At 67.8% G+C, this 56,760-nt stretch carries 54 protein-coding genes (1 of these 54 only partly in view); 29 read left to right on the forward strand and 25 right to left on the reverse strand.

The window, feature by feature from the left end; all coding sequences use genetic code 11:
• The first annotated feature begins 133 nt into the window (after nt 1–133).
• The 4 genes from B4915_RS14520 (at nt 134) to B4915_RS10835 (ending at nt 4,738) form a co-directional block, all read left to right on the forward strand.
• Complete coding sequence (locus B4915_RS14520; RefSeq protein ID WP_146120082.1) at nt 134–1,549, forward strand: hypothetical protein; 1,416 nt, start codon at nt 134–136, stop codon at nt 1,547–1,549.
• A 77-nt stretch (nt 1,550–1,626) separates the two neighbouring features.
• A complete protein-coding gene (recR, locus tag B4915_RS10825) occupies nt 1,627–2,235 on the forward strand; it encodes a recombination mediator RecR (RefSeq protein ID WP_105805840.1) in 609 nt (202 codons plus the stop codon).
• A 146-nt stretch (nt 2,236–2,381) separates the two neighbouring features.
• Nucleotides 2,382–3,659, forward strand: coding sequence for an aspartate kinase (locus tag B4915_RS10830; RefSeq protein WP_105805841.1), 1,278 nt, complete (start codon nt 2,382–2,384; stop codon nt 3,657–3,659).
• Nucleotides 3,660–3,670: 11 nt separating this feature from the next.
• Nucleotides 3,671–4,738 (forward strand): aspartate-semialdehyde dehydrogenase, encoded by a 1,068-nt coding sequence (locus B4915_RS10835; protein WP_181158551.1) that lies wholly within the window; start codon nt 3,671–3,673, stop codon nt 4,736–4,738.
• Nucleotides 4,739–4,932: 194 nt separating this feature from the next.
• Here the strand turns inward: B4915_RS10835 and B4915_RS10840 are convergent, their stop codons facing one another.
• Nucleotides 4,933–5,817, reverse strand: a complete 885-nt coding sequence (locus B4915_RS10840) for a metallophosphoesterase (RefSeq protein WP_245907461.1) — start codon at nt 5,815–5,817, stop codon at nt 4,933–4,935.
• Nucleotides 5,818–5,873: 56 nt separating this feature from the next.
• Entirely contained in the window at nt 5,874–8,567 is a 2,694-nt protein-coding gene (locus B4915_RS10845; RefSeq protein WP_245907462.1) for a transglycosylase domain-containing protein, read from the reverse strand.
• Nucleotides 8,568–8,669: 102 nt separating this feature from the next.
• Between B4915_RS10845 and sp36 the strand changes: the two genes are divergently transcribed.
• On the forward strand, nt 8,670–8,837 hold the full coding sequence (gene sp36 / locus B4915_RS14525; protein ID WP_146120083.1) for a Sp36 family protein: 168 nt from the start codon (nt 8,670–8,672) through the stop codon (nt 8,835–8,837).
• Between the two features lies 1 nt (nt 8,838).
• Nucleotides 8,839–9,315, forward strand: a complete 477-nt coding sequence (locus B4915_RS10850) for a RidA family protein (RefSeq protein ID WP_105805844.1) — start codon at nt 8,839–8,841, stop codon at nt 9,313–9,315.
• 108 nt (nt 9,316–9,423) lie between these two features.
• Here the strand turns inward: B4915_RS10850 and acs are convergent, their stop codons facing one another.
• Nucleotides 9,424–11,412 carry an acetate--CoA ligase gene (gene acs / locus B4915_RS10855; protein ID WP_105805845.1) on the reverse strand — a complete coding sequence of 663 codons (1,989 nt, stop codon included), beginning with the start codon at nt 11,410–11,412 and terminating at the stop codon, nt 9,424–9,426.
• Between the two features lie 226 nt (nt 11,413–11,638).
• Between acs and B4915_RS10860 the strand changes: the two genes are divergently transcribed.
• The 5 genes from B4915_RS10860 to B4915_RS10875 all read left to right on the forward strand — a co-directional run bounded on the left by B4915_RS10860 (nt 11,639) and on the right by B4915_RS10875 (nt 19,195).
• The gene (locus tag B4915_RS10860) at nt 11,639–12,712 is read left to right on the forward strand and encodes a TadA family conjugal transfer-associated ATPase (protein WP_105805846.1); all 1,074 of its coding nucleotides are present in this window, start codon (nt 11,639–11,641) and stop codon (nt 12,710–12,712) included.
• 239 nt (nt 12,713–12,951) lie between these two features.
• Nucleotides 12,952–13,923: a type II secretion system F family protein gene (locus B4915_RS10865; protein WP_245907463.1), complete on the forward strand. Its 972-nt coding sequence runs from the start codon at nt 12,952–12,954 to the stop codon at nt 13,921–13,923.
• Nucleotides 13,924–14,253: 330 nt separating this feature from the next.
• Entirely contained in the window at nt 14,254–18,432 is a 4,179-nt protein-coding gene (locus tag B4915_RS10870; protein ID WP_105805847.1) for an SdrD B-like domain-containing protein, read from the forward strand.
• 60 nt (nt 18,433–18,492) lie between these two features.
• A complete protein-coding gene (locus B4915_RS14530) occupies nt 18,493–18,633 on the forward strand; it encodes an LPXTG cell wall anchor domain-containing protein (protein ID WP_146120084.1) in 141 nt (46 codons plus the stop codon).
• Nucleotides 18,634–18,853: 220 nt separating this feature from the next.
• Nucleotides 18,854–19,195, forward strand: a complete 342-nt coding sequence (locus B4915_RS10875) for a hypothetical protein (RefSeq protein WP_105805848.1) — start codon at nt 18,854–18,856, stop codon at nt 19,193–19,195.
• Between the two features lie 38 nt (nt 19,196–19,233).
• Here the strand turns inward: B4915_RS10875 and B4915_RS10880 are convergent, their stop codons facing one another.
• Nucleotides 19,234–21,081 carry a sigma-70 family RNA polymerase sigma factor gene (locus B4915_RS10880; RefSeq protein ID WP_181158552.1) on the reverse strand — a complete coding sequence of 616 codons (1,848 nt, stop codon included), beginning with the start codon at nt 21,079–21,081 and terminating at the stop codon, nt 19,234–19,236.
• A gap of 693 nt (nt 21,082–21,774) precedes the next feature.
• On the opposite strand from B4915_RS10880, the gene B4915_RS10885 reads away from it, so the two are divergent.
• Nucleotides 21,775–23,247, forward strand: a complete 1,473-nt coding sequence (locus B4915_RS10885; protein ID WP_181158553.1) for a recombinase family protein — start codon at nt 21,775–21,777, stop codon at nt 23,245–23,247.
• A 51-nt stretch (nt 23,248–23,298) separates the two neighbouring features.
• On the opposite strand, the gene B4915_RS10890 is transcribed toward B4915_RS10885, so the two are convergent.
• Entirely contained in the window at nt 23,299–24,615 is a 1,317-nt protein-coding gene (locus B4915_RS10890; protein ID WP_105805851.1) for a site-specific DNA-methyltransferase, read from the reverse strand.
• Nucleotides 24,616–24,721: 106 nt separating this feature from the next.
• Between B4915_RS10890 and B4915_RS10895 the strand changes: the two genes are divergently transcribed.
• From B4915_RS10895 to B4915_RS10905, 3 genes are all read left to right on the forward strand, one after another.
• Nucleotides 24,722–25,612 carry a DNA adenine methylase gene (locus tag B4915_RS10895; RefSeq protein ID WP_105805961.1) on the forward strand — a complete coding sequence of 297 codons (891 nt, stop codon included), beginning with the start codon at nt 24,722–24,724 and terminating at the stop codon, nt 25,610–25,612.
• A gap of 320 nt (nt 25,613–25,932) precedes the next feature.
• A complete protein-coding gene (locus B4915_RS10900) occupies nt 25,933–27,354 on the forward strand; it encodes an AAA family ATPase (RefSeq protein WP_181158554.1) in 1,422 nt (473 codons plus the stop codon).
• A 1-nt stretch (nt 27,355) separates the two neighbouring features.
• On the forward strand, nt 27,356–28,606 hold the full coding sequence (locus B4915_RS10905) for a 5-methylcytosine restriction system specificity protein McrC (RefSeq protein WP_181158555.1): 1,251 nt from the start codon (nt 27,356–27,358) through the stop codon (nt 28,604–28,606).
• An 8-nt stretch (nt 28,607–28,614) separates the two neighbouring features.
• On the opposite strand, the gene B4915_RS10910 is transcribed toward B4915_RS10905, so the two are convergent.
• Complete coding sequence (locus B4915_RS10910; protein ID WP_105805853.1) at nt 28,615–28,818, reverse strand: hypothetical protein; 204 nt, start codon at nt 28,816–28,818, stop codon at nt 28,615–28,617.
• A gap of 138 nt (nt 28,819–28,956) precedes the next feature.
• Between B4915_RS10910 and B4915_RS10915 the strand changes: the two genes are divergently transcribed.
• From B4915_RS10915 to B4915_RS10925, 3 genes are all read left to right on the forward strand, one after another.
• Entirely contained in the window at nt 28,957–29,157 is a 201-nt protein-coding gene (locus tag B4915_RS10915) for a hypothetical protein (RefSeq protein ID WP_105805854.1), read from the forward strand.
• Between the two features lie 151 nt (nt 29,158–29,308).
• Nucleotides 29,309–29,521 carry a hypothetical protein gene (locus B4915_RS10920; RefSeq protein WP_105805855.1) on the forward strand — a complete coding sequence of 71 codons (213 nt, stop codon included), beginning with the start codon at nt 29,309–29,311 and terminating at the stop codon, nt 29,519–29,521.
• A 33-nt stretch (nt 29,522–29,554) separates the two neighbouring features.
• Nucleotides 29,555–30,580, forward strand: a complete 1,026-nt coding sequence (locus tag B4915_RS10925) for a hypothetical protein (protein WP_105805856.1) — start codon at nt 29,555–29,557, stop codon at nt 30,578–30,580.
• 16 nt (nt 30,581–30,596) lie between these two features.
• Here B4915_RS10925 and B4915_RS10930 read toward each other — a convergent pair whose 3' ends face one another.
• The 3 genes from B4915_RS10930 to B4915_RS10940 all read right to left on the reverse strand — a co-directional run bounded on the left by B4915_RS10930 (nt 30,597) and on the right by B4915_RS10940 (nt 32,226).
• The gene (locus B4915_RS10930; RefSeq protein ID WP_105805857.1) at nt 30,597–31,163 is read right to left on the reverse strand and encodes a recombinase family protein; all 567 of its coding nucleotides are present in this window, start codon (nt 31,161–31,163) and stop codon (nt 30,597–30,599) included.
• 155 nt (nt 31,164–31,318) lie between these two features.
• Complete coding sequence (locus tag B4915_RS10935; protein ID WP_105805858.1) at nt 31,319–31,996, reverse strand: hypothetical protein; 678 nt, start codon at nt 31,994–31,996, stop codon at nt 31,319–31,321.
• The gene (locus tag B4915_RS10940; RefSeq protein ID WP_105805859.1) at nt 31,993–32,226 is read right to left on the reverse strand and encodes a helix-turn-helix domain-containing protein; all 234 of its coding nucleotides are present in this window, start codon (nt 32,224–32,226) and stop codon (nt 31,993–31,995) included. Before B4915_RS10940 ends, B4915_RS10935 begins: the two co-directional genes overlap by 4 nt.
• Nucleotides 32,227–32,309: 83 nt before the next feature.
• On the opposite strand from B4915_RS10940, the gene B4915_RS10945 reads away from it, so the two are divergent.
• Nucleotides 32,310–32,837, forward strand: a complete 528-nt coding sequence (locus B4915_RS10945) for a hypothetical protein (RefSeq protein WP_146120086.1) — start codon at nt 32,310–32,312, stop codon at nt 32,835–32,837.
• A gap of 69 nt (nt 32,838–32,906) precedes the next feature.
• Here B4915_RS10945 and B4915_RS10950 read toward each other — a convergent pair whose 3' ends face one another.
• From B4915_RS10950 to B4915_RS14715, 4 genes are read right to left on the reverse strand one after another with little or no spacing between them, the layout of a single operon-like run.
• Complete coding sequence (locus tag B4915_RS10950) at nt 32,907–33,542, reverse strand: hypothetical protein (RefSeq protein ID WP_146120087.1); 636 nt, start codon at nt 33,540–33,542, stop codon at nt 32,907–32,909.
• 2 nt (nt 33,543–33,544) lie between these two features.
• Nucleotides 33,545–34,105 carry a hypothetical protein gene (locus tag B4915_RS10955; protein ID WP_105805862.1) on the reverse strand — a complete coding sequence of 187 codons (561 nt, stop codon included), beginning with the start codon at nt 34,103–34,105 and terminating at the stop codon, nt 33,545–33,547.
• On the reverse strand, nt 34,102–34,932 hold the full coding sequence (locus tag B4915_RS10960) for a hypothetical protein (RefSeq protein WP_105805863.1): 831 nt from the start codon (nt 34,930–34,932) through the stop codon (nt 34,102–34,104). The genes B4915_RS10955 and B4915_RS10960 overlap by 4 nt, the downstream gene beginning before the upstream one ends.
• Nucleotides 34,925–35,074, reverse strand: coding sequence for a hypothetical protein (locus tag B4915_RS14715; RefSeq protein WP_181158556.1), 150 nt, complete (start codon nt 35,072–35,074; stop codon nt 34,925–34,927). Before B4915_RS14715 ends, B4915_RS10960 begins: the two co-directional genes overlap by 8 nt.
• A 162-nt stretch (nt 35,075–35,236) precedes the next feature.
• Here B4915_RS14715 and B4915_RS10965 point away from each other — a divergent pair, with 162 nt between their 5' ends.
• Nucleotides 35,237–35,497, forward strand: a complete 261-nt coding sequence (locus tag B4915_RS10965; RefSeq protein WP_105805864.1) for a hypothetical protein — start codon at nt 35,237–35,239, stop codon at nt 35,495–35,497.
• 11 nt (nt 35,498–35,508) lie between these two features.
• Entirely contained in the window at nt 35,509–36,924 is a 1,416-nt protein-coding gene (locus B4915_RS10970; protein WP_105805865.1) for a type IV secretory system conjugative DNA transfer family protein, read from the forward strand.
• Nucleotides 36,925–37,000: 76 nt separating this feature from the next.
• Here the strand turns inward: B4915_RS10970 and B4915_RS14720 are convergent, their stop codons facing one another.
• The 8 genes from B4915_RS14720 to B4915_RS11005 all read right to left on the reverse strand — a co-directional run bounded on the left by B4915_RS14720 (nt 37,001) and on the right by B4915_RS11005 (nt 44,539).
• Nucleotides 37,001–37,144 (reverse strand): hypothetical protein, encoded by a 144-nt coding sequence (locus tag B4915_RS14720; protein WP_181158557.1) that lies wholly within the window; start codon nt 37,142–37,144, stop codon nt 37,001–37,003.
• 2 nt (nt 37,145–37,146) lie between these two features.
• Entirely contained in the window at nt 37,147–37,527 is a 381-nt protein-coding gene (locus tag B4915_RS10975) for a hypothetical protein (RefSeq protein ID WP_105805866.1), read from the reverse strand.
• Nucleotides 37,528–37,549: 22 nt separating this feature from the next.
• Complete coding sequence (locus B4915_RS10980) at nt 37,550–40,009, reverse strand: relaxase/mobilization nuclease domain-containing protein (protein ID WP_181158558.1); 2,460 nt, start codon at nt 40,007–40,009, stop codon at nt 37,550–37,552.
• Nucleotides 40,009–40,470, reverse strand: coding sequence for a hypothetical protein (locus tag B4915_RS10985; protein WP_105805868.1), 462 nt, complete (start codon nt 40,468–40,470; stop codon nt 40,009–40,011). Before B4915_RS10985 ends, B4915_RS10980 begins: the two co-directional genes overlap by 1 nt.
• 429 nt (nt 40,471–40,899) lie before the next feature.
• On the reverse strand, nt 40,900–41,271 hold the full coding sequence (locus tag B4915_RS10990; protein ID WP_105805869.1) for a hypothetical protein: 372 nt from the start codon (nt 41,269–41,271) through the stop codon (nt 40,900–40,902).
• Nucleotides 41,272–41,409: 138 nt separating this feature from the next.
• A complete protein-coding gene (locus B4915_RS10995) occupies nt 41,410–42,300 on the reverse strand; it encodes a DUF2637 domain-containing protein (protein WP_105805870.1) in 891 nt (296 codons plus the stop codon).
• Complete coding sequence (locus B4915_RS11000; protein WP_219845114.1) at nt 42,297–44,030, reverse strand: DNA primase family protein; 1,734 nt, start codon at nt 44,028–44,030, stop codon at nt 42,297–42,299. The genes B4915_RS10995 and B4915_RS11000 overlap by 4 nt, the downstream gene beginning before the upstream one ends.
• 173 nt (nt 44,031–44,203) lie before the next feature.
• Nucleotides 44,204–44,539 (reverse strand): helix-turn-helix domain-containing protein, encoded by a 336-nt coding sequence (locus tag B4915_RS11005; protein ID WP_146120088.1) that lies wholly within the window; start codon nt 44,537–44,539, stop codon nt 44,204–44,206.
• A 251-nt stretch (nt 44,540–44,790) separates the two neighbouring features.
• Here B4915_RS11005 and B4915_RS11010 point away from each other — a divergent pair, with 251 nt between their 5' ends.
• From B4915_RS11010 to tmk, 8 genes are all read left to right on the forward strand, one after another.
• The gene (locus B4915_RS11010; RefSeq protein WP_181158559.1) at nt 44,791–45,192 is read left to right on the forward strand and encodes a helix-turn-helix domain-containing protein; all 402 of its coding nucleotides are present in this window, start codon (nt 44,791–44,793) and stop codon (nt 45,190–45,192) included.
• A 696-nt stretch (nt 45,193–45,888) separates the two neighbouring features.
• A complete protein-coding gene (locus B4915_RS11015) occupies nt 45,889–46,698 on the forward strand; it encodes a helix-turn-helix domain-containing protein (protein ID WP_105805874.1) in 810 nt (269 codons plus the stop codon).
• 33 nt (nt 46,699–46,731) lie between these two features.
• Nucleotides 46,732–47,022, forward strand: coding sequence for a hypothetical protein (locus B4915_RS11020; RefSeq protein ID WP_105805875.1), 291 nt, complete (start codon nt 46,732–46,734; stop codon nt 47,020–47,022).
• A gap of 60 nt (nt 47,023–47,082) precedes the next feature.
• A complete protein-coding gene (locus B4915_RS11025; protein WP_245907472.1) occupies nt 47,083–47,151 on the forward strand; it encodes a hypothetical protein in 69 nt (22 codons plus the stop codon).
• Complete coding sequence (locus B4915_RS14975) at nt 47,129–47,602, forward strand: TadE/TadG family type IV pilus assembly protein (RefSeq protein ID WP_245907473.1); 474 nt, start codon at nt 47,129–47,131, stop codon at nt 47,600–47,602. The genes B4915_RS11025 and B4915_RS14975 overlap by 23 nt, the downstream gene beginning before the upstream one ends.
• Nucleotides 47,599–48,399, forward strand: a complete 801-nt coding sequence (locus tag B4915_RS11035) for a M23 family metallopeptidase (RefSeq protein ID WP_105805876.1) — start codon at nt 47,599–47,601, stop codon at nt 48,397–48,399. The genes B4915_RS14975 and B4915_RS11035 overlap by 4 nt, the downstream gene beginning before the upstream one ends.
• Nucleotides 48,400–48,602: 203 nt before the next feature.
• Nucleotides 48,603–51,443 carry a type I DNA topoisomerase gene (topA, locus tag B4915_RS11040; protein ID WP_105805877.1) on the forward strand — a complete coding sequence of 947 codons (2,841 nt, stop codon included), beginning with the start codon at nt 48,603–48,605 and terminating at the stop codon, nt 51,441–51,443.
• The gene (gene tmk, locus B4915_RS11045; RefSeq protein ID WP_105805878.1) at nt 51,440–52,072 is read left to right on the forward strand and encodes a dTMP kinase; all 633 of its coding nucleotides are present in this window, start codon (nt 51,440–51,442) and stop codon (nt 52,070–52,072) included. Before topA ends, tmk begins: the two co-directional genes overlap by 4 nt.
• 100 nt (nt 52,073–52,172) lie before the next feature.
• Here tmk and mtnK read toward each other — a convergent pair whose 3' ends face one another.
• From mtnK to B4915_RS11065, 4 genes are all read right to left on the reverse strand, one after another.
• Nucleotides 52,173–53,396, reverse strand: a complete 1,224-nt coding sequence (gene mtnK / locus B4915_RS11050) for an S-methyl-5-thioribose kinase (RefSeq protein ID WP_105805879.1) — start codon at nt 53,394–53,396, stop codon at nt 52,173–52,175.
• A 111-nt stretch (nt 53,397–53,507) separates the two neighbouring features.
• Complete coding sequence (locus B4915_RS11055) at nt 53,508–54,551, reverse strand: ABC transporter permease (RefSeq protein WP_105805880.1); 1,044 nt, start codon at nt 54,549–54,551, stop codon at nt 53,508–53,510.
• A 1-nt stretch (nt 54,552) separates the two neighbouring features.
• The gene (locus B4915_RS11060; protein WP_105805881.1) at nt 54,553–56,079 is read right to left on the reverse strand and encodes a sugar ABC transporter ATP-binding protein; all 1,527 of its coding nucleotides are present in this window, start codon (nt 56,077–56,079) and stop codon (nt 54,553–54,555) included.
• Nucleotides 56,080–56,139: 60 nt separating this feature from the next.
• Nucleotides 56,140–56,760 carry the 3' portion of a substrate-binding domain-containing protein gene (locus tag B4915_RS11065; RefSeq protein ID WP_105805882.1) on the reverse strand. 480 nt of this gene lie beyond the right edge of the window, so only the last 621 of its 1,101 coding nucleotides appear in the window; its start codon lies beyond the right edge, outside the window; its stop codon occupies nt 56,140–56,142.

Genomic DNA, 56,760 nt, shown 5'->3' on the forward strand with positions numbered 1-56,760 from the left:
CGCCGGATCCTACCACACTGTCTTGTTTTTTTTATTAAGAGGCTCCCCCGCCCGCATATCACCACCCTGATTGCCGCCGGCAGCGCAAGATGTTTAAAAGGGCCGGGCGCAGCCCCCCGCTTCGGTGCCCTCCGTGGCGGACGGGCCTCCGGCACCGAATGCCGCCGAGACCGCCGCCTCGATCCGTGATTTCCTGCGCGAGGATCCCGCCGGGACCCCGCCGCAGGCAGCGTCGGCGGCGCCCTCGCAGGGCGGGGATCGCCACCCGAACGAGGGCGCCGCCGCCTTCGGCCGGCCCATCTCCGATGTGCTCAGCGCCGCAGACATCGCGAGCATCGGCCGTGAGGCTCCCGCCGCGCCGGCCCCCGCCGCGCCGCCTGCCGCCGAGACGCCCGCAGCCCCGGTGCCGTCATCCGCCCCCGCGGAGCCCCGCGCTCCCGGGGTCGAACCCGCGCGGTCGGAGGCTTCCGAGCCCGAGGCCGCCGACGCAGCGCCCGAAGCGGGGTCGGGCGGCCTCGACGACCTCCTCGAGCTCTGGCCGGAGCTGCTGGAGGAGATCCTGCAGCAGGACCGCGAAGCCTGGAACGCCGTGCGGGTCGTCACCCCCCTCGCCCTGGAGGGGGACGTGCTGACGGTGGGCCTCGCCTCGCAGTCGGACCTCGCGGCGTTCAAAGCGGCGGGAGCGGGCCCGCTGCGCGACACCATCCACGCCGCGACCGGGGTGCAGGTCAAGTACGTGCCCAAGCGCGTCGCCGCCCGGGCAGGCGGCGAATCCCGCGCCGTCGGCGGGCAGCAGCGCGAGCCGCGGTCCGACACTGAGGAGTCTGACACTGCGGGGCCTCACACTGCGCAGCACGACCGGGGCGGTGCCGCCACGCCCGCCGCAGCACCCGCGTCCGAGTCGGACGACCCGGTCGCCCGCGCCGCCGCACGCCTGAGCGCGCTCGGCCCGGCCCTCGCAGCGCCCGCGTGGGCGGGGCCCATGCCGGGCGAGCCGTCCTCCCCGGAGACGGCGGCCCCGGCGCCGCACGCCCCGTCGTCGCCAGGCATCTCCGAGACCGGGCCGCGAGCGCCGCTCACCGAAGCGACGGCCCCGGCTCCGGCCACGACCCCCGCTCCGGCGGCAGCTCCGGTTCCGGCGGCAGCTCCGGTTCCGGCGGCAGCTCCGGTTCCGGTCGCGCCGAGAGCAAGAGCGACGCCCGACGCCGGCGAAGCCGGTGTCGACCGCTACGCCGACGCCGACCCCTACGACGACCCCTACGAGGGAGGGGACCCCTACGCGGGAGCCGCGGGTCCCGCGCCCGTCGAACTCGGCACGCGGGCGGCCCCGGAAGCGCCCGCTCCCCGGCCCGCCGCACCTTCTGCGGTTCCGACGCCTCCGGCTGCCTCGGCGCAGGCGGCTGCGGCCCCGGAACCCCCGGCGTCCGTCGCTGAGGGCCGCTCCGCTCCGGCGTTCACCCGCTACGGCGAGGCGGTGGTGCGCGAGGTGCTCGGCGCCCGCTTCGTCGAGGAACGTCCGCTGCCGCAGCGCGCCCCGATGATCCCCTGAGCCGGCCCCCCGTCTCTTTTACACATCTGACGCCGCCGACGATATGCCGGGGGTGGGGGTCCCGCGAGGAGACCACCGTGTACGACGGCATCGTCCAAGACCTCATCGACGAGTTCGGCAGGCTTCCGGGCATCGGCCCCAAGTCGGCGCAGCGCATCGCGTTCCACATCCTGCAGACGCAGAACTTCGACGTCGCGCGGCTCGCGGAGCTGCTCGTCGAGGTCCGCGAGAAGGTGCGCTTCTGCGAGGTCTGCGGCAACATCACCGAGCAGGAGCGCTGCGCGATCTGCCGCGACCCACGCCGCGACCAGGGCGTCATCTGCGTCGTCGAAGAGCCCAAGGACGTGGTCGCCATCGAGCGCACCCGGCAGTTCCGCGGCGTCTACCACGTGCTCGGGGGAGCGATCAGCCCGATCGACGGGATCGGCCCCGACGATCTGAGCATTCCCGCGCTCATGCGCCGCCTCAGCGTGGGCAGTGGCGAGGAGCCGGTGCGGGAAGTGATCATCGCGACCGATCCGAACCTCGAAGGCGAGGCGACGGCCGCCTACCTGTCACGTCTGCTCACCAGCATCGAGATCCCGGTCTCGCGCCTCGCCTCGGGCCTCCCCGTCGGGGGCGACCTGGAGTTCGCCGACGAGGTGACCCTCGGCCGCGCGTTCGAGGGCCGCCGTCGCGTCGAGTAGGGCGATCCCGCGGCCGGGATCCGGCGATCCCGCGCGGAGCACCCCGGGTCGTGATGCGCGCCCGTCCGGCCATCATGCGCGAGGCCAAGCGGCATACGCCGTTCCGATAGACTGGCGTCTTGCAGCAGACTTGAGGAGGGGCCCGCGTGGCATTGATCGTGCAGAAGTTCGGGGGGTCATCCGTCGCCGACGCCGAGAGCATCAAGCGCGTCGCCAAGCGGATCGTCGAGGCCCGTCGCTCCGGCAATGAGGTCGTGGTGGCGGTGAGCGCGATGGGCGACACCACCGACGAACTGCTCGACCTGGCCGCCGAATGCACCCCGATTCCCGCGCCCCGCGAGCTCGACATGCTGCTCACGGCAGGCGAGCGCATCTCGATGGCGCTGCTCGCCATGACCATCAAGGGGATGGGCATCGAGGCGCTGTCCTTCACCGGCAGCCAGGCGGGGATGATCACGACCGCGGAGCACGGTTCCGCGAAGATCGTGGACGTCACCCCCGGCCGCGTGCGCGAGGCGCTCGACCAGGGCGCCGTTGCCATCGTCGCCGGCTTCCAGGGCTTCAGCCGCGACTCGCGCGACATCACCACCCTCGGCCGCGGCGGCTCGGACACCACCGCCGTCGCGCTCGCCGCGGCGCTCGGCGCCGACGTCTGCGAGATCTACACCGACGTCGACGGCGTCTTCACGACCGACCCCCGCATCGTCCCGCTCGCGCGCAAGATCGACGCGATCACGGCGGAGGAGATGCTGGAGCTGGCCGCGTCGGGTGCGAAGGTGCTGCACCTGCGCGCCGTCGAGTACGCCCGCAGGCACGGCGTCGTCCTGCACGTCCGCTCCTCGTTCTCCGACGAGCCGGGCACCATCGTCTACGACCCCGCCAAGGGGCATCCGAAGGGAGATCAGGTGGAAGAGCCGGTCATCACTGGTATCGCGGCCGAGAAGAGCGAGGCGAAGGTCACCATCGGCGGCGTGCCGGACGCTCCGGGCAAAGCCGCCAAGATCTTCGAGATCGTCGCGAAGACCCACGCGAACGTCGACATGATCGTGCAGAACGTGTCGGCCGCGCAGACCAACCGCACGGACATCTCCTTCACGATCCCGCTCGGCGATGGCCGCCGCGTGATCGACGCGCTGGAGGCCGAGCGCGAGACCCTCGGCTTCGAGAGCCTGCAGTACGACGATCAGATCGCGAAGGTCGCGGTCGTCGGGGCCGGCATGCGCACCAGCACCGGCGTCTCCGCTCAGCTCTTCCGGGCCCTCTACGAGGCCGACATCAACATCGAGATGATCTCCACCTCCGAGATCCGCATCTCGGTCGTCACGCGCGCCGACCTCATGGACAAGGCGGTGCGGGTGCTGCATACCGCCTTCGGTCTCGACGCCGACACCGAGGCCACCGTCTACGCCGGCACCGGACGCTGAGGAGCATCGACATGGCAGCAGAGCAGGGATTCAACGTCGCCGTCGTCGGCGCGACCGGACAGGTGGGCGCCGTCATGCGTCGCCTCCTCGCCGAACGGGAGTTCCCGATCGCGAGCATCCGCTTCCTCTCCAGCGCCCGCTCCGCGGGGACGCAGCTGGAGTTCCAGGGCGAGCAGATCACCGTCGAGGATGTCGACACCGCAGACAAGAGCGGCATCGACATCGCCCTCTTCTCCGCCGGCGGCGCCGCGTCGAAGCAGTACGCGCCGCAGTTCGCCGAGGCCGGTGCGATCGTCATCGACAATTCCAGCGCGTGGCGACTCGACCCGGCCGTTCCGCTCGTGGTGAGCGAGGTCAATCCGCACGCGATCGACGACATCGTCTCGGCGGGACGCGGGATCATCGCGAACCCGAACTGCACCACCATGGCCGCCATGCCGGTCATGAAGGCCCTCGACGCCGAGGCAGGTCTCGAGCGCCTGATCGTCACCACCTTCCAGGCCGTCTCGGGCTCGGGACTCGCCGGCGCCCGGGAGCTGGCGGGGCAGGTCACCGCGGCCGTCGAATCGGGCGGGATCGAGAAGCTCGTGCACGACGGCGCCGCAGTCGACTTCCCCGCCCCGGAGATCTACACGAAGACGATCGCCTTCGACGTGCTCCCGCTCGCCGGATCCCTCGTGGAGGACGGCCAGGGCGAGACCGACGAGGAGAAGAAGCTCCGCAACGAGAGCCGCAAGATCCTCGAGCTGCCCGAGCTGCGCGTCGCTGGCACCTGCGTGCGCGTGCCCGTCTTCACCGGTCACTCGCTGTCGATCAACGCCGAGTTCACGCGCCCCATCAGCGCCGACCGCGCCCGCGAGGTGCTGGCCGGCGCCCCGGGCGTCGAACTGAGCGATGTCCCGACGCCGTTGGAGGCCGCGGGGCAGGATCCCTCGTACGTCGGCCGCATCCGGGAGGACCAGTCGGCACCGGAGGGGCGCGGGCTCGTGCTCTTCATCTCGAACGACAATCTGCGCAAGGGCGCGGCGCTCAACGCGGTCCAGATCGCGGAGCTCGTCGCGGCGAAACTCGCTGCGTAGCGTCGCGCGTCACACCGCACGGGGGGCGGATCCGGTCGGATCTCGCCCCCCGGTGCGCATTCGCAGCAGGGCAGCAGGCCCGCACCTCGGTGCTGAGTCCGTGCCTGTGAGCCCGTCCCTTCCCGCGCGGCCGGGGCATGAGCACCCAGCGGCTCAGTGCGGACGCGCCGGGCTCCGGCCTCGCCGTCCCCGGCTCAGCGCGGGGCTTCGAGGGTCAGCAGCGAGGCCTCGGGGCGGCAGGCGAAGCGCACGGGTGCGTAGATCGAGTTGCCGAGGCCTGCGCTCACGTTGAGGAACGCCGCGCGGTGCGCGTCGTACCACACGCTGAGCCCGCGAGCCTGCGCCGTGGGCAGGTCGCAGTTCGCGGTGAGCGCGCCGACGCCCGGCACGCGCACCTGGCCGCCGTGGGTGTGGCCGGCGAGGATCAGCTGGGCGCCGTCGTCGAGCAGCTCGCCGAGGGCCGCCTGGTACGGCGCGTGCACGACCCCCACCCGCAGGGACTCCGGCTCCGGGCCGTCGACGCCGTCCTCGGCGTAGATCGTGGCGAGTGCGTCGCGCATGGCCGAGGCGTCGTCGTAGCGGATGTGGGGGTCGTTCAGCCCGAGCAGCTCCAAGCGGGTGCCGCGCAGCACGAGCCGGGCCGCCGAGTTGTTGAGGTCGATGGCGCCCAGATTCGTGAACTCCGCCGCGAGCCCGGCCGCGTCGAGATCGGGGGTGCGGGTGCTCTTCCGGCTCGGCTCGGCGAGGTACTTGAGCGGGTTCTTGACGATCGGCCCGTAGTAGTCGTTCGAGCCGTGCACGAAGACCGTGGGCGTCGACTCGATCAGGGGGGCCAGCGCGCGCACCAGCCCCGCCTTCGCGTCGCGGTGCCCCATGAGATCCCCGGTGAGCACGAGCAGATCGGGGTTCAACGCCGTCAGTGCGCGGACCCACCGGATCTTGCGCGACTGCCACGGCGCGAGATGCAGATCCGAGAGCTGCAGCACCCGGAGCGGCGGAGCCCCCTCGGCAAGGAGGGGGAGCGCGTGCCGCCGCACGGTGAAGAGCTGCCGCTCGACGAGGGTCGACCAGGCGAGCACTCCCGCCGCGGTCAGCCCGAGGGCCGCCGCGGCGGGGCGCCGGAGCCGCCCGGCGATCAGTCGTCGTCCTTGTTGCCGCAGGCCAGCGTCAGGGTGACTCCGGCGTCGGGCCGTGCCTCCGAACCGCTCTCCGGGCTCACGGAGACGACGCGGTGCTTCTTGGGATCGGGCTTGCCCGATCCCTCGCAGGTGAAGCTCACCTGCGAGAATCCCGCGCCCTTCAGCGTGGCCTCGGCGTCGCGTCCCAGGGCGCCGACGAGGCCGTCGGGCACCTTGTCCGCTTCGCCGTTGCTGCGGTAGATCGTGACGAGCGTGCCGAGCCCGGCGGAGGAGCCGCCCTCGGGGTCGCTGCGCGCAATCTGCCCGCGCGCCACCGAGGAGTCGACCTCGCCGCCGTCCGCCACGTCGAAGCCGAGCTGCGTGAGCATGGAACTCGCCTCGTCGAAGGACTTGCCCTTGACATCCGGCACGGTCACCATCGTCTGCTGGACCGAGGCCGCGGACGGCTCGGGGAACGCGGTGCCGCCGTACTTCTGATCCGCCACGTTCATCATGGCCGGCCAGATCGTCTGGTCGGCATACATGAGCCCGCCGAACGGCTGCGTCGAGACCCGGCCCCAGCTCCCGTCCCAGAGCTGCGTGGGGCCCGCGTTACCGACCCAGGTGGCGGTCGCGACCGTGCTGCTGGCGCCCGCGGTCCAGTTGTCGACCACGTCGTCGGTGGTGCCCGTCTTGGCGAGGTGCGGGATGCCGAACGGAGAGTTCGCGTGCCGCGCCAGGCCGTTCGTCACGGTGTACTGCAGGGCGTATGCCACGCCGGCCGCAACCTCGGGCGCGATGCCCTCGGTGCACTTGCTCTTCGTGAACGGGACCTGCTCGTCGTCGGGGCCCACGATCTTCTCGATGGGCACGGGCGTGCAGACTGTGCCGTTGCCGGCGAATGCGGCGTAGGCGCTGGCGACCGTGATCGGCGCGATCTCGTCGACGCCGCCGTAGACGTTCGAGGGCACCATGGTCAGGTCGTAGGGGTCACCGTGGAGGGTGGGGTTCTTGTTGGTGCCCACGAGCTCCTGCGCGACCGCACCGGCGTCGGCTTCCTCCTGCGTCCACACCGGCTGCGGCGAGGCTCGGTGCAGCCCCAGCTTCTGGGCGGTGGAGAAGGTGTCGCACAGGTCCATCTTCTGCTGCATCGACACGAGACCGCCGTTGACCGAGTTCGCGATCGCGGTGAGCACCGGCTGGTTGCCGCGCGTGCCCTCGTTGTCGTTGGTGAAGCTGAAGGAACCGTAGCTGTAGACCCCGTCCGGCATGCACGAGGCCCGGAAGGACTGGTAGGGCACATTGGAGCGACTGCTCACGTTGACCACGTCGCGGACCGAGTGCCCCGTGCGGATCCACTCGGCGAGGGTGACGGGCTTGAAGGTCGAGCCGATCTGGAATCCGCTCGAACCGCCGTAGTCGAAGTCGGTGTTGTAGTTGATGCCCGTGAAGTCGGGATTGGCGTCGAGGAACTCCTGAGCGTTGTTGAACGGCCTGTTCTGCACCATCGCGAGCACCTTGCCGGTGCCCACCTGCACGCTGACGCTCGCCCCGCCCACATTGATGCCCGGCATGTTCGCGGGAACGGTGGAGCGCATCGCCTCGTTGCCCGCGGCCTGCATGTCCAGGTCGAGGGTGGTGTAGATCTGATAGCCGCCGCGCGCGAAGTTGAAGGCGCGGTCCTCCGGGGTGTCGCCGAAGTTCGGGTCCTGGCGGATGTAGCGCTGCACGAAGTCGCAGAAGTGGCCGGCGCCGAAGTTCTTCTCCGCGAGGAAGCAGCCCTGTTCGCGCGGCTGGATCTTCGGCTCGACCGGAGTCTCCACCGCTTCGTCGTACTGGGCCTGGGTGATCTTGCCGTGCTTGAGCATACTGCCGAGGATCTTGTCGCGCCGCTCCTTGTTGGCGGCGAGATTCTCCTCCACGTCGAGCTGATACAGCGAGGGATTGTTGACGATCGCCACGAGGCTCGCGGCCTGCGCCAGCGAGAGATCCTTCGCCGAGGTGCTGTAGTAGTACTGCGCCGCCGACTCGATGCCGTAGATCGTGCGGCCGAAGAGGGCGATGTTGAGGTAGCCGAGCAGGATCTCGTCCTTCGGGTACTTCTTCTCGATGCTGATCGCGTAGCGCATCTCCTGCAGCTTGCGATCCATGCTCTGCTCCATGGCCTTCTTGTAGGCCACGTCCCGCTCCTCCTTGTCCGGGATCGCGTAGGCGTCCTGGATGAGCACGTTGCGGACGTACTGCATGGTGATGGTCGAGGCTCCGGAGAGGTTCTGCCCGGTCGCGTTCTGCAGCACGGCACGGCCGCTCGCGAGGACGTCGACGCCGCCGTGCGTGTAGAAGCGGGGATCCTCCTCGGCGACAGCGGCGTCCTTCACGAACTGGGAGATGTCGTCCCAGCCGACCATCTTGCGATCCTGATCGTAGAACTCGGCCAGCTTGTGGACGGTGCCGTCGGATCCGGTCGCGTAGATGGTCGACGGTTCGGCCAGTCGGCCCGGATTCAGGTGGTTCGGCAGCTTCTCGAAGATGTTGATCGCCGACGACGTGGAGATGCCGCTGAGGGCGACCACGGGGGTGACGGCGGCCGTCACGAGCACACCGGCGATGGCGCTCATGGCGACGGCTCCGAGGATGCCTCCGAGGGCACCACCCGCGCTGCGCGGCTTGAAGGAGCGCACGCGCGAGGACTGTGATGTCTGACGGGTCATAGACTCTAGGGTAAGCGACGTTGCTGACAAAAAGTCCCGTCAGCCATGCCGGCGGACTGCGTCGCCCACCCATCGACACCGACCACTGAGGGAGATTTTCACGTGAGTGAGACGAGCGAGGCTCCGCGCTGGGAGTACTTCGTGACGCCGCTGCTGCTGCACAACGAAGCCCAGATCCTGAACAACTGGGGAGCCCAGGGCTGGGAACTCGTGCAGATCATCGAGGGTCCCGCCGGTGGCAATGTCGCATATCTAAAGAGGAAGGCCTGAGATGGCGTCTGTGATCGAGGAACGGCTGAGCGAGCTCGGCTTCGAGATTCCCCAGGTGGCCGCGGCCGTCGCCGCCTACGTCCCGGCCATGCGGGACGGCGACTACGTGCTCACCGCAGGACAGCTGCCCTTCGTCGAGGGTGCGCTGCCCGAGACCGGCAAGGTGGGCGAGGGGCCCGGCCTCGTCTCGCCGGAGCGGGCGGCGGAGCTGGCGCAGCTGTGCGCGCTCAACGCGCTCGCCGCGGTGCGCGGGGTCGTGGGTTCGCTGGACCGGATCACGCAGGTGGTCAAGGTGACCGCGTTCGTGGCTTCCGATCCCGCGTTCACCGGTCAGCCCGCCGTGGCGAACGGCGCCTCCCTGTTCCTGGGCCGTGTCTTCGGCGATCTGGGGATCCACGTGCGCTCGGCGGTGGGCGTCGCGGTGCTGCCGCTCGATGCGCCGGTCGAGATCGAGTTCGTCTTCAAGGTCGAGGACTGACGCAGCTGAGGCGCGCCCGACGCGAGTGAGGAGGGGCGGATCCCGATCCGGATCCGCCCCTCCTCGTGTGTTCCGCGTGCCGCGGGTCCCGCCGGCTGAGTGCCGCGGCTACTTCCCCAGTTCGCCGCGCATGCGGGCCGAGATGGTCTGCATCACGGCGGTGTCGGCGAGGGTGGTGGTGTCGCCGATCTCCTTGCCCTCCGCCGCGTCCTTCAGCAGGCGGCGCATGATCTTGCCCGATCGGGTCTTCGGAAGCTCGCCGACCACGAACACCTGCCGGGGCCTGGCGATCGCGCCGATCTGAGCGGTGACGTGCTGCCGCAGTTCGACCTCGGCGCCCTCCGGCGTGAGCAGCTTCTGCTGCGACTTCAGGATCACGAAGGCGACGACGGCCTGGCCGGTGGTCTCGTCGTCGGCTCCCACCACCGCCGCCTCGGCGACGGCGTGGTGCTCCACGAGCGCCGACTCGATCTCGGCGGTGGAGAGCCGGTGCCCGGAGACGTTCATCACGTCGTCCACGCGGCCGAGCAGCCAGATGTCTCCGTCGTCGTCGTAGCGGGCGCCGTCACCGGCGAAGTACTGGTCGCCGAACTTCGACCAGTAGGTGTCCACGAAGCGCTGATCGTCACCCCAGATGGTGCGCACCATCGAGGGCCAGGGGCGCTGCACCACGAGGAGGCCGCCCTGCCCGTGATCCACCTGCTCGCCCGCTTCGTTCACGACCGCCGCCGTGATCCCCGGCTGCGGCACCTGCGCGCTGCCCGGCTTGAGCGCGGTCAGGCCCGGCAGCGGGGAGATCATGATCGCGCCGGTCTCGGTCTGCCACCAGGTGTCGACGATGGGGGCGGTGCCGGCGCCGATCACGTCGCGGTACCAGCGCCACGCCTCGGGGTTGATCGGCTCGCCCACGCTGCCGAGGACGCGGATCGACGAGAGGTCGTACTGCTCGGGCACCTGGCGTCCCACCTTCATGCAGGCGCGGATCGCGGTGGGCGCGGTGTAGAAGATGGTCACACCGTACTTCTGGATGATCGACCACCAGCGGCCCCAGTCCGGCGTCTCCGGGGTGCCCTCGTAGATCACCTGCGTGGCCCCGTTGGCGAGCGGGCCGTAGACGACGTAGCTGTGACCGGTGATCCAGCCGATGTCGGCGGTGCACCAGTAGACGTCGCTCTCCGGCTTCAGGTCGAAGACGTCGCGGTGGGTGGTGCTCGCCTGCGTGAGGTAGCCGCCGCTGGTGTGCAGGATGCCCTTCGGCTTGCCGGTGGTGCCCGAGGTGTAGAGGATGAACAGGGGGGTCTCAGCGGGGAAGCCGCGGGGCTCGTGGGCTCCGTCGAAGGCGGTGATCTCCTCGTGCCACCACAGATCGCGGCCCTCCTGCATGGAGACCTCGTTCTCGCCGCGCCGCACCACGAGGACCCGCTCGACGGTGCTGCCGCCGCCGTGCAGGGCGAGGGCGTCGTCGACGGTGGGCTTCAGCGCGGAGACCCGGCCCTTGCGGTAGCCGCCGTCGGCGGTGATGACGAGCTCGGCGCGGGCGTCGTCGATGCGGGCGCGCAGGCTCTCCGCGCTGAAGCCGCCGAAGATCACGGAGTGCGCCGCTCCGAGCCGCACGACGGCCAGCATGGCGATCACCGCCTCCGGGATCATCGGCATGTAGATCGCGACGCGGTCCCCGGCCTCCACGCCGAGGCTCGTGAGCATGTTCGCCGCGCGCTTCACCTCGTGCGTGAGCTCGGCGTAGGTGATCGTGCGGGTGTCGCCCGGCTCGCCCTCGAAGTGGATGGCGACCCGGTCGCCGAGGCCGGCGGCGAGGTGCCGGTCGAGGCAGTTCGCCGCGACGTTCAGCTCGCCGTCCTGGAACCACTTCGCGAAGGGGGGATTGCTCCAGTCGAGCGTCTCCGTGAACGGCTTCGTCCAGCTCAGCCGCTGTGCTTGCTCGGCCCAGTAGGCTTCGGGATCCTCGGCCGCCCGCCAGTACACGGACGGGTCGTTCACATTCGCCTGGGCCCGGAACTCCGCCGAGGGCGGGTAGCTCTCCACCTCCTCGCCGTGGTGCAGCGGGTGGCTTTCGATGGTGCCGTTCTCGTCAGTCATGGACGCCCTTGTCTGTTCGCTTGCGTGTTTCCCGTTCCCGGCCCCGCGCAACTGGCTGAACGCATCATTGGAGGGAGCCGTGCACTCCCCAGCGTATACCGTTGAGGCGAGCGGGCCAGTGCCTGTGCTCCGCTCACAGGGGTGAAATTCGGACGTTTTTCCGCGAGTTGTTCGGGAGGGCCGGGGGCGCGCACCACCGCACTGCCGCTGGTGCTTCCCTGGGGGCATGAGTCCCGTTCACCCGCCGCATGCCGCCGCCGGCTCCGGGGTGACCTCCGCCGCTGCGGGCGGCGCCGGACCGCCGGAGGCGGCCGGCCGCGGAGCGGACGTCGCAAGCAGCCGCACGGCAGCACTCGCGCCCGCGGCCCGGCGCGCCTTCGGATCGCTGCTGCCACTGCTCGACGACCCGCGGCTGCGCGACCTGCTCGTCCATGTGAGCCGGGGCGTCGGCCGGGTCTGGCTCGACCGTGGCGGGCTGCCCGAGCCCCAGGAGGAACGGCGCCTCGATCCGGCGGAGGTGCGGCGGATCGCCGTCGAGCTGGTGGCTGCCGGCGGCCGTCACCTCGATGAGCTGCACCCCTGCGCAGATGTGCGGCTCGGCGACGGGATCCGCGTGCACGCGGTGCTGCCCCCGGTCGCGGCGGGCGGCGCCGCGGTCTCGATCCGCGTGCCCCGCGTGTCGCCGCCCGGCCTCGACGAACTCGTGCGCGCGGGACTGTGCTCCGCAGCCCTGGCCGGCGAACTGCGGGGAGCGGTGCGCGCCCGGCGCAATCTGCTCGTCACCGGCGGCACCGGCAGCGGCAAGACGACCGTGCTCGCCGCGCTGCTGGAGCACGCGCACCCGCACGAGCGCATCATCGTCATCGAGGACGTGAGCGAGCTCAGGCTGCGCCACCCGCACGTGGTGTCGCTCGAGGCGCGGCAGGCGAGCTCCGAGGGGGTGGGGGAGGTCGGCCTGGACAGGCTCCTGCGCGAATCGCTGCGCATGCGCCCCGACCGGATCGTGCTGGGCGAGTGCCGGGGCGCGGAGATCTCCACGCTGCTGGGTGCACTGAACACCGGCCACGACGGCAGCGCCGGCACCCTGCACGCCAATCGGCTGCGCGATGTACCGGCCCGCCTCGAAGCGGTCGGGGCGCTCGCGGGGCTCGCACCCGAGGCGCTCGCCCGTCAGGCCGTCTCCGCCCTGCACGGCGTGATCCACCTGGACCGGGGAGACGGGCCGCCGCGCATCGCGGGGCTCGGCCGGCTCGCGCTCACTCCGAGCGGTCTGCTCCGGATCGAGGCGGTGGGGTCGTGAGCGGGGTCGTGTCGCCGCGACGCCGCCGGTTCGGGTGGCCGCCTCGCGATGACCCTGGTGCGGCGGCGGAGTGCGCTCGGCGGTGCGCCTCGCTGCTGCGCGGCGGGGTCCCGCCGGGGCGCGTGTTCGCGGGGATGCTCGGCGAGGAGCCCCGCTCCGGTTCCGGGCCGCCGGTCTCCCCCTCAGCTCGGGGGTCGCCGGGCGAGCGAGGGGCGCCGGGCGAGCGAGGGGCGCCGGGCATGCCGGGGGCGCCGGGCGCGCGAGGGGCGCCGGGCGAGCGGGTGCCGGGCGAGCACGGGGCGCCAGCCGAGCACGGGGCGCCCGCCGAGCACGGGGCGCCCGCCGAGCGAGGGCCGTCAGCCGGCTCGGGATCGCCGAATGCAGGAGGGACGCCGAAGGCGCAGGCCCGCGTCCGCGACCGGGCGGAAACCGCGAGTGCGGTGCGGCGCATCGCGGAGCGCCGAGCGCGCGGAGCCTCGCCTGCGGAGGCGATCGCCGCTGAGGACGGACCGGAGTGGCGGGTGCTCGCCGTCGCGTGGAGCCTCGCCGAGGAGAGCGGCGGTGCGCTCGCTCGCGCCCTCACGCGCATCGCTGCGGCGCTGCACGCCCTGGCCGCGATCCGCGAGCGCCGGCGTGTGCTGCTCGCGGCCCCCCGCGCCACGGTGCGGCTGCTCTCGGTGCTCCCGCTTCTCGCCCTCGCCTTCGGGTGGCTGACCGGCCTCGACCCCTTGCCCGTGCTGCTCGGCCCCGCCGGTGCGCTGCTGCTGCCGGGCGGGGGGCTCTTGCTGCTGCTCGGGATCGCCTGGAGCGGGGCCATGCGGCGCCGGCTCGAACGGGCGGATCACGTTGCGGGACTGGAGCTGGAGCTCCTGTGGATCGCGCTCGGGGGCGGGGCGCATCCGGACGACGCGACGCGCCGGGTCGTGGCGCAGGCGGATCGCTTCGGAGCGGAGTGGGTGCCCTTCGAGGCATTCACGCGGCGCGCTCCGCTGCGCTCGGTGGCCGGCGCGGCAGAGCGCACCGGCACTCCGCTCGGGCCGCTCCTCATCGCCGAGGCCGGCGCGCTCCGGGGCCGTGCGCAGGCGGAGCTCGAGCGAGAGGCGGAGCGGCTCGGGGTCCGGGTGCTCCTGCCGATGGGCCTGTGCGTGCTGCCGGCCTTCATCCTTCTCGGCGTGGTTCCCGTCGTCCTGGCCATGCTCGGAACCACCTGAGGCCCCCGGACGGTCCTCGCCGTCACGGAACCGCCTCGGAGCCCAGCGGGTCAGCCGTTCGGCCCGGAGCGTCGAGACTCGCGCAGCTGCCCGCGAAAAAGATCCGGGATCGTGCGTCACGTTTCGACGTTCCGTCCGTCCTGACAGGTGAGGGAGGTTGCTGCTTTCACCGCACCGATCCGCCGATACTTCCCGTGATGAAGCAGGAACCTCCCTCGCTCAAAAAACTCTCACGAACGTTCGTCACGAAACCCGCGTTCCGGAGTGTTCATAGGTGCACGGACGCGTTTGGGGACGTGCACCGACCGTATTCATCGGAATGAGGGATTGATGCCTGAGAAAGAAACCGCGCACCGGAGAGTGCGCAAGGTGGGTCCGGGAGCCGCCGTCGGCGCTCTCGCGCTCATCGCGGGGCTGCTCGTCGTGCCACCGGCTCACGCGGAGGAAACCACCCCGCCCATCGCACAGGATGCCGAAGCCACGCCGGGGGGCGGAGCGACGCCGCGGGAGGCGGCTGAGGAGGGGGCTGAATCCGATTCGAAGCCAAAGAGCGAAGTGGCTCCTCACGAAGACGAGGCGCCCCCGCACGGCAGGGCCGGGGCGGATGACGCGCCGAGCCTCGCTCCGCTCGCCGCGGGCGATGGCGTCCTCACCTTGACCGTCGCTCAGCAGACCGGAACGGGGCCGTTCCAGGACAACGACGACGCTGGAAACGACTCCGGTCCGGACAACACCATCGTGCGCACCAACGACACCGTGAGCTACAACGTGGGCATCCGGTACGAGGGCGAAGACCAGACCCAGCCGAGAATCGGCTTCACGCTCCCGCAGGGGCAGGAACTCGTGTCCCTTCCCCCCTTCTGCCTGCCAGGCTCCACGGTGACGCCCGAGACGATCCCCGCTCCCGCTGTCCCCCTGACAGCGACGTCGTGGACCGAGCTCCCGTCGCAGACCGTCACCTGCCTGCTGGAGGACCAGGCTGCGGGCACCTCCCTGAACTACCCCTTCATCTCCGTGGTGCGGTCCGAAGTCCCGAACGGCACCGAGATGGATGCGCCGACGTTCTCGGTGTCCACGAACGAGGTTCCCGAAGCCGTGACGATCGCTCCGGAGCCGGTCACCGCTTCTGCGACGCCTCGCTTCGACCTTTCGAAGCGAGGATCCGCGACGCAAGCGAACCAGGGTCCGCTGTTCCAGGGCACTGCGGCATGCCCCGACGACTCCGGGCGGATCTGCCGGACGATCGCGTACCCGATGACGCTGACGGTCCCGGCGAGCGGCAAGGGAGTCGCACCGCTGGCGAACCCCATCATCTTCGAGGACAACCTCGACCCTGCGACGTTCTTCGGCGCCGAAGCCTGGGCCGAGATGATCGCCAAAGCCGGGAGCGAATCCGCTGCGAGACAGGCCTATGCTCCCATGCTCTCCTGGTGCGGAGCAATCACGGCAGGATCCGGCTTCCGCGGATCGCTTCCGTTCTCCGACATTGCGACGGGTGACCAGACGAACTCCGTGCGGGATAGCGGCACGGTGACGTGCACCTCGCCGGGGGCTGGTCAGAACGCGGTCATCACGATCACGGACATGGACACCAGCGCAGTGACCGTGCCCACGAAGACGGGCAACGGCAATGCCCTTCCGGCAAACACCGGGTACGTGTTCTCGTATGAGATCGCCATCGCAGTGCCGCAGGACGCGGTATTGGACATCGGGGCTGACGGGGAAGGCAACTACACCCTCGACACCCACAACGAGTTCACCAATGTCCAGATGACCAGCATCGACGGTCAGCAGAACAGCGACGATCCAGCCAACAACTCGCGAGACGCATCGATTCGCCTGCAGATCACCGGCGGCTTCGACAAGAGCTTCACGGGAATCTACGGGCAGCCGGGGAACACCCCCGCACCTCAGTTCTCAAACGGACCTATTTACGAGGGTCTGCCGGGCTCGGGTATTCGCAAAGACGGCAACACGGTCGTCATGCCGGGGCAGGCCGTCCAAAGCGTCATGAGCATGAACGAATCCGCGGTGGCGGGTTCGGGAACGGAGTTCTCGCGCACGCACGTCTCCTGCGACGTGTGGGACGCGGACCGTCTCGCCCTCGCCGCCCACCCCGACTGGCGGGGGACCTACACGAACCTGCCGAGTAACGGCGAGCCCGTGTTCCCCTCCTATTATTCGCAGGGCAACTCGCAGCCCGGCCGCGCGCATCTGGGCACCGCCGCTTCGACCTTCAAGAACATCAAGATCGAATACAGCAGCGGACCCGCCGGTCCCGGCGCAGACTCCGACTGCTCCACGGGCACCTGGTCGACCAACCCGGACGACATCGTCGCACCCACGACCGACGGCTTCGGCCGGACTGTGTGGAACGGGATCAACCGGGTCCGCATCACGCTCAACACCGAGTATCCGGCCGGGAACCCCGCGGCCGGCGGCGGACTCGATTTCGCCATCGCCCAGGTCGTGCTCGATTCCGACAAGACCGAGCCGATCGGCAACTGGGCATCTCGCGAGATCGCCAATGGCGTGAAGTCGACATCGGAAGCGCTGGATACCGCAGTCACGAGCAACGTTCCAAGCTACGACCCTGACACCCACGCGGGTTCGCTGGGCGATCGCCTCATCCAGGGCGAAGCGATTGTGCGGGTGAAGAAGTACGTGCAGAACCCCACGACGGGTGAATTCGTCGACTCCGTGGCGCCGCAGTTCACCGCAGGGGCTACGGTCAACTACCGGCTGGATCCGTCCCTGTCGACCTCGGTTCCCGTGGAGGGGAACACGGCCGAGGTCGTCGTCGAGGATTGCCTCCCGCAGTATCAGGTGTTCAGCGCCGCGGTCCAGGGTGGCAGCGCGCTTGAACCGGAGGTGGCGCAGATGGGTGCCCCCGACGGCTCTGAGCTCGCCTGCCCGGATGACCGCCAGTATGTGCGATGGAACCTGGGCAAGCACGCGATCGGGGAACCGATCGAGCCGATCGTGGTGAGCGCCGAGGTGCTCGACGTCGCGCGCAACGGGACCTACACGAACGATGTGATGGTGTCGTCACCGGTGGATCAGAGCCCGGCGAGCGTCCGTGACGACGATGTGCAGCTGCAGCTCGTCGTACCGACGGGGATCAAGATCTCGAAGACGGTCGATCAGCCGGTCCTCGAAGTCAACCCTGACGGTATTACGAACCCTCGATCGATGCTGTGGAGCGTGTACTTCGCGAACATCGACGCACCGGGCGAGGTCACGAACGTGGACGTCATCGACGTTCTCCCCGTAAACGGGCAGAACGGTTCCGCCTTCGACGGTCAGCTCCGTTTCGACAGTGCGACCGTCGGCGCAGGCTCAGGGATGACCATCCTGTACACCTCAGATGCTGGATTGAATGCTGATCCTGCGCACCCCAGCAACACCGCTTCGGGTGCAACGGTGTGGTGTGACGCGGTTACCGGAGCCGTGGTCTCCGGGAGTGGTTCCGCCGCAGACTGCCCGCAGTCTGCGGGCGAGGTCACCGGGCTTCGCTTCTTGCGAGCAGGCCCCTTCACGCCCGCGGACGACTTCCGGGTCGACATCGCGATGACGCCTCTGGGAAACGCTGGTGGTGACGTGTACCGAAACATCACTGCTGGACGCGCTGACGGTGTTTCGCAGGGTGTGGGTCCTGCGGCACGGACTGTGGACATCATCTCGTCGTCGATCGGTGACCGGGTGTGGGAGGACGCCAATAGCAACGGAATCCAAGATGAAGGCGAGCCCGGCATTGCCGGGTTCTCCGTCAAGCTTGTCGGCACCGACGTTGACGGCAACGCAGTATCGCTTGAGACCGTGACGGACGAGAACGGACGGTACACGTTCACGAATCTCGCCTCGGGCACGTATCGAGTGATCTTCGATCCCAATGGGCTGAACTCGAACACCCAGTTCACCACTCAGCACTCTGGGAGCGATGCTGCCATCGACTCCGATGCTGACCCGGTGAACGGCCAGACGCAAGAGTTCACTCTCGGAAAGGACACGGAAGATCTCACGCTGGATGCCGGCGTGGTGATCGACCGCAACGTCGACATCGTGCTCGACAAGAAGTACCTCGGCGCGACAGACCTGGACGAGGATCGTCACTCCACGGTGACGTACGAACTCGAGGTGACGAACCATGGCACCGCTGAGGGCCCCTATGACCTCACGGACACGCTGAAGTTCGGCGGCGACATCACGATCGATGACGTCACGGTGGCAAACGCCGCTCCCGGTGACATCGCGACGAACCCCGGATTCGACGGGCAGAAGGACACGAGCGTCGTCTCAGGGGCGGTCCTCCCCGGCGGCGCGACGCACACCTACCTGGTGACCGTGGAAGCAACCGTGGAGACGACGATCACCACGGAGGAATCCGAGTGCGCCATCACCGAGACAGAATCGGGGAGCGGCTTCCTCAACGAGGCCGAGCTCTCGATGAACGGCGAGACCTGTCTCTATACACATCTGACGCTGCCGACGATATGCCGGGTTGAGTGATTGGGGGGGGCCCTGTTATTTATAAAAAAAAAATAGTGACAATGTCACCACAGTAGGTCCTTGTGGCACCCCGTCCCCGGTCTTCCCGTGACGGGTGGACAGCTGATGGGCGGCGTCGCGGGTGCCGCGGTGCTGCTCCTCGCGGCGGGCGCCGGAGTCCTGGCGATGGTGCGGCGGCGCCGACCGAGCCGCATCGAGTAAGCCCTCCGCGGCGGCGGGGCCCTCGCCCCGCTGCCGCGGAATCGCCCGTCCTCCGCTCCGTCATCGTGCGCCGTCATGATCTCGGGCGAAGGGCTCACGCCCTCCGCTGGCCATCTCCCCACCTCCCCCGATGGTCAGCGGAGTCCCCCTCCGCGGTGGCCGATGGAAGCCTCCAGCCTCCAGCCTTCGGCATCCGGGGACGACAAGAAAAGGAAGCCGCTTGCGACCGTCCGGCTCCACGAACGACGACGCTCCTCGCCCGAGCGACCACGGGGCGTCCTCCCGAACCGTCACGCTCGTCCTCGCGTACCTCGCGCTCCTGCCGATGTCGCTGATCTGGGGGCTCTTTCTCCTGCTCCTCGGCGCCTCCAGCGGCGCAGGAACGATGGCTGCCGTGCTGCCGATGATCGCGTACCTCTGCACGGGGTGGGCCTGGGGGCTGATCGCAGGCATCGCGCTCGTTCGCGCGACCGGGCGGCGGCACGGGCGTCACGCCACCGTCGTCGCGGCCACCGCGCTGACGTTCGTCGTGCTCGGCGCATTCATCCTCGTGCCTCGCTGACGAAGCTCCGGGGACCCGCACGCCGCGGCTGTGCGCCGTCACTCGCAGACGGCCGCAGGCGTGACCACTCTCCAGGGCGAGTACCGGCCGTCCGCCCCGAGGAGGCGCATCTCGATGAGCACTTCGGCCACTTCGTGATCTTCGAGCCCAGGCCACTTCGAGAGCGGGGTGAGCTCAGGCGTCCACCACCAGGGATCGGGCTCGGGGTCGGTCCCCGTGAAGACGTCCTCGTAGCTGACGCCCTGGGCATCGGTGATCGTCGGGTATTCGATGAGCTCGACCGGCGTGGAGGATCCGGGGGGAGTGATGCGCGCCTTGATGGCACCGGCGTGGCTTGCCGTGCCGATGAGGCGGAATCCCTGGCCCGCATCGTCGACGTAGCACGCGAATCCGACGTTGAGCGACGGGTCGGATCCGTCCGCGGTCTCCGAGCCCTCATCCGGGCTCCCGCCGCCGTCGGCACCGGTGTCCGGGCCGGTGCTGTCGGCGCCGCCGAGGGCATCCGCATCCGAGTCCGCGCCCCCATCGTCTCCGGCGCCGTTCCCCGAACCATCCGACGCACTGTCGCCGTCTGCGGAGACCCCGCCCTGCGCGTCCCCTGCGGACTCGCCGCCGTTTTGCGCCGTCCCGCCGGGGCTGCCGTCGCCGCTCGCGCTGGAGGAAGCGGGGGCGGGACCACCCGAAGCTGCGCTGTTCCCGGACGAGCCGTCCGCTGCGCGATGGTCGGCGCTTCCGTGGCCGTCCGGCTCCCCGACGGGTCCGCGCGCAGATGCGGGGGTCGTGTGCGCGTCATCGCCATCGTCGCCGTCTTCGTCGCGGGGTCCGGAGGCCCCGAGGTGGCCGTTCGGCGACGAGTGGTCCGCTCGTCGCGACTCCGCCCGATCGTCAGCGCGCCCCGCGGACGCCGCCTCGGTCGCGGGCTCATGATGGAAGCCGGAGGCGATGACAGGGCTCACCGCACCGACCGGGGAGAGCAGCGCGGCGGCTCCGGCAAGCCCTGCGGCTGCGACCGCTGCAATGGAGGCGGCGGCGAGGACGTCCTGCGCGCGTCCGGGGACGTCAACGGCGAAACGCTTGGTGCGGGGAGCGTGCGCCTGCGCGGCGGAGCTGGCCGAGGGATCGAGGACCGCGACCGCGGGGCCGCCGACGCCGAGGAGGACCGTGATGAGCACCAGGGCGAGCCTGCGGTTCAGGGTGTCGAGTTCACCTGCCGCACGACTGCACGCGTCACAGTGCGCGAGGTGCGCCGCGATCGCTCGTGAACGTCTCGCGGGCAGCTTGCCGCGCGTGTATCGTTGCAGCTCCTGCAGTGCGGCCCGGCACTCGGCACGTACCGGAGACCGGAGCACGTGGGCTTCGGCCCAGGCGGACCTGAGTGCCTCACGAGCCCTGATCGTGAGAGCCGAGACGCCGTTTGCGGATATTCCGAGAAGCACCGCGATCTCTCGCGGGGGAAGGCCCTCCACCTCGCTGTACCAGAGAACGGCCTGCCAGCGGGGCGTCAACGAGGCGTAGGCGGTCGCCGCAGCGGACTCGTCGAAGGCGGCATCCTCCCACGGGGCGCCGCTCATGTCCGCGGGGAACAGGTCGAGCAGATCGCTCGCTTCCTCTGCCGGGTGAGCGCGGTCGTAGGCGATGGAACGGATGACGCGGTAGAGGTAGGGACGGAACGCGCCGTGGGGCCCGGCGCCGCGCCGCACCGTCTCGAAGATCTTGAGGAAGGCCTCCGAGGCGACATCCTCGGGATCGAGCCGTGGAGCGATGCGCCGCGCCGCGTGCAAAGCGGCACCGTGGTGGCGCTCCCACAACTCGGCGACGCCCGCGTCGTCTCCTGCACGCCACGCCGCGAGCAGCTGCTCGTCCGAACTGGGAAGCGAATCTGGCACCGTGCGTCCTTCCCTGCTCCGTGGTGCGGCCGCGAAGCGCCATGGCGTGTACTTTCGCATCGGGGGGCACCCAGCTGTGCTGGCGACCTCCGGCCCGTCGCAGGGCGACTCCGCAGGAGGCCGGGTTCAGTCTGAGCCAGAACCCATGCAGAATCCCGCCGTGCGGGAGAATTCACCCGCGGAATTCACCCTCGCCACCTCACTGTCAACCGCAGCCGGTCGTCGTCCACATCGGCGGGTTCTGCGTCTTCATGCGGTTTCTGTCCACAGATCGTGCAGGGGCGCGCACCGCTCGGCCAAGCCGTCGGAAGATGGAGCGACCGGCACCGGCCGGGAGCCGTGCCCGAGGAAGGGAACCCCCGTGAACACCAGACTCCATCTCGTCTCAGATCGCAGCGAGCGAGGCCGCGCGCGACCGCCGGCCGGTGCGAGCAGCGGCGAGCCCCCGGGGCCGCGGAACCGGAGCCAGACCGGCGAGCGCTCCGGCGCACCGCGGCCCGCCCTCCCGCTGAGCCACCCCGCCGTCGCGGCCGCCGCCGGCCGGCCGGCGCCGCGCAGCTCGCGCCGGCGACGCACCGCGCGGGAGCTGCGCAGATTCCTTGCCGAGGAGCGCGGCGCGGTCACCGCCGAGTACGCCATCGTCATCATGGCCACAGTAGTGGACCTAGAGCATACTTCTGTCAAAATGACCACGTGACTTCCTCGAAGACCAGCATTCCCCGCGTTGCGATCTACGCACGTCAGAGCGTCGAGGAGGACCAGGGCATACGGCAGCAGCTCGATGACGGCCGGAAGCACGCGGCGGATCACGGCTGGACTGTCGTGCACGAGTTCTCCGACAACGACACGTCGGGCAGCAAGGAACGTGGCCCGAAGACGGACTGGGCGAGGATGCTCAGCGCATTCGACGAAGACGAGTTCGACACGCTGATCGTCACCGAGACGTCGCGTCTCACCCGCAGCCTGACCGACGTCCTGGACGTCACTCCTCCTCGGCGTGCGATGCGGGTGATCGTGATCCGCCAGGGCATCGACACCCTCGTCGCCGACTTCCAGCTCAAGCTCCTCGTGCTCGTGGCGGAGAACGAGGTCAAGCTGAAGGCCCAGCGGGCGGCCCGCTACGCGGCCGACCGTCGGAAGGTGGGTCATCCGACGTCGGGCAAGACGCCCCACGGCTACCGCTGGGTGCCCGCAGGACAGCGGGACGAGAGGGGGACGCGTTACGTCGTCGACGAGGCCGAGGCCGAGGACGTGCGTCAAATCTTCAGGGAGTTCCTCGCCGGCGCGACGCTCGGCCAGATCGCCAGGGACCTCACCTCAACGGGACGCCTCACGCGCAAGGGTGCGCGCTGGCATTCCTCTACCGTCCGTCGGGTTCTCATGAACCCCCTCTACGCGGCCCTCCTTCCGCCGGCACAGCCGACAGGCCAACACAGCATGGCCGCGATCGATCTCGAAGCCTGCACTCCGGGAGCTTGGCAGCCCATCGTGACGCGAGACGACATCGTCGCTGCCCGGAGCCGGCTCGTCGGCGTCAAGCCCATGCACGCCGGCACAGCCCGACGCTGGCTCCTCGCCGGCATCGCCCTCTGCGGCGTGTGCCGCAAGCCCGTGAAGTCCTCGCGCCCCGTCAACCACCCCACCCCTCGTAAGGATGGATCGGTCGCACCGGCACAGCGCTACCACGGCTATCGGTGCCATTTCAGTCGCAACGGTGACGTGATCGACGAGTTCGTCTCGGAGCTTTGCATCCAGCGTCTCTCGCAGCCGGACGCCGTCGACCTCCTCACTCCGCCCGACGACGAGTTCGACCTCCCCGCCCTGCACACGCGTCGGGACGCTCTGCAGGCGGAACGGAAGAACGTCTTCGCGTTGATCGGTAGCGATCCGTCGAGGCTCGCGGCCGCTCAGGATCGTCTCGAAGAGCTGGAGGAGCAGCTACGCGAGGTCGACGCCGTCATCGCGAAGGCCGCGGAACGGCACCCCCTCGCTGATCTGATGGGCGTCGAGGACGTCAGGGCATGGTGGGAGAGCCGCACGCTCGCGCGTCAGCGGGCGATCGTACAGCTCCTGATGACCGTGGTGATCAAGCCGGTCGGCATGGGCCACCGCCCGCGTCGTCCCCAGGACGTCCTCGCGTCGCTGGAGATCACACCGTTGATCTAACTGAACCGCATCGTCGGATAGAGGCTGCCGAGGTCGACGGAAGTCCTCGAGCTACGCAACATTTCGCGAACTTGGCGTCCGTGACATTGAGCTCAGTCGTTTCTTCACAGCAGCAGCACGGTGCGGTGTCGTCAGTGAACCGAAGCGCGGGGAGACATGAACTATCTCGTAACTTCCGCCGCCAACCCATGACATCGTCGAGGTGATGCCCCCGCCATCAGTTCCGTCGATAACTCGATCCAAACGAGGAACGATGAAGTCCAGCACCGTTTGGGTGTTTCGCTCAGCAAGAATCCAACGACGCCGCATCTTGTGCGCCGTCGAAGCTGTCGTCCCACTTCCACCAAAGATGTCGACGACGAGTTCCCCGGGGTTCGTGGCGATGTGAATAATCCGCTCCAGAAGAGTTTCCGGCTTCGGCGTGTCGAACACCTCCTGATCTGGGAAGAGCGCGAGTAGATGACGCTTGGCCTCATCGTTTGTCCCGGTGTCGGCAGAACCCCACACCGTAAAGGGGACAAGGCCACGAAGTTGGTGGGCGAAGAGCTTGATCCGGGGCGATCCGTCGCCGCCCTTGGGGAACCAAATTCGATCCTCAGCCAGCAGTTCCCGATACGTGGGCTCAGTCGCGTACCAGGATCGGCCACGAGGTGGTCGATGCACGATGCCCGTCGGAGTCACGATGTCGTACTGCTGGGCCTTGCGATAACCGGGAGCCGTAAACGGCGCATCTGCCCAGGGGCCTCTAGGGTCATCGTCGCGATTGCGAAGGTTCGCCTCGTCTTTTGCGAGGAGGTTCCGTGAGGTCTTCCAGCGTTTTGGGCCGCTGGGCGCGTAGACGAGAATCGTGTCATGGTTCGAAGAAAAGGCCGCCCGTGAGTCCCTGGTGAGCTTCTTCTGCCAGATGACGGACGCGACGAACGCTTGCTCACCGAAGACTTCATCCATGATGGCGCGCGCACGGTGAACTTCTGCGTCGTCAAGATGCACCCAAACGCTCGCGTCTTCGGCGAGAAGCGGCTTCAGCGCCTCGAGGCGATCACGCATCATGCTGAGCCACTTAGAGCGAACCATCGAATCGTTGTACTGACGGAAGTTCACCTGTGTGTTGAAAGGTGGGTCAATATAGACCAATCGGATGCCGCCGGCCAACACTGACGTGTTCTCGCGGAGCGATTCGATGACGTCCAGTCCGTCCCCAACCGCAACGATGTTCGAAGTACTGCCCAAGACTCCGTCGGTGAGCTGCTCGAACTTCAAGGCGTGCTCAAGCCGCCGATCGTGTGGGTCCACCCACTCGTAACCGGTCAGGCCCGATGCGCGGAGCGACAGCTCCTTGTTCGGCCACACGAGCTGTACGTCTGTCATCTCCGCCTCAGTTCCGATGGCACAGCGAGCCCCTGAAGGTCAGTGGATCCGCGTCTACTAGACTCTCATGATCGTAAGTGAACTCCTAGCCGACACGAGGACCATCATGACCTCCAGCTCCTCAGCGGCCGCCGCCGACGTCGCGGCTAACTCGAAAGCGACGAAGCCATTCGTTCGATGGGCTGGGGGGAAAACGCGGCTCCTGCCCAAGATCCTCCCGCATGTCCCTGAGCGCTTCGAAAACTACTTCGAACCATTCCTGGGCGGCGGGGCGATGTTCTTCGCGGTCCAAGATCGCATCACTGGGCGAGCTCAACTCGCGGATCTCAATGAACATCTTGTGGCCGCATGGATTGCGATGCGGGACCACCAGCTGGAGCTGCGACCGCTTCTCGAGTGGTACCGCGAACGCGACTCGAAGGAGTTCTACTACGAAGTGCGTGCGAGCGTACCCGAAGGTCTTGTCCCGCGTGCAGCGCGATTCCTTTACCTCAACGGTGTCTCTTGGAATCATCTCTGGCGAGAGAACTCCAAGACCGGCGCTATGAACGTGCCGTGGGGCGATCGCGTGTTCAAGAGCTTCGACGACGAAACTTTTCAGCGTCTTGAGCGATCGCTGCAGCTCGCGGACGTGCATGCGGCCGACTTCCGCGAGGTGCTCCGCAATGCCAAAGCGGGCGACTTCGTCTACCTCGATCCTCCCTACCTGCCGGTCTTCACCAAGTCCGACGTCGAGAAAGAACCCACCTCGAAGTTCAATAAGTACACCGCGAAGGTTTTTGGCGAGTCTGACCTACGCGAGCTGGCGCAACTTTGTGGAGACCTGACAAGCCGCGGCGTCAAATGGGTGATGTCCAACCGCGACACACCGGGCGTCCGAGAGCTGTTTCCCGATGCTGACATCATTGGGTTTACGACACGTCGCTCCGTCGCTGCGCAGAGTCGACGGAAAGTTGAAGCCGGCCACTCGCCGGAAGCTATCGTCATCGGAAGGTAAACAGCGTGGTCGCATCTCCGGTTGAAGCTGTATGGGTCTGGTTCTATGGCGGCACTAACCAAAAATGGACGTACGGTCGCTTCGGGAAGAGCGGTTTCACCAAGGATCACCTCCAGATCAAAGATGAAGCCGCAGGTCCTGTCCAGGCCATCTATGGACTGAGGCCAGAGCCTGACCAGAAGCACGAGTTAACGCTGAAGTGGCCGAACGGAGGTAGCCGAGACGGTCGCTTCATGTACTCCTCAGGACGCTTCGTTCTTCGGTGGGATCGTCCAGCGACGGCAGGTTCCGTGCCCTGGAGCTCGCCAGACCCTTGGCGCATGACTCCTGACCCCGACCCAAGTTCAGTGACACCACTTCGAGGCAACGGTGTAGCACGAACAGACGTCGATGCGATTGCGGCAATCGACTCGTTTAACCAGGCAGGGCATCTCGCTTACCTTGTCGCGGTAAAGCTGAAAGACGAAGATGACGTCCTGCATGTCCGCACATACTTGAAGGACCCCTCGGCTGGCCTCGAGTTCGCGAGCACTGATCTGCTCCCTCGGGAGGTGCAGAAGCTTGTCGATTCACTCAACGTCTCTGTGCCGTCATGCGCATCCCGGATCCTAGGCGGTCAGGCCCCAGACCCTGCCGTTGACGCAGCGATCGCGAAGCTCGAGGAGAACCCAAACCTCCTCCTCATCGGGCCTCCTGGTACCGGTAAGTCTGTCCTGCTGGACAAGCTCGTTCAGCATGTGACAAATCCTGACTTTGAGGTCACATTTGACCCCGATGAAATTTACGACGCATGGAGCGAGCCGGAGGACGAACCTGGTGCAGGCAAGGCCGCTACGGTGGTCTTTCACCCGAGCTACTCCTATGACAATCTCGTGGTCGGTCTTCTGCCTAAGGTCAAGGGCAAGGAAGTTCAGGTGGGGGTGTCCACCGGACCGCTCGTGAATCTCGCGCACTATGCTTCTAGCGGGAATCCGGCGCTCCTGGTGCTCGATGAATTCAATCGCGGTAACGCTGCTGCCATCCTCGGAGACACGCTCGCACTGCTCGACAAGGACAAGCGCGACGTGGCTCACGTTGACCTACCCTCCTACGGACTTCCCATCGACGTTCCTGAAGAGTTCGCCGTAGATAAGAGCGTCCGGGTCGCGTCTCGGTTCGGGTTGCCGCGGAATCTATGGATCGTGGCAGCGATGAACTCCAGCGATCGCAGTGTGGCACCCCTCGACGCGGCCCTTCGTCGCCGATTCTCGATCGTCGAGATTGGGCCGGACTACGAGCTTCTTGCAGCGCAGCTCTCGGCAGATCTCGATGCCGACCTAAGCGACCCGTGGTCGAACTGGACGCCTGGCCATGTCGCTAGCCTGGCCGTCGAATTGTTGCGAGGGATTAACGCCCGAATTGAAGCATCGCTCGGCCGCGACTTCCTCCTCGGCCACTCCAACTTCTGGCATGTCGCAGGCGATTCCGCCGAAGATGCGCTCCGATCCTTGGCCTCAGCGTGGGATCTTCGAGTGGTCCAGACGATGCGTCTCGCGCTCCAGGACGATGACGACACCCTCGCCTTCATTCTCAACGCGGGGAAACCAGAAGACGCTGTCGCAAGTTCTTCGCACGCAGTTTGGTGGCTGGCTGCCGACCCCGCTCACGAGCAGTTCGCTCGTCCACGCCTTGCGTTCAACCCGATTGCTGGGATGCCGTCGGACGAGCTCCATACCGAACTCTCGCGACTCGCCGGGGTTTGAGATGGAGCCGAGGCTGAGGCTTCGTGAGCACGAAGGCGTCAACCTTCCTCGCGAGACCGCTGGATTGGTAATCGACGCTGTCCAAGGACTTGAAGCCCGCCTGCAACCGCGCATTCCTCAGGTGACTCGTACCGAAGGCGTCGTCAAGATAGGCAACCTCATCGGATCGGCCCGGATGGCGGACGGCACGGTTCTCGAAGTTGAGCCGAAGGTGCCGGCCAGCAGTTCCTGGCCGAGCGCCGTCGTGCAGTTGCTCAACAAAGAATCGCGCATCTCCGTGACCGGGTCGCAGCGCTCCCGCCAGGGACACGCCCGCCAAGACCTGACGTCAGTCATTGCGTTCGAATACGCACGTCGTCTCGAAAATGCCATCTCGAAGGACGGCCCACTGCAGCTTTTTGAGCGCTACCGTCTCAACTCGCGCCGGTTGAGCGGGAGACTCGACGTGAGCGCATACACCCGCAATGCTTGGCGCGACCCCATTCTCTTTCCAGTTCAACGGGATCAGCTCACGGTAGCGAATGACTTCGCGCGTGGCCTATCGGTAGTGTCACACGCATTCCGTCGATCAGTGTCAGACAGCGCATTGTCGGCCCAACTGCTTCGACTCGAGTCCGCAGTCATTCCAGGACATCCGCTACCAGAACACATCAACCCTGTAGCGGCCACTCGGCCGATGCCTTCCCAGTGGAAGAATTACCGCCCTGCATGGGACATTGCGGCCGCCGTCCTGCGGAACCGCTCAATCATCAATGACCCAGGGCACTCAATCGGCCTCGAAGTCGCAGTTGAGCCGTGGCCACTTCTCGAGACGCTCTTAGAACGGACCCTCGCGGCCGTCACTCGAGCAGCTCCGAATATCGTGTTCGGCGCGAAGCGACGTTACCCAATCTTGAAGCTCCGCGGCGCGATCGCCGGCTCAGTGGAGCCTGACGGCGTCCTTCGCGATGACACAGGTCAAGTTGTGGCGACATTCGAGGCAAAATATACGTTGCCCAGTACACATCCGAGCGAGGACCATCGCTATCAGGCCCTCGCTACGGCCGCAGTACTGCACTCTCCGATCGCGATACTGGTGTATCCAGGTGCCGAGGAACCTAGGATCTACGACGTCCAAGGATTCAACGGACAACCCATGCAACTGGCAACCATGGGACTGGAGCTTTATGGGTACGAACGCGGCTCAGGGGAAAAGCGTAGAGCAGACGCGGTTCTGAGACTCCTAGGAACCATGGCCGGACGAACGCCCTAACGTCGTCATCACCTCAGGTCGCTGAACGGATCCACGACGCTCTGCACACCGTGCTCCGCACACACGAAGGCGATCCGAACGCCCGTGCCGTCGGCGCTGAGTGACGTGTCGGGCGCGCAGTCGCCGCCACACTCTGAGCACGTCCGGTAGCCGTCGTCCGTCGGCACGCGGATCTCGAGGCCGTCGGGCCCTTCCGTGCGCTCGTAGTCCATGGCCCCATTCTCACCGCATTTCGTGCAGACGGCACTGGATTTCGTGCTGCACTCGTGTCGTCACCGAGGACACCGCGGTGTTGCTTCACGTCGCGATCATCGCAACGATGGAGATACCGGTACGAAACGAGCACGCACATGACGAACCAAAAGAACCCGCAGTCTCCCTCGGGCGAGGCGCACGATGACACTCCGCGCAAGCGCTGGTATCAGCGCCCCTGGTTCATGAGCCCTGACGGGCACAACGTGATGCCGACGAGCTGGATCGGACTGGTCGTCCTCGCCGTCGTCATCGTGGCCGGCGTCGGCATCGTGAACTGGATCGGCTCTCTGTTCTGAGCCGCCTGCTGTCGTCATTGAACGCCCTCCTCCTCGGAAGGGGGCGTTTCGCTTTTCTCCCGTCATACCCATCGTTCGAGATCGTCTGTCGGTGGCTCCTCGTAGCCTGGAGGCGACGACCCGACGCTTTCCCACACCGCGAGGATCTCCCATGGCCATGCGCACCATCGTCCACCACCTCTACCGCGACGCTGGCGACCTCTTGCCCGTCTGCGGCACCATCCCCGGCCCCGACGAGCGGGACCAATGGCACACCGGCCACGTTGTCGACTACCTCGTCGCCTACAAGCGCGTCGGGCACCCGTGCTGCACCCTGTGCTGCGCGGTCGCACTCACACTCATTCAGGCCCACGATGCGGCCTGATCGCACATCGGCGTATCGCGAGACAATGCTGTTGTGACCGGATTCAGTTTCCTCGACGCCGTCTTGGGCGATGCGCCGGCGCTGCCCCTGAAGGTGTCGTCCCGCTCGTTCCGAAGCGCGATCGAAGAAGCGCTCATTCACACGTACACCCGGAACGATCTCGAAGCCGTGTTGGCCGAGGAGCTCAAGCTTCCCTGGCAGAAGCAGGACGTTCAGCCCAGCCACGGAGAGTTCTCCAAGCGCGACCTCATCCGTGCATACACGGAAGGCTGGGAGCTCCCGCGACTCGTCGCTCTTGCGCGTCGCATCGTGAACGAGCTCGAAGTAGCCGGCCAGCTTCGCCTCGACCTGTCGAACCTGCTCGCTGAGCACGATCGCGCTGGCGGTGTCGACGCGCCCGCAAAGAACCTCATTTTCGCGGCGAACGGTCCCAAGCCCGAACTCGTCCTCAGAGACGCCGTCAACAACGACATCGAGATCGTCCGCAATGGTGAGTACTGTCTCGTCTACAACCAGCCCATCCCAACCGACGGCTTGACCTTCGCCCGTCTGATCGAATGGTGGCGCGCACACGAGGGCTTCGAGGAATCCGTATCCGCGCGAGACGTTGGAATCGACCTCCATAAGCGCCTCCGTGCGTCCTTGGGGGAGAATTCCGTCGAACTCCTCGTCTTCGATACCTACGCGGCCCGCTACAAGGACAACCAGTTCGACATCCCGGCGCTGATCCCGCAGGTCTATCTCCATTTCGATCCCGCTACCCAGGCGTCACGACGGGCCGCTGGCGAGAGTGGTAGTCCGTTGGCCCGTCAGAGGATGGACTTCCTTCTCCTGTTCTCCAGCAGGCACCGGGTCGTGCTGGAGGTCGACGGGAAGCAGCACTACTCCACGGGCAATGTGGCGAGCCCCACTTTGTACAGCGAGATGGTGGCCGAGGATCGCCGGCTCCGGCTCGCGGGATACGAGGTTTACCGATTCGGTGGAGCCGAGCTGATGAAAGACGACGCTGCGAAGATGGTCGCCGAGTTCTTCGACCAGCTTGCCGACCGCATGAGGTGAGGCCTCGTCGGTCCGGTCAGCCGCCGGTGCTCTCCTCGGAGAGCACTCGGTGAACGGTGCCCATCGAGACACCGATACCGCTCGCGATGACCCGAATCGACTCCCCGCGGTCGCGTCGAGCCACGATCGCGGCGCGCTTGTCTTCGTCGACGACGGTGGGGCGTCCGCCAACTCTGCCGCGTGCCCTCGCAGCCTCGAGTCCATTCTTCGTCTTGCGCACGATGTCCCGGCGACGGTCTTCTGCCAGCGCGAGCGCGAGATCCAGGATGAGGCTGCGCTCCGTATGTTCTCCTGCTGCGATGCCTTCGAGCACCTTTACCGAGATGCCTCGCTCGAAGAGGTCCGTCAGGACGATCAATCCCTCGAGGAGATTCCTGCCGAGTCGGTCCACCTCCTGAACCGTCAGCATGTCCCCGTCGCGGAGATGCTCGATCGCCTTCTGCAAGCCCGGGCGCTGGTCTACGGCGAGCTTGCCACTGACCTTCTCCTCGAACACCTTCACGCAGATGGGGTCGAGGGCGTCGTGCTGCCGCGCGGTGTCCTGCCCTCGCGTGCTCACCCGAACCAGGCCGATCAATGCCATCAGCGCACCCTTCGTTCAATAAACGTGTTCATCATCTTGAATCGAGACTAGCTGTTTATGAACGAGTTGTTGAACGAGTTGGCCGTGAATTTCCTATCCGTGCGGGCGGACTGTTCAGCGTTCGACAACCGGTCGTTTTCTGAACGTCGTCTCACCTAGAGGCCCAGCTGAGCCCGATAGCGGTCGGTCGTCCAATGGTTCTCGAAGAAGCCGTGCTCATTGCGGAGGTGCATGCGCGTATCGCGCATCGGCGACGACAGCACCGACTCGTACAGCGCGCTCAAGCCGTCCGTCGCAACCCGCCCGATATGGGCGAGGATCTCGATCTGGCCGTTGCTGTGCCCGAGCAGCAGAGGTGCCATGCTGCTCAGCACTTCTTGGGTGTCGTTCTTCGCAGGGCCGAGGTGCACGCCTCCCTCGGCATTTGCGTAATACAGGACGACGTCACGGAGCGCCAAAGGACGGTCGCGGACCATTCCCACCTGCGCCTTCAGGAGGTGCTGGATCGTCGTGATGCTCGGCGTGCTCTGGTCGCCCACGAGCTCCTCGCCGCCGAGCCTGATCAGGTACGGCAGATCGTCGTCGCCCACACTCTCGGGCTTGGTCCACGGGCGGAGGCGGAAATCCATCTGAATCTCCGGCCGGCCCGCACGCACGCGGTCCACGAGCGTATGCCCGTCGACGAAGAGTTTCCGAAGCAGGGGCGCGATTCCGAGCAACTCGTACCGACTGCGCTCCCGCGGCTTCTCGCATCGCCGACGAAGATCCTCGAGCGTCTCCACGAAGAGCCACTCCGCGATCATGATCTCCGGCCCGATCGGCGGCCGGGTCATGACGTCGACGTGATCGGTGCGAGCAGATCGGCCGGCGTCACCTCGAGGCCACGTGCGAGCTTGACGATGACGTCGAGCGTCGGATTGCGTCGCCCTCGCTCCAGACCGCTGACGTAGGTGCGATCCATGCCGACGTGGTGGGCGAAGGACTCCTGAGATCCCCAGCCGCGATCCCGGCGCAATTCCCGAAGATGCTCGCCGAATATTCGACGGTGCTCGGGAACGCTCATAGATCAATGCCAACGGATATGCTGTCTATTAGTCCACGGACTATGAGTCACACTGTTCAGGTGCTACTGGGGAGATGCCCGCCATGACCATCACATCCACGACGCGGATCCGATCCGCTGCCGCCGCGGCGGCCCTTGTCGTTCTCACCGCAGGGCTCGCTGGCTGCGCCGGCGAGGAGGAGCCCGCCGCAGAACCGGTGGCGTCGACCGTCGAGACGCCCGTCGCGACAGAAGAGCCTGCCGAGGCGGTCGAGCTCGCCGCAGACGGCTCGTACGTGTCGTTCAACGACATCGACGTCGTGCTCACCACCATGACGCTCCAGGGCGTCGAGCTCCGAGAGCTGAGCACCGCGTGCATGCCGCAGTTCGTCCAGGAGTACACGCACGACTACGACCCGTCCACGGGTGCCGTGACGCTGAACTATGCCGACACCAGCGAGAAGCAGCTCGCGGCGTCCGACGACGGAGGGATCAGCCTGTACGGCGATGGTGCCGACGACCGCCGAGGCTTTGCGGCTGCGGACTCGGCCGAGGGTGAAGAGCTGGTCGCGGCCTACGAGCAGATGTGCCTGGACAGCTATGGAGAGTTCGAGAACGACGGCCGCTCGTAGCCTCATCACCTACACAGCAAGAACCCCGTGGACGATAGATCCGCGGGGTTCTTGCTGTGCCGTTGGGAGTCAGAGGATGAAATCGATGAGCATCTCACCCGCCCCCAGGCACATCTCGCGATACTCGCGCATCTCGATGTCGGTGTGCACGGAGGAGACATCCACGTCTGCTGTGAGAGCTGCATCCGTGATCGTGGCCCACGTGGTGAGGCTGTCACTATGCTCCGTAGGATTCTCGCCTTCCCACGTCACGATCCAGCTGTCCGCGTACACCGAGTCCTCGTTCGGTGCCACCGAGCCATACCCCTCACCCTCGATGGATCCGATGCACGTGTGCCGCAGGTAGTGCACCCGCCCCCTCTCCAGGTCGACCGACCACGACTCGAGCTCCGGGCTGAACGCCTGGATCGCGCGCAGGTAGAGCGTCGACCCCTCCTCTCCCAATACGATCGGATCGGCGTCGCTGTCGAGCTCGCCCTCGGGTTTCTCGCTCGGTGCGGGCGTCACCGTTGCCGAGAGGTCGTCCAGCTCCTCCGTCCCCTCGGGCGTGGGCTCTTCCGTCGGTTCGGCATCCGACGGGGAGGTCGGCTCCGGGGTCGCGGTCTTCGCAGCAATCGGTTCGACCCCCTCGTTTCCCGGGTAGCTGCAGCCCGCGACGGTGAGCGTCAGGAGCGCCGTAGCCAGACCTGCTGTAATCCTCTTCACGTTTATGCGCCTGCTCCCTTCGTGTCGTTCTCCAGAGCGGCCTTGGTGTTCACGCGCACTCCGGTCTTGCTCTTGAGATTCCGAAGCCCATCCCCGATGAGCTTCGGCGCAATGATGAACATTCCCAGGGCGAGGCCCGCGGCGACTGCGACCCAGATGTTCGTGAAGATGAGCAACGCGAGACCGATGAGCCATCGGACGATCAGGAAGACGGCCGTGTAACCGACGGCGAGCAGAACGAGACGCCAGACCGGCGAATTGGCCTGGAAGCGCTGGTAGTCTGCCCAGGCCGTCCGCAGCAGACCGGAGGTGGCCTCGAAGTCGCCCTTTCGATCCTTCTCCGGCAAGACGATGAGGCCCGCCGTCACCATCGTCGAAACGAGGCGAAAGAGGATCATCGTGGCACCAGTGGACGCGAGTTCCACCCATCCCTGCGTCGAGATCGCCCAGGCCAGAGCCGCGAGCGACCCCATCCCCAGCAGAGTGCCGACGATGTCGTAGGCGCGACTATTCGGCGTGATGTTGACGGTCACGTGCGGCTGGTTGTTGTTGTTCTCGGTCATGCTGTTTTCCTCTCGTGGGAGTCGTCGATGTCGATGTCGTCGGGGATGGCCATCAGCTCGGCCATGGCGAGGATCTCCTCGTCGTCCTCGATGTCGTGCGGGTGAGTCGGTACGGACTCGGGGGTCTGCGCCGGAGCCGGCCCAGAGCTCGTCGCGGTCGCGTGAAGGCCGTCGATGATTCGCATCCCGTCGTCGCGCGCATCGTTCTGCGCCGAGGCGCTCTTCCGGACGGCGGGGGCCTCCCAACCCCAGGCGTAGACCAGCCACGCCGCACGCAGGAGCCCGAGGGCGACCTGGACGTAGATCCAGCTGATCCACCCCGCGGCGTACCAGCCGGACAGGGTCCGCGAACCGATCAGTCCGCCGCTCACCGTCTCGATGACCGAGGCCAGACCGTGGATCGCCCAGAGGTCCCAGCCGAGCGGCCGCCCGATCAGGACACCCAGCGACAGGACTCCGGCGACGAGGAAGTGCCAGACGCGAGGCCGGTGCTTCTCCGCCGCCATCTCGGCTGCCCGGAAGGCAACGAGCGAGACGAGCCATGTGACGCCAAAGCCGACCGGTGTCACGATGCCGTAGACGATCACGTAGGAGACCAGCCCCAGCGCCGACGTCTTCGTGTCGTCGTGGTGCGTCCAGAGGTGGAAGACACCCTTGATCTCGGCCTCGCGGGCGGGTGTGCCGTCGAGTCCCGCCTTGCTGCGCTCGATCTCGCGTGCGCGACGCGTCAGCTGCGCGACGCGTCGAAATGCCGCCGGCTTGTCCAGCCACGTCTTGGAGTTGATCCACGCCGCGCGCTCGGCCTCGTATCGGGTCGGCTCAGGCATGCGGCGTCACCACCCCGAAGGTGGCCGAAGCGCTTGCCGACGGGGCCAGCGGCGTCACGGTCGAGCCCAGGACGAAGCCGACGAGGAAGACGGCTCCGAGGACGAACAGGAGGATGATCCCTCCGAAAATGAGTCGCCACATCGTGGCTCCCTCCGGGTCGCAGATGCCCGGACAGGAAGAAACCCGGGCGGAATGGGGGTGCCAGACCGATGTCGGCACAGGCTCCGCATTCGGGCCTCGGGTTACTGTCCATCCTAGGGTAGTATTGTTGTAAGTGCAACACCATTACATGAGGAGAAGCGCATGAGTCGCATGTCGATCTCGCTGGACGCGGAGTCCCGTCGACGCCTGCAGCATCACGCCGCCGACCGGGGGATCAGTCAGCCCGGCATCCTCGCTCGCGTCCTGGTGGAGCATGGACTCGACGTGCTGGATGCCGCGGACCCCGCGCTCATCGAGCTCGTGGACGAAGCCATGAAGAAAGAACGCGCCCGGCGTCAAGCCGTCGGGCGTGCGGCCATGGAGTCGCGTTACTCGCAGAAAGACGATGATGACGCCGACTGAAAGGCCCCACGATGGCTCTCTTCGACAAGGCTCCGAGGGAGCCTGACTTCACCCCGCCCGTAGAGCGACAGCCCTACGGCGGCTTCTTGATTGACTCGGCGGGCAAGGCCTCCGGCCTCGCCCCGACCGGCCCGCACCTGCTCGTCCTGGCGGGGACCGGTGCAGGCAAATCGCGGCGCGTGCTCGCACCGCAGATCATGATGTGGGACGGCCCCGTCTGCGCTGTCTCCGCCAAGAGCGACCTCGCCGAGATGACTGCCCGCACGCGGGCGCAGCGCGGCGGTCCCATCTACGTGATGGATCTCACCGGTCAAGCCGACTGGACGCAGCTCCCCGACGGAGTGACCCCCGTCGCCAACGACCCGTGCGCGCTCCTGACGCCGGATGCCGACGGCTCGACGGACGACTCGGCTCTCGATCTCGCGACGCTGCTTACGCAGGTCGGCAGCCTCGGCATGGGTGGCGGCCAGACTGGCGGCGACTCAGCGTTCTGGATGACGCTGGCCCTCGGCACGCTCGCCTGCCTGATCCAGGCGGGCGGCTGGTACCCCGACTACTCACAGGATCCGGACAACCCGCCGATGGTCTGGGGCGGCGGCATCGACTGGGTACTGAAGGCGGCGCTGGTCCCGGACGCCGCGGACGACGGTGACGACGAGACCGTCGATCTCACGACCCCCAGCTGGACTGTCGCCGCGACTCGAGCGAGCCTCCTCGGCTCCAGCCATGCAGCAGACGTCGCGTCGGTCCAGAGCCTCGACCCGAAGCAGCGCGACTCGGTGGGCATCAACCTGCGCGTCGCGCTCTCGAGCTGGAAGAAGCGCGCCGTGCGCGGGCGGCCTGGACAAGTCGCATTCACCCCGCAGCTGTTGGAAGACCCGCGCGCGACGTTCTACCTCGTCTCCCCGTCATCGGGCAGCGCCGCGGGAGCCGCGACGTCGGTGATCGAGAGCCTCGTCGAGCACTGGAAGATCCACGCGATTCCGCGGGGCCTGCCTAAGATCGCGATGGTGATCGACGAGTGCCCGCAGATCTGCCCGATCCCGCGGCTCTCCGAGCACATCGGCCTGATGCGCTCGTACGGCATGCACTTCACGGTCGCAGCTCAGCACACCTCGCAGTTCGAGAAGCGTTTCGGCAAGGTGGAGGTGGACGTCCTGCGCAACGTCTTCCCGGCGATCCTCATCGGCATCGGTGCGATCGAGCGGGACATCGTGGAGACGGCCGCCTGGACGCAGCCACCGAGCGAGCGCCCAGCGGGATCCACGGACGCGAGTGGTCGTCAGCAGAGCCTCTCCACGGAGCGGGGCGAGGTGCTCCACGCCGCCGAGCTCCTGCCGCGTCACCAGGGCGAGGGACGGCTCCTGATTCGTGGTCTCGCGGGCATGAAGGTCAAGCTCGGCGACTTCACCAAGATGGTCCGCTGACGGCCTCGTAGGCAATCGGCGCTCGAAGACCCCAGCAGCCTGGCTGCTGGGGTCTTCGAGCGTCTCGGGGCGGTGCCTACTCCTCTGGCAACAGCTTCGAGCAGCCGTCGTAGTGGAGTCGTGTGCTGTCGCCCGTAGGCGTCTCTCCGCCGCACTCCAGGCAGATGTCGTAGCCACCCACCCCGTAGAGCGTGTCGCGGCTCGTACTGAGGATGCTCACGGCTACATCCCCATGCCGCGGGACTGCTGCTGTCCCTTGGACTGCTGCGCGGCAGCGCGCTGACGCGCCTGCTGTTGAACCCTCCGCGCCTCGGCGAGGCGCTGCTGGCCGGCCGAGCGCTGCGCCTGAGCAGAGCGCTGCGCGGCCGTAGCCTGCTTCTTCTGGTTGCCCTGCTGCTGAATCGACATCGTCGTGCCTCCCTGTTCTGCGAGCGCTGCCCGCTGCTTCTGTCCTGCTGCCTTCAGGCGCTGGCGCTGGGCCATCGCCTCTCGGTACTCGGGCGAGGTCTCTCCGAACCTCGCCGCCGCCTTCTTCTGACCGTCGCGCTCGACGGCCGCGCGGACCTTCTTCACCTCACGGTCGTCGACCTTCGGCTGAGCCATGTCCTTCCTCCCTGCTGTCCTGCTATTCCAAACCGAAGCTGTCGTTGCTGGCCTGATGCATCTCCTCCCTCGTGATCCGCGTGCGAGCCGTGCGAGCGTCGTCCAACAGCTGCCGGCCCTGACTCTTCGTCTCAGAGCGCACCTTGTCCTCGTGAGCCGTCTGGGTCTCGAGGAACGTCTCGTCCGGCGGGTGCAGCTCCGACGGCTTCACAGATCCGGGCTTAACACGGTGGTACCGACGACCGCCGGCGACGACCTCCTCGACCGTTCCTCGCATCGCGAACGCGCGCTGGCCGGCGATGACGGTGCCCATGCCACCCGAAGCATTCGCCATTCGGGCGACTTCCGCGCGCGTGTAGGGCACGAGCGTCGTCGGGGTCTGATTCTCGCCGGATCGCGCCGCCCTCAGATGCAGACCTCGCTGCCCTCGAGCCAACGGGTCCTCTGCGCGAACCTGCGCGTCGACGAACACGCGCCCCTTGTTGTCCTCGCCGGCGACCAAGACGACGAGTTCGGCCTCGGTCGGTCGACTCCCGCGAGGGTGGTGCGGTCGCTGCGGATCCAGGGGCTCCCGTGGGAGCTTTACCGCCGCAATCGAACGGTCGCCCGCACCGGCCATCACGGCCTGGGCCCTCAGGCGCGCTTGCGTGGCTGGGTACTGCGCAGCGGCGATTCGGACCGCGTCGACGGAGAGATCTCCCGCTGCGATTTCGTCGCGCAGCCGGTCGGCCGTCCTCGAAGCGATCAATTGCTCGGCAGTGAGATTCTGCCGTTCCTTGAAGTCGGCCAGCGTTCCGTACGGATGATCCGTCGTGTAGTAATCCGTCAACGACTTGGCTACGCCCTTGGACTTCTCCGCCTGTTCGTCTGCATCACGGCCCGCTTCCTGCTCGGCTGGACCTCGACCCGCTTTCTGCTTGTACTGGCTCGCGAGAGCCGACTTCTCGACGTACTGCTGGAGCACCGCCTGCATCTCCGGGTGCAGGTAGGGGGCGAACGCGCCGAGGCTCCTCTCGCCGATGCCGCCCACGCCGTCCTTGTCCCGGAGGCGCGCGATGAACTCGGCGTCGACGACGAAGCCACGCGACTCGTAATCCTCCTCAAGCTGCGCCAGCGCGGCGACGCGGCGCTGCGCGCGAGCCTTCGAGAAGTGCGCATTGCGCAGGGTCGATCGGAACGGCTTCGGAGCTGGCTCCGACTCAAGCGTCGGTTCCACGACGGGCTCGCTGAACGGCAGACCCGCGGCGTTGCCGTCAATCGACGCAGAGCTACCGGCTGCGATTGCCGCCTCGTGCGCCCGGAAGATGTCGTCGTAGGAGCGTGGGGTCGATGCCGGAGCCTCCGCCGCCTTCTGCAACGCCACGTTCTTGTCGATCGCCGCCTCGACGTCCTTGACGCGGAACCCGACGCCGAGCCCGGTGCCCCGGCGTCGGTGCGCCCGCGCCGGCTCCGACAGCGACCCGTCGGGCTCCACGAGCATCATGCCGTAGACGACGTCCTGGCCGCGACGACCGATCGTCACGCCGTTCTGACGCCCGAGCTCCTGGATCTCATCCCATGACTGTGCGCGAGGATCGGCGAGCACCTCGCGGACGCGGCCCTCGAGCTCGATCTCGGAGAACCGCTCCGGCACGGGCACCGCGCCCACGTCGAGGGCCGCCTCACGCTCGATCTTGTTGAGCTGGTACAGCTCGTACTCGCGCTGACGACGATCCTCACGCTTCTGCGCATGCAACTGCGCCTTGGCCTCAGGCTCCAGCCCGGAGCGGCTGACGCTGTCCTGGATGCGCACTGAGTTCTCGGCCGCGATCAGTCGCCGCTGGAGCTGTGAGGGGCTGATCCCCTCGGGCGCACTCTGGAGCGCCTCTGCTCGACGCTGCTCGACCTCCTGCGCCGCTGACCGGGTCAGCTCCTGCATGTCTGCGCGCTGGGTGAACCCCTGCTCAGCCAGAACCCGGTCGTGGGCGATCGCCATGCGCGAGTGGGTGAACGCGTTGGAGTCGAGACTCTTCCCGGTGACCGGGTGAACGGCCCCGATGATGATGTGGTTGTGGACGTGACCGGTCCGGCCGTTCACCTCGGTCGCGACGAGCACGGGGTGACCGGGTGCCCGGTCAGCAGCCAGAGCCTGACCGTATCGCTGAGCCCTCGCCCACGACTCCGGATCCTCTGGGTCGAGCTCGTCGCGGCCGAAGCTCTCGACGAGTGAGTATGCCTGGACGTACTTCGACTCGTACTGGACGTGCCCGAACGCGTTCTTCTCGACGACAGGGTTTCCATGCTCGTCGCGCACGACGGTGCCGTCCTTGACGAGGTGCCGAGGGCGAACGCCGTCTTTGCCGTGGGCCTCGCGAATGGCCAGGAGGTGCTGCTCGAACAGCGGCGCGGGAGCGCCCACCGCGGAGATGGCGACGTAGCCTTTTCCGGCGTACTTCACCGTGGCGGCGCTGCGCCGGGTCGACTGAGCGGAGACGGTGGCCACTACGCCGCCTCCTGTCCGTCCTTCGCTACCGCTCCGGCCGATGCTGCCGAGATGAAGTCGAGGAGCAGAGCCTCCATGCGATCCACGGTCGCCTTAGACTCCTGCACGGCCGTGAACGCGTCGCGGACCTCCTCCCGGGTCACACCCTCGTCGAAGTTGAGCTTGCGGAGGATCACGTACAGCGAGCCTTGCGAGTGCGACAGCCGGTTACGGCACTCCGTGAGCCCGTTCCAGACCTCGTCAGGCAGCTCGAAGGTGCCCGAGGCCGCCCAGGCTTCCGGCTGTCCTGCCAGCACCTGCGCCGCACGATGGTTCTCCGTCAGCAGCAGACGCAGCGCCTTCGAGAAGGGAACCTGCTCGGCCTCCACGCCATGAATCTTCCCCAGCGCCGCACGCATCGCCGCGACTGCGGCTTCCTCGTCCTCGCTGAAGCGCAGCGTGCGGCGCAGCCCGTAGTTCATGGGCTTCGGTCGCCGCGGCTTCCCTTGCCGACCTCGATGTGGCCCAGACGTCACCTCCATCATGCTTTGGACCTCCATTCACGTCGCGCCGGTCAATACCCCAGGGGGGTATAACCATAGTACTCCGTGACGATGCGACATGGGGCTTCCATCAGGGATTTTTGCTGTAGGGGCCACACGGGCCACAAGAGCGAGAACCAGTTTGATCCGTCAGACAAATGACGGCGCTTCGCCCCGTCATTTGCTGACGAATCCTGGTTCATTCGCGCTTCGCGCTCAGAGAAAATGCGGCTCCGCCAGCCCTCCCCACCTGCGGTGGGGCCCCCAAGGGACTGGCTCCACCAGAAGGCGAAAATGGAGAGCGAGGATACGAAAATGCCGCCTCGGACTCTGTCGAATCCAAGGCGGCATTTTCGTCCGGAGCGAGGCTCATCCGCTGAGCGACGTGGGGTAGCCGCCTCTCTCAGCGTCTGCCTGTCCACGCTCCGCCTGCAGCACGAGCTCCTCGAATCGCTCGGCGAGCCGAGCAATGCGATGTCCCTCGTCGCGGTCGGTCTTCACGAGGATGGGTGAGCCGTCCTTCGTGCGCATGAGTTCGCCCTCCTTCGTGCGACGCTCCGTCATCTCTGCATCGATGCCGAAGTGGCGATAGAGCATCTCCACGAACTCTGCGCGGGTGCGTCCTGCATGCTTCACCGCCTCGTCGATCGCATCGTCGTACTCGCGCTGCTGCTGCTCTGCGGCCTTGAGCTCTGCGGCGATCTCCTTTGCCCTGGCCTTCGGGTCGAAACGCTTGGTCATGCTCTGTCTCCTTCGTGATTCTCTTGCCGTCGATGAGGGGTGGTGGCCTTGGTGCTGTCCGCAGCGGGAGCGGAGGCGGCACAGGGCTCGGACGGAGCGGGAGCGGAGGCCGGGAGGTGCCTCGGCCTCCGCTCTCGATCAGGCGGCGAACGCCTCGGGTGCGACAGCCCGAGCGCGAGCCAGGCGGCGCTGCACGGTGCTCTCGCTCGCCGCGTGGCCGGCGTCGCTGAGAGCTTGCATCAGGCCGCGACGGGTGACGTCCTGGCCTGCGCGGGCGCGCTCGACGATCCACGAGATCTGCTCCTGCGGGTCGGTCGGGATCTCCTCGACAAGGACGGTCAGCTCCTCGTCAGCAGGACTCTCAGCACCGTCGTGAGGGGAGGTCGTGACCGGGTCGGGAGTCACCTCCGCAGTCACGGGGGCCGTCACGACGCCGGTCACCGGAGCGGGGGTGAACCTCTCCTGACCGTCGGTGACGAGGTCAGTGACCGGGGTAGCGGTCACCTTCGTCTCGGCTTCGACGGCTGTGACCGTCTCGTCAACGACGGGACGCGTCACCTCGTCACCGACGCCGTCGGGCGACGTCACCGCGGTCGCGGTGACCGGGACGGGCGTCAGGAGACGCACGAGCATCTCGCTGGCCAGCAGGAGGCCGATGGGCGGGATCGCGCCGACGCAGATCGCCACGGTCAGGCTGATGCCCTGCGCGCCGTCGTACACGGCCGCCGTGTGGATCCCGTTGCCGACGACGGAGAACAGGGCGAACAGGATCAGTGCTGCCCACGGCAGGGCCAGCGCACGGCGACCGCGGTCGCGCTGGGTGAAGATCACCAGCATCGCCGTGACGATCGTTCCGTCGACGATCAGCGGCCACGCCCAGGTCATCTGCGCCGGGATCCCCGCCCGCGCGGCCAGGTCTTGCAGCACGGCGAACGACAGGCCAAACGCGAGCAGGGTCACGGTCAGCACCAGGATCATCGCGGAGCTGACGAGCCAGCGAGGGGCGCGGCGGTGGCTATGGGCGGTCATGCTGCTGCACGCTCCTCAGGATCGATGGTGGTTGGGGCAATCGGGGGCAGAGTCGACGGCGCGACTCCTGCACGGCGGACGCCGCGGTAGTTCAGCTGCAGGACAGGCTTGGAGCGCATGTCAGGGTCCATGCCCTTGTAGGTCGGGTTCAGCCAGCTCTTCAGCTCGTACTCGTGGATGAGCAGCTCCGGCTCGTCCATGTGCGTGCTCGTCCGCACGCTCCGGCTCTTGTCCGTGCAATACCACTGGTCGTCCGTCTGGAGGATCTGCACGAGGTCTTGGACGAATCGCTTGTGCTCTACCGGCGATCCGGAGGGATTCACCGAGGCGAACCACGCCTTGTAGAGGTCGTAGAGGAAGGTGAACGGCAGCAGGTCCCAGACGAACCGTTCGCGGAACTCGTTCCAGTACGCCCGCACGGGGTCGTTCCACTCCTTGTACTCCTCGAGGACGCGCCTCGTCGCCTCCGGCTCGGAGAGCTGGTAGTAGCTACCCGGCGTCGTGCTGCCGGCGACGTGCAAGACGTACCAGAGTGCGTACTCGAGGACATCGCGGCGCGCGAGGTAGTCGTCCTTGATGTACTTCCGCTCACGTCCCGTGAAGCTCTTCTCGAAGGGAACGAACAGCTGACGCCGGTAGAGCGACCCCGACTTGTCTTTCACACGCGGCATCTCGTTGAGGCACTGCACCATCAGGCCGTAGAACTGGAAGGCCACCGGCATCCGGTACTTGCGGTTGATCTGGATGACGTCGTTGGTGACGATCGCCTTGAGGTTGGCAGCCTTGTCGATGTAGGTGCCGACGTCGTTCTCGTCCACGATGATCGCGTTGACTTTCATCAGCGGCTCGAGGGCGAACTCCTTGCCGAGCTCCGACAGCGGGATCGAGGTGTGCGATTCGTGCCCGACGAGGTTTCGCATCAGGGCGCAGAGCGTGCCCTTGCCGTTGTTGCCGACCTCGGAGTAGAACCACGCAGCCTTGCCCCACCGGACGTGCGGCCGGATGATCGCGCCGAGGATCTCCCAGAGCAGCTCGGGGATGCCTGGTTCGTCGGAGAGCTCTTCGATCCAGGACTCGATGTCCCAGACAGTGCCGTCCTCGGGATGGGTGATCACCACCTTGGGCGCGTCCGGGACGTAGTCGACGTGGCTCTTCCGCATCGACACGATGCTCGGGTCGAAGGGGTGCAGGACCTTGGTCTTGTAGTCGAAGATCCCGTTGCGCACGAAGATCTTGTCGGCGTCCGCACACACGGTCCGACGAGGAGCGTCTTCACGAAGCGCCGCCTCGATCTCCTTGAACTCGTTGACGGAAATGCCGACGTTGTATCGGCGAGCCGTCGCGCGGATCGCATCCTCGCTGCTCGTGTAGGTCCCCTCGGCAGGCCCCGACGACACGTACATCGCCGTGATGTCGTACTCGCGGTCGACGCTCTTGTTGCTGGGCGAGACGCGGATGACGTGGTGGAGGCGGATCAGAATCTGCGCCACCTGCCAAGGCGTGAGCGACCTGGCCGGGAAATGCTTCTCCTGCGCGCTGCGGATCTCAGCGTTCTGCAGCATGAGCGCCTCGTTGAGCATGGTCAGCAGCGTGCGCTCCACGTCGCGAGGGCTCGGGGTGTCGACGGCAGACAGCTGCCCGACCTGGTCGAGGTAGGCGGTCGTCACCCGCTCGATGATCTGACCGCGGGGCAGGGGCCCCTCGGCAGCTAGGTCGGTTGACACGGTCATCAACGCCTCGGCAAAGGCGGTGGAGTCCTGATTGGTGGCGTCAGCATCGCTGCGCGAAGGGCCAAAATTTGGCATAATGGAGGTGTCCTTCTGGATCGATACGAGTTGGCGCTCGTGATCTGGAGAGTGGAGATTCTTGAGAAGGCCTCGCTTCGGCGGGGCCTTTTCGTATGTCAGGCCGCGAGGCGGCTCAGCTCGCGCCTGCGCTCGGCACTGAGGCGCGGCCAGGTCGAGACGATCTGCGCGACGAAGGTGGCGAGGTCGTCCATGTCCTCGGTCGCGCGAGCCTCCTGCGAGGCACGGCTCTCGTGAAGATCGGCGATGTCGACGCCGGCATAGGCGGCAAGGTCCGTCTCGCGGACCTTCCAAGCGTTGCCGATCATCACCGCGGGAAGTTCGCCGGAGTGAATGAGCCCGAGGAGATGACCGCGGGAGCCCCAGCCTCCGGCGGTCAGATCACGCAGCCCGTACATGCGAAGGGTGCTGTCAAGGGTGGCGGTCGTAGCCATCGTTGCGGAGCCTCCGAGTCGACCGAGACGCTGACTGCATCTCGATGTCTCAGCTACACGTCGCATTCGACGGCTGAGCTCCGCCCGATCCGTAATCGGTCGCTCCCCGCCTACTGAGGGCGGTTACCGCTCTGGACCATCCGGGTCCTGGTAGCCCCAAGCTTACTACAAGAATCTGCGATTGCAACACTGTAGTTGCGGACGATACTGTTCAAATCGCAGGGTTGCTCGTAAACAAGGAGATGCACACAATGCCCGCCCCATCCGAGACCTTCGTCCACCGACTCCGCGAGATTCGTCGCACGGCGAAGATTAGCCAAGCCGAGCTTGCCGATCGTGTCTCGTCGAGCCTGTCGTACCGCATCGACAGCACGGCGATCACCCGCATGGAGCGCGGCGACCGCGTCGTGCGCCTCGACGAGGCAGTCGCGATCGCCGACGTGCTCGGCGTCTCCCTCGACGAAATGCTCCATGAGGGTGGCGAGGTGGCCGCTCAGCTCCATCAGCTCCAGCACGAGCTCCAGCAGGTGGAGTGGCAAGCCGCTGACGCCGAGGCCGAGGCAGCCCAGGCCCGCGCGAGCGCGGACGCCATTCGGCAGCAGATCGTAGCGCTCGAGGCGGAGCAGCGCTCGGGCGACAGTGCGCAGTCCTAAGAGCGAGGACCGGGGCCGCAGGCCCCGTCACTGGAAGATCGTCGTCAGCGGGGAAAGGCACGACGTGCTCGTCGCCGAGGAGATGCGCTGCGACATGTAGCAGATGTAGCACGTGTAGCAGCAGGTGTAGCACGTGGGTGCTACGCGATTTGCCGCGAGATTTCAACGAACTTCGGCGGTGTAGCAGCTGTAGCAGGAAAATTCCGAACTTCTATAGGACGTGTGAGGGGTGACACCTACCTATAACTTTCCTGATTCACGTGCTACAGCTGCTACACCCCCATCGATCCCAGTCGTAGCAAGGGAAAGACCTGTAGCAGCCATCTGCTACACACGTGCTACAGCTGCTACACGTGCTACGGCCCGGACGCAGGCCGTACCCAGCACGAAGAGCGAGAACCGGGGCCGCAGGCCCCGGCTTTCGTCACAGGAAGATCATCACCACGAGGGGAAGTCAACTCCCACGCGTCGCGCAGCGGGGGGCGGCGAGATCATGCCTGGCTACCTCCAGGCCACGCCTTCCCGATGCGTCTACTCCTGATGTCCTCCCTTCGTATCGCTGTCCGCCGCTCGCAGAGCGGCGCTTGCCCGTCCGGCCTGCGGCCGGGTTTTCACCCACCCACCACCTGGCCGCACCTGCTCCTCGACGCCGGCACGCGGATTGACTACTCACTGAGTACTCGATACCCTCGCCTCATGAACGAACGCACCGACCGACGTACCGAGCTGGACCTCACGCAGACCGACGCTGCCCGCCGTGCGGGCGTCTCCCTGGCCACCTGGCGGCGCTGGGAGGAGGACCCCAACTCCGTCAGCGAGAAGACTCGCCGCGCCTGCGAGAGCGCCCTGCAGCGCGTCTCCGAGCTCGATCTCGCCATGTCCAAGGAGGCCGACGCCTTCACTCGGGCATGGCAGAACTCGCGGCGTCTCACGCCGCGCCAGGCGTACGCCATCGCGCTCGAGCTCGACACGTGGGACGATCTGTATCTCTCGCCCTGGATCAGCGATCCGAGCGGACCGCTCTACGACGTGTCACCCTTCGACGAGTTCGACCTCCGTGTCATGATGCTGGTCGGGGAGAATCGCGCCTGGGCCGAGGCCGTCCGCCGACGCTGCCGCGTGCTCTCCGACGAGATCGAGGCCGGCACGCTGCCATTCGACCGACCAGGTCCGCTCATCGACGAGGTGCTGATCGGCGCAGCGCTCGCGGGCGCGCAAGCGTCGCTCGAGGACATGCCCGAAATTTTCGATCGGATCCCGGCACGCGAGGCCATCGACGACGAGGCCGAGGACGTGTATTTGCTCGGCGACGACGACTGGGACGCCGTGTCCGATGGGTTCGACGACGCGTGCATGTGGGACGAGTGGGAGGTCCCGCTCCGGCAGGGTCACCCGCTCCTGCCCGCGGTCCTGGCCGAGCGCCACCCCTTCACCTGGTTCGATCTTGTCGAGCCCACGGGCCCTGGGTACCTCCAGCGGCTCTCCGGCCTCCTCGTCGAAGACTGAGCCGATCCACCACAGCACAGCCGGGAGGCACCGATGACCCTCAATCCGCCCGCAGCGCATCGCCGCCGCACACCCGCCGAGGTCGAGGCCCTGCTCGATGCTCTCGACGAGCAGGGTAACCCCGTCACGACACGCCGCTCGGAGCGTCCTGCTCACGCCCTCCGTGATCCTCGGGGACGCGAGATCCTGCGCGCGTTCTTCGCCGGCGAGATCACGCGCGACGGGGTGCACGAGCGCCTCGATGCTCAGCCAGACATTGATAACGCGGACCTCGTCGGATGGTTCGCGTGGTCCTACCGTGAGTCGCAATGGATCGCGGCGTAAGTATGCTCTAGCTCCACCACCACGGCGGCCGTCGCGTTCGCGGGGCTGCTCGTAGCGATCCTGCGCTCCGACGAGATCCGTGCCATGCTCGTCGAGCTGGTGGAGAATGCGCTCGGCGCGGGCGGCTGAGCGGGCGGCGGGCGGAAGGCCTCGGCTCGGCGCGACGGAGGGGGCGTTCCGGCGGCTGTGCGGCGAGGAGCGGGGCGCGGTCACGGCGGAGTTCGCCGTCGTCCTCCCGGCAGTGCTCGCGGTGCTCGGAATCTCCATCGCCGGGGTGTTCATCGCCGCGCAGCGCCTCAGCCTGGTCTCGCTGGCCGCTCAGCTGGCGCGCTTCGAGGCACGCGGCGACGAGGACCTCGCAGCGGCGATGCTCGCGGACTGGGCGGGGCCGCCGCTCGAGGCGGAGCGAGAGCGGAGCGGGGCACTGCACTGCGTCGTGCTGCGCAGCCACCCGGCGGGAGGGCTGCTCTCGGCCATCGCGGTCGAGACCCGGGCCTGCGCGGCTGTCGCGGGCGAGGAGAGCGTGCCCGGTTCCGCTGCGGTCGCCGCCGCGACCCCCGCCGCTCGGAGCCTCGCGTGAGCGCGCCCGCACTGCTCGCGTGCGCTGCCGCCGCGATGTGCCTGGCCTTGCCGGTGATCGCGGCCTCCGCTCAGCTGGAGGCGCACCAGCGGGCCGCCGCTGCGGCCGATGCGGCGGCGCTCGCCGCCGCAGACGCCCTCACCGGGTGGAGCGCGGGACCGCCGTGCGCGCTCGCGCAGGAGGTCGCTGCCGCCGTCGGCACGCGGCTGCTCGTGTGCTCCACCCGCGAGGAGCTCGCCGAGGCGAGGGTCGAGGTGTCGGCATCCGGGCCCTTCGGCGCGGCAAGCGGCGAGGCGCGCGCCGGAGCACCCATGACGGACGCTGCGCGGTCCGCCGCGTCCGGAGCCGTCGGCCCCGACGGCTGGGCCTGGCCCTCCGACCGACGCGCGGTCACGCAGGGACCCCACGACGGCTGGGCGCTCGACCTCGCCGTGAGCCCGGAGGGCGCCCTCTACGCCCCGTACGCGGGCGTCGTGATCAGCGCGGGCCCCGACGGCTTCGGGGTACCGGAAGCCTGCCGGGTACACCCGGAGTGGTGGCGCGGTCCGAACGTCACGGTCGTGATGCGCCACGAGTACCGGGGGCGGGTGCTGTACAGCTCGCACAACCACGTGATGCCGGCGTCCCCGCAGAGCTTCGGCATCGCCCCGGGCAGCCGCGTGCGGGCCGGCCAGCGCGTCGCGACCGCCGGGATGAGCGGGTGCACGAGCGGACCGCACACGCACTTCACGCTCGCGACCACGCCGCGGAACACCGCGCCCGACCTCGACCCCTTCGCCTACCTCGGCCCGCCCTGAGCGCGGCGGCCGGGCGCTGCCGGAGCATCCTATGATTGAGAGCAGTCGATGCGTCCCGGAGGCTCGGGTGCATATGGTGATGATGGATTCTCACGTCAGAGTGTGTATCGTGTCGGTGCAGAACGGTCGGCCACCGTCGTAGGCCGCACCGCGCAGCGTGGACCGCATCCCGCGGAGCGCTCGAAGCAGATGAATGGAGACCCGTGGCGGGGACGAAGAAGCTGGTAATCGTCGAGTCGCCGACCAAGGCGAAGACGATCGGCGGATACCTGGGAGACGAGTACGAGGTGATCGCATCGGTCGGCCACGTGCGCGATCTCGCCGAGCCCTCGGAGCTGCCCAGCGAGCTCAAGAAGGGGCCGTTCGGCAAGTTCGCCGTCGACGTCGATAACGACTTCGCTCCGTATTACGTCGTCAACGACAACAAGAAGAAGACGGTCGCCGAGCTCAAGCGAGCGCTCAAGGGCGCCGACGAAGTCTGGCTCGCCACCGATGAGGATCGCGAGGGCGAGGCCATCGCGTGGCACCTCCTCGAAGTGCTGAAGCCGAAGGTGCCCGTGCGCCGCATGGTGTTCCACGAGATCACCCGGGAGGCCATCGAGCAGGCGCAGCAGAACACCCGCGACCTCGACATCGCCCTCGTCGACGCGCAGGAGACGCGGCGCATCCTCGACCGCCTCTACGGCTACGACATCTCCCCGGTGCTGTGGCGCAAAGTCGCCCCGAAGCTGTCAGCCGGGCGGGTGCAGTCCGCCGCGACCCGGCTCGTCGTCGACCGCGAACGTGAGCGGCAGGCCTTCCGCGCCGCGGAGTACTGGGACCTCACCGCCACCTTCCGCCCCGGCGAAGAGGCCCCCGACACGACCGCCTTCGAGGCCCGCCTCGTGCGCCTCGACGCACAGCGGCTCGCCACGGGAAGCGATTTCGGGGACGACGGCCAGCTCACCGCGAAGGCCGCGAAGGCCGGCGTGATCCGCCTGGAGCAGTCGCGTGCCGAAGCGCTCGCCGCAGCGCTCGCCGCCGGCGCCAGCGCCGAGGTCCTCTCGATCGAGACGAAGCCGCACACGCGCCGCCCGGCCGCGCCCTTCACCACCTCCACGCTGCAGCAGGAGGCCTCGCGCAAGCTGCGCTACAGCTCCCGGCAGACGATGTCCTTCGCGCAGTCGCTCTACGAGAACGGCTACATCACCTATATGCGCACCGACTCGCCCACGCTCTCGCGCCAGGCGATCCAGGCGGCGCGCGCGCAGGCGGCAGAGCTCTACGGCGCGCAGACCGTCCCCGAGAAGCCCCGCGTCTACACCGGCAAGTCGAAGGGCGCACAGGAGGCGCACGAGGCGATCCGCCCTGCCGGCGACGTCTTCCAGCGGCCGGCAGCGCTCAAGGGCACACTGTCGCAGGGCGAGTACGCGCTCTACGAACTGATCTGGAAGCGCACCGTGGCCAGCCAGATGGCCGATGCCAAGGGCTCGACCGACACGGTCACCGTCTCGGTGCCTGTCGCCGAGGCCACGGGGGCCGCCCCCACCGCCGCCGAGTTCACCGCCAGCGGCACCGTCATCACCTTCCCCGGCTTCCTGCTCGCCTACGAGGAGGGGCGCGACGAGAAGCGCGGCGACAGCGACCAGAACGTCTCGCTGCCGCAGCTCGCGCAGGCGCAGCCGCTCGGGGTCGAGGATCCCGAGGCGAAGGGCCACGAGACGAGCCCGCCGCCCCGCTACACCGAGGCGAGCCTCACGAAGCGGCTCGAAGAGCTGGGGATCGGCCGGCCCTCGACCTACGCCGCCATCATCAGCACGATCATGGACCGCGGCTACGTGACGAAGAAGGGCCAGGCCCTCGTGCCGAGCTGGATCGCCTTCTCCGTGGTGCGGCTGCTGGAGGAGCACTTCAGCGAGCTCGTCGACTACGACTTCACCGCCGAGATGGAGAACGACCTCGACCGCATCGCTGCCGGTGAGCAGGCGCGCGGGAAATGGCTGGGCGAGTTCTACTTCGGCACCGACTCCCACCCGGGCCTGCGCGGGGTCGTGGACAACCTCGGCGAGATCGACGCCCGTGCGATCAACACCATCAAGATCGACGAGCAGATCTCGCTGCGCAACGGCAAGTACGGGCCCTACCTCGAGGTCTACGACGAGAAGTGCGAGGTCGGTGAGGACGGTGCGCTGAAGCCCCGCAGCGTGAACATCCCCGACGGCATGGCCCCCGATGAGCTGACTCCCGAGAAGGCGCACGAACTCGCCGACGCGGAGCCCGCGGAGGATCGCGTCGTCGGGCTGCACCCGCAGACGGGCAAGCGCATCGTCGCGAAGAACGGCCGCTTCGGCCCCTACGTCACCGAGCTGCCCGATGAGGGCGAGGAGCTGCCGAAGGGGCAGAAGCCGCGCACGGCGTCGCTCTTCAAGAGCATGGACCCCGCGACCGTCGACCTCGACACCGCGGTCGCGCTGCTCGATCTGCCCCGCGTCGTGGGCCAGGACCCCGAGACGGGTGCCGACATTACGGCCCAGAACGGCCGCTACGGCCCCTACCTGAAGAAGGGGGCCGACACCCGCTCGCTGCCGTCCGAGGAAGCGATCTTCACGATCGACCTGGCGGGCGCACAGGAGCTGTTCGCGCAGCCGAAGTACGGCGCCCGCAAGGCGGCCAGCGCGCTCAAGGAGTTCGACGCGGACCCGGTCAGCGGCAAGCCGGTGCGGGTGCGCGACGGCCGCTTCGGGCCCTACGTCACCGACGGCGAGACCAACGCGACAATCCCGCGCGGCGACAGCGTCGAGGACATCACCTTCGAGCGCGCCATCGAGCTGCTCGCCATCAAGCGCGCCAAGGGGCCCGCCAAGAAGAAGACGCCGGCCAAGAAAGCGCCGGCCAAGAAGGCGCCCGCCAAGAAGACCACCGCGAAGAAGACCGCCGCCGCAAGCGGCACGGCCTCCAAGGGCGCCGCGAAGAAGAGCGTCGACCCCGCGCGCTCCGCGGCGGCCAAGAAGGCCGCCGAGACCCGCAGGGCCAACGCCGCGAAGAAGCTCGCCGAGTCGGCATGACCGGCCTCTTCATCACCGTCGAGGGCGTCGACGGAGCCGGCAAGAGCACCCAGGCCGAACTGCTCGGATCATGGATCGAGCAGCGCGGGCACGAGCTGGTGCGCACCCGCGAACCGGGCGGCACCCGCCTGGGGGTGGAGATCCGGAAGCTGCTGCTGCACGGCGGCGAGGAGCTCGGCACGGTCGATCCGAGAGCCGAGGCGCTGCTCTACGCGGCGGATCGCGCGCAGCACGTGGGTGCGGTGGTGCGCCCCGCGCTCGAACGGGGTGCCGTGGTGGTGCAGGACCGCTACATCGACTCCTCCCTCGCCTATCAGGGTGCGGGACGGGTGCTCGACCTCGCCGATGTGCGGCGCATCAGCGAGTGGGCGACAGGGGGGCTCTGGCCCCAGCTGACGGTGCTGCTCGATCTCGACCCGGCCGTCGCGGCGGCGCGCCGCGAGGATCGCGGCGGCGGTGCGGATCGGCTCGAGTCCGAAGCCGCGGCGTTCCACGCGGCCGTCCGGGCGGGGTTCCTCGAACTCGCCGAGGCCTTCCCCGACCGGTACCTGGTCCTCGACGCCTCCGAGCCCGCCGACGTCCTGCACGCCGCAGTCGTCGCCGCCGTCGCGCCCCTGCTGCCACGCTGATCCGGCGACGTCGCAGGAGCCGACGGCACCGGCGCCCGGAAAGCGACAGGGGGCGGCGCGCCGCAGCGCGCCGCCCCCTGTGCGAGGCCCTCGGGGCCGCTCAGCGGCCGCCGCCCAGCAGATGCTCCCCGGTCAGTTCCGCGAACTGCTCGACGTCCCGCACCTCGCGCCAGTTCGCGGCCAGTGCGCGGGCGGCCAGCAGCACGCCGCGAGCGGCGGGCGCCCGCAGTCCGGGCTCCAGCGTCTCGATATCGCGCACCTTCGCCGCGCCGACGATGCGCCGCGCCATCTTCGCCGAGGCGAAGAGGAAGGCCTCGGAGCGGATGCGCTCCAGCCGGGCCGCGGCGAAGGCGGCGTCGAAGAGGCGGGTCTCGTGCCAGTCGGCCGCGCGACGCAGGTATTCGGCCTCGAAGGCGCGCCAGGTCTCTGCGACGAGTGACAGCGCCCATGCGGCGCGCTCGGACTCGCCGAGCGCGGTGGCGCGCGCGGCGGCGAAGGCGTAGTTCGCGAAGAGGGCTCCCAGATCGAAGGCGACGGGCCCGTAGAAGGCGAACTCCGAGTCGAACACCTTCACCGACTCGGCAACCGCCCCGCTCGCGCCCCGCACCATCACCGAGCCGGTGTGCAGATCGCCGTGGATCAGGGCCTCCGCCTGGGTCATGAAGCGCCACTTCGCCTCCGCCATCGCTCCCGCGAAGGCCCGGTCAGCGGCCAGCTCCGCGGCGTCCGCGGCGTTCTCGGGCAGCACCTCGTTGCGGCCGATGTCGAACACCGGCTCGGTGAAGACGAGGTCCTCGGTGATGGTGCACAGCTCGGGGTTCTGGGTCTCGGCGATGCGCGCCGCGATCTCGCCGCGATCGCGGCCGAGGATCGAGGTGCCCACGGCGACGGCGGCGACGTATGCGCCGAGTCGTCGCGCCACGTCGAGGTGCTGCTCCGAGCGGTTGAGCGCGTCGCGCCACACGGAGTGGTCGGAGAGGTCCTCGAGCGCGAGGATGTAGCGCTCGGGATCGTAGAGCACCGTCTCGACGACCAGCTCGGGCGTCAGCGCGAAGTGCGCCTGCAGCGAGTCGGCCTCCCGCGCCGCCCGCTCGGGGGTCATCGGCCAGCCGGCCCCCGTCATGCGCACGTAGGGGAGCGCCTGCTTCAGGATGATCCCGCGTTCCTCGGCGTCGACGACGTGGAAGACCAGGTTGAGGTTGCCGTCGCCGATCTCGCGGATGGAGGCGATGCGATCCGCGTCGATGCGATCCCGCAGCTCGGCGCGCGAACGCAGGTAGTCGGCGATGTTGCCGGCGTCGAGGAAGGCGTACTCGTGAGACATGGGTGACCTTTCTGGAGTGTGGGTCCGCGGCGGGGGACCGGATCCGAGCGCCGGTCGCCGCTCACCTCGGGAAGAGCGGGGCGGGGGCCGCGCCGCAGGCGGCCCCCGGGGTCAGGTCGCCGGCGTGTACCGGACCTTCTTCCGCGACAGCGTGAAGGAGAACAGCAGGGCGACGATCACGACGAGGCCCTTCGCCGTGTCCTGGTAGAAGTACTCGAAGCCCATCATCGTCATGCCGGTGAGGACGATCACCACGAGCACGGCGCCGAGCAGGGTGCCCCAGGCGTTCGGCTTGTTGAGGCCGAGCACCGAGGTGCCGACCAGCGCGACCGCCACGGCCTCGAGCAGGCTCGAGGCGCCCGCGTTGACGTCGCCCTGGCCGATGCGCGCCACGAGGATGATGCCCGCGATCGAGGCGAACACGGAGGACACCACGTAGGCGGCGCCGCGGTGGAAGCCGACGCGGATGCCCGACAGGCGCGCCGCCTCGGGGTTCGCGCCGATCGCGTAGAGGATGCGACCCCAGGAGGTCTTGGTGAGCACGAACCAGCAGGCCGTGACGAGGACGATCATCACGATCACGGGGATCGGGACCGGTCCGACCGTGCCGCGGTCGATGAGCAGGAAGGCGGGGTCGAACTTGCCGGGGGCGGCGGTCCCGTCGGGGAGCGTCATGCCCGAGGAGACGGACTGCCCGGAGACGGGGATCATCTTCGCGCCCTGGATCACGAACATCATGCCCAGCGTCGCGAGCAGGTCCGGGATCTTGCAGACCACGATGAGGAAGGCGTTGAGCAGCCCGACGGCGAGCCCGGCGACGATCACGAAGGTGATCGCCATCCCGGCCGTCAGGTTGTAGAAGACCATCGTCATCGCGGCGAGCTGCACGCTCAGTCCCGCGACCGAGCCGATGGAGAGGTCGAGCCCGCCGACGATCATGCTGAACATGACGCCGAGGCCCAGGATCGCGGTGACCGAGGCGAACTTCAGCATCGAGAACATGGAGTTCGCGGTGGCGAAGGCGGGCTCGGTGAGCGCGAAGAAGGCGAAGGCGATCACGGTGACGGCGAGGAAGCCGTACTTGACGACGATGTCGCGGACGCGGTCGCCGGTGGAGAGGCGCACCTGCGCGGGGATTGCGGTCGTATCGGCCATCTCAGGCCACCTCCGTCATGCTCTGGATGATCTGTTCGTTGGTGATGTCGGATGCGCGGGCGTCGAGCGTGATCCGCCCCTCCACCAGCACGATGATGCGATCTGCGATCTCGCGGACCTCGTCCACGTCGCTGCAGATCATGATGACCGCGGAGCCCGCCGCCGCCTGCTCGCGCGCGCGGTGCGAGATGACCCGGCGGGCGCCGATGTCGACGCCGCGGAAAGGCTCGTCGAGGAGCAGCACGCGCGGGGCGCGCTGCATCCAGCGGGCGACCATCACCTTCTGCTGGTTGCCACCGGAGAGCGCGTCGACCGACTGGCCCGGTCCGGTGGCGACGACCGAGAACCGGTCGATCGCGGCGGCCCCGGCCTCGCGCTCGCGCCGGGGGGAGAGGATCCCGTTCCGCAGGAAGTCGCTGAGGAAGGGCAGGGACAGGGTGCGCATGAGCGACCAGCCGGGCAGCATGCCCTGGGCGGCCCGGTCCTCGGGCACGAGGTAGACGCCGCGGCCGATCGCCTGCTTGGGGTCGCGCGGCGCGAAGGGCTCGCCGTCGAGCGTCATGCTGCCGCTCGCGGAGCGCCGGGCGCCGAAGACGGCCTCGGCGAGCTCGGTCTTGCCGGAGCCGATGAGCCCGATGATGCCGGTCACCTCGCCCGCGGCGAAGTCGACGTCCACGGGGGAGCTCTCGGGGAAGATGCGGTGGTCGCGGATGCTCAGCATGGTGCCGGTGCCGTGGAGCTCTTCCAGCTCGGCGGCATCGGCGAGGACGCCCTCGCCGAGCATCGCGGTGACGGCCTCCTGCAGATCGAAGGGCAGGTGCTGGGCGTTCACGATGCGTCCGTCGCGCAGCACGGCGAGCCGGTCGGCGAGCGCGTTGATCTCGCTGAGCCGGTGCGAGACGTAGAGGATCGCGACACCGCGGTCCCGCAGGCGCGCGACGACGGAGAAGAGCCGTTCGGCCTCGTTCTGCGAGAGCGTCGAGGTGGGCTCGTCGAGGATGAGCACCTGCGGCGTGGTCGAGAGGGCGCGCGCGAGGAGCAGCATCTGGCAGTCGGCGATCCCGAGCTCGTGCACGTCCTGGCGCAGGAAGGCGTCGTCCCAGTCGAGGTCGAGCGTTGCCGCGATCTTGCGGGCGCGCGGCAGCAGCGAGCGCAGCGAGGCGACGGGCCGCACCTCTTTGAGTGCGATGTCCTCGAACAGGAGGTTCTCGGCGACGCTCAGGCCGGGCACGATCGCGTCGTCGATGCGCTGGTGGACGGTGCGCACGCCAGCGCGGGCCGCGGCCATCGGCGAGCCGAGATCGACGGGTTCGCCGCCCAGCCGCAGCTCGCCGCCGCTGGGCTCGTGCACGCCGGCGAGGATCTTGATGAGGGTCGACTTGCCGGCGCCGTTCGCGCCGAGCAGCGCCGTGATGGTGCCGGGCACGAGGTCGAGGTCGACGCCCTTGAGCACCCGGTTCGCCCCGAAGTTCTTGGTGAGTCCGACGAGGCGCAGTGCCGGCGCCTGGGCGGTGTCCGTCGAATGCATGCGTGCACACTCCAGCTAGGGGCGGGCGCCGGCGCGAAGGCCGGCGCCCGCGTGATGGGCTCAGAAGGAGACGACCGGGATCCAGTCGGCGCTCGACACCTCGGAGATGTTGAGCTTCGGCTCAGCGGCGCGGAGGTCGTCCATGTTCTTGATGTCGTTCTCGCGGAGCATGTCCTGGGTCACGAGGATCGGCGGGAAGTCGACGCTGTCCTCCTCCAGCTCGCCCGCCATCTTCAGGGCGAGGGTGCGCATGACGGCCGCGCCGATCGCGTTCGGGTCGGTGGCGCCGGTGGCGACCCAGCGGCTGCCCTCGGCGGTCATGAGCTCGATGTCGGCGGTGGAGATGTCGGCGCCGTAGACGAGGACGTCTTCGGTGCCGGGCACCTGGTCGAGGCCGGTGAGGGTGCCCTTCGTGAACTCGTCGTACGGGGCGTAGATGGCCTTGACGCCGGTGTTCGCCTGGGCGGCCGCGGTCACCATCGGCGCGGTGTCGGTGGCCGAGGAATTGGTGAAGTTGCCGGTCTTGAACTTCTGCGTCCAGTCCTGCTCGGCGAGGTACTCCTGCCACACGGCGTCGCGGCGGTCGAGCGGGGCGATGCCGTCGTAGTTGACGTAGCCGACCTCCGCGCCGGTGCCGATGTCCTCGGCCATCTGGTCGAGCACGAGGGAGGCCATCAGCGC

Source organism: Leucobacter massiliensis (assembly GCF_002982315.1).
GTDB lineage: Bacteria > Actinomycetota > Actinomycetes > Actinomycetales > Microbacteriaceae > Leucobacter > Leucobacter massiliensis.

What these genes read in the sequence shown, in the direction of transcription:
- B4915_RS10920 (WP_105805855.1), top strand. Translation starts at nt 29,309, where the DNA reads ATGGCCATGCGCACCATCGTCCACCACCTCTACCGCGACGCTGGCGAC.
- B4915_RS14715 (WP_181158556.1), bottom strand. Translation starts at nt 35,074, where the DNA reads ATGTGGCGACTCATTTTCGGAGGGATCATCCTCCTGTTCGTCCTCGGA.
- B4915_RS10905 (WP_181158555.1), top strand. Translation starts at nt 27,356, where the DNA reads ATGGAGCCGAGGCTGAGGCTTCGTGAGCACGAAGGCGTCAACCTTCCT.
- B4915_RS11010 (WP_181158559.1), top strand. Translation starts at nt 44,791, where the DNA reads ATGCCCGCCCCATCCGAGACCTTCGTCCACCGACTCCGCGAGATTCGT.
- B4915_RS11015 (WP_105805874.1), top strand. Translation starts at nt 45,889, where the DNA reads ATGAACGAACGCACCGACCGACGTACCGAGCTGGACCTCACGCAGACC.
- B4915_RS10890 (WP_105805851.1), bottom strand. Translation starts at nt 24,615, where the DNA reads ATGACAGACGTACAGCTCGTGTGGCCGAACAAGGAGCTGTCGCTCCGC.
- B4915_RS10845 (WP_245907462.1), bottom strand. Translation starts at nt 8,567, where the DNA reads ATGACCCGTCAGACATCACAGTCCTCGCGCGTGCGCTCCTTCAAGCCG.
- B4915_RS11005 (WP_146120088.1), bottom strand. Translation starts at nt 44,539, where the DNA reads ATGGCTACGACCGCCACCCTTGACAGCACCCTTCGCATGTACGGGCTG.
- B4915_RS10955 (WP_105805862.1), bottom strand. Translation starts at nt 34,105, where the DNA reads ATGACCGAGAACAACAACAACCAGCCGCACGTGACCGTCAACATCACG.
- B4915_RS10900 (WP_181158554.1), top strand. Translation starts at nt 25,933, where the DNA reads ATGACTCCTGACCCCGACCCAAGTTCAGTGACACCACTTCGAGGCAAC.
- B4915_RS10895 (WP_105805961.1), top strand. Translation starts at nt 24,722, where the DNA reads ATGACCTCCAGCTCCTCAGCGGCCGCCGCCGACGTCGCGGCTAACTCG.
- B4915_RS10960 (WP_105805863.1), bottom strand. Translation starts at nt 34,932, where the DNA reads ATGCCTGAGCCGACCCGATACGAGGCCGAGCGCGCGGCGTGGATCAAC.
- tmk (WP_105805878.1), top strand. Translation starts at nt 51,440, where the DNA reads ATGACCGGCCTCTTCATCACCGTCGAGGGCGTCGACGGAGCCGGCAAG.
- B4915_RS10860 (WP_105805846.1), top strand. Translation starts at nt 11,639, where the DNA reads ATGAGTCCCGTTCACCCGCCGCATGCCGCCGCCGGCTCCGGGGTGACC.
- B4915_RS10850 (WP_105805844.1), top strand. Translation starts at nt 8,839, where the DNA reads ATGGCGTCTGTGATCGAGGAACGGCTGAGCGAGCTCGGCTTCGAGATT.
- B4915_RS10835 (WP_181158551.1), top strand. Translation starts at nt 3,671, where the DNA reads ATGGCAGCAGAGCAGGGATTCAACGTCGCCGTCGTCGGCGCGACCGGA.
- B4915_RS10965 (WP_105805864.1), top strand. Translation starts at nt 35,237, where the DNA reads ATGAGTCGCATGTCGATCTCGCTGGACGCGGAGTCCCGTCGACGCCTG.
- B4915_RS10930 (WP_105805857.1), bottom strand. Translation starts at nt 31,163, where the DNA reads ATGGCATTGATCGGCCTGGTTCGGGTGAGCACGCGAGGGCAGGACACC.
- B4915_RS14975 (WP_245907473.1), top strand. Translation starts at nt 47,129, where the DNA reads ATGCGCTCGGCGCGGGCGGCTGAGCGGGCGGCGGGCGGAAGGCCTCGG.
- B4915_RS11060 (WP_105805881.1), bottom strand. Translation starts at nt 56,079, where the DNA reads ATGCATTCGACGGACACCGCCCAGGCGCCGGCACTGCGCCTCGTCGGA.
- B4915_RS11000 (WP_219845114.1), bottom strand. Translation starts at nt 44,030, where the DNA reads ATGACCGTGTCAACCGACCTAGCTGCCGAGGGGCCCCTGCCCCGCGGT.
- B4915_RS10935 (WP_105805858.1), bottom strand. Translation starts at nt 31,996, where the DNA reads ATGACCCGGCCGCCGATCGGGCCGGAGATCATGATCGCGGAGTGGCTC.
- mtnK (WP_105805879.1), bottom strand. Translation starts at nt 53,396, where the DNA reads ATGTCTCACGAGTACGCCTTCCTCGACGCCGGCAACATCGCCGACTAC.
- B4915_RS10995 (WP_105805870.1), bottom strand. Translation starts at nt 42,300, where the DNA reads ATGACCGCCCATAGCCACCGCCGCGCCCCTCGCTGGCTCGTCAGCTCC.
- B4915_RS10975 (WP_105805866.1), bottom strand. Translation starts at nt 37,527, where the DNA reads ATGGCTCAGCCGAAGGTCGACGACCGTGAGGTGAAGAAGGTCCGCGCG.
- B4915_RS10865 (WP_245907463.1), top strand. Translation starts at nt 12,952, where the DNA reads ATGCCGGGGGCGCCGGGCGCGCGAGGGGCGCCGGGCGAGCGGGTGCCG.
- B4915_RS10990 (WP_105805869.1), bottom strand. Translation starts at nt 41,271, where the DNA reads ATGACCAAGCGTTTCGACCCGAAGGCCAGGGCAAAGGAGATCGCCGCA.
- B4915_RS10910 (WP_105805853.1), bottom strand. Translation starts at nt 28,818, where the DNA reads ATGGACTACGAGCGCACGGAAGGGCCCGACGGCCTCGAGATCCGCGTG.
- acs (WP_105805845.1), bottom strand. Translation starts at nt 11,412, where the DNA reads ATGACTGACGAGAACGGCACCATCGAAAGCCACCCGCTGCACCACGGC.
- B4915_RS10985 (WP_105805868.1), bottom strand. Translation starts at nt 40,470, where the DNA reads ATGAACTACGGGCTGCGCCGCACGCTGCGCTTCAGCGAGGACGAGGAA.
- B4915_RS11055 (WP_105805880.1), bottom strand. Translation starts at nt 54,551, where the DNA reads ATGGCCGATACGACCGCAATCCCCGCGCAGGTGCGCCTCTCCACCGGC.
- B4915_RS10940 (WP_105805859.1), bottom strand. Translation starts at nt 32,226, where the DNA reads ATGAGCGTTCCCGAGCACCGTCGAATATTCGGCGAGCATCTTCGGGAA.
- B4915_RS10915 (WP_105805854.1), top strand. Translation starts at nt 28,957, where the DNA reads ATGACGAACCAAAAGAACCCGCAGTCTCCCTCGGGCGAGGCGCACGAT.
- B4915_RS11020 (WP_105805875.1), top strand. Translation starts at nt 46,732, where the DNA reads ATGACCCTCAATCCGCCCGCAGCGCATCGCCGCCGCACACCCGCCGAG.
- B4915_RS10870 (WP_105805847.1), top strand. Translation starts at nt 14,254, where the DNA reads ATGCCTGAGAAAGAAACCGCGCACCGGAGAGTGCGCAAGGTGGGTCCG.
- B4915_RS10970 (WP_105805865.1), top strand. Translation starts at nt 35,509, where the DNA reads ATGGCTCTCTTCGACAAGGCTCCGAGGGAGCCTGACTTCACCCCGCCC.
- B4915_RS10945 (WP_146120086.1), top strand. Translation starts at nt 32,310, where the DNA reads ATGACCATCACATCCACGACGCGGATCCGATCCGCTGCCGCCGCGGCG.